Consider the following 56807-nt stretch of genomic DNA (forward strand, 5'->3'; position numbering starts at 1 on the left):
GATACGTGCTCGATGATCTTCGGAAGATGTCCCGTGAAGTTCGGGGTTGCCATGGGCCGGAGCCTGTGTACGATGTAATCATCGTATTCGATCTTTCCTCGGGGGAACCCATGGGGCTCGGGGATTAACTGGGAGCGGCGCAAGTTCCTCGGGTTGCCGCCCAAGGTGCTGGGGAACGTTCGAGATGTCCTCGAATGTTGTGCCGGATGGATAATTCGCAGTCGATCTGCCATAGCAAACAACCGACGTGGCCTGGGTGGACACGAGGTTGCTTCGCTAATGCGTGCGGATTTCTGGGATAGGGGGATCCTGTGGCGATGAAAGTGACGGCGGCGGACGGGGTGGCCGGGGAGAGTTCTTGGTCGCTCTGCTCCGGATGTCGCCGGGTGGTCTATCGCAAACGGCTGGAGCGAGAATCGCTGGTATGCCCCGAATGCGGTTTCCATCAGCGGCTCACCGCACTCGAACGTATCGGACAGCTGTTCGACGAAGGATCGGTCCGGATGCTGGGACAGCCGGTGCCCAGCGCCGACGTACTCGGATTCACCGACACGGTCCCCTACCCGGAACGCCTGGCCGCGGCCAAGGCCCGCACCGGGCTGGACGAGGCGGTCGTGGTGGCCGAGGCCGCCGTGAATGGCCGACCGCTGGTCGCCGCGGTGATGGATTTCCGTTTCCTTGGCGGAAGTCTGGGCGCCGGAGTCGGCACGCTGATCGTCGCCGCCGCGGAAACGGCGCTGCGGCGACGGATTCCCCTGCTGCTGGTGTGCGCCTCGGGAGGTGCCCGCATGCAGGAGGGCGCGCTGGCCCTGATGCAGATGGCGCGGACGAGCCAGGCGCTGGCCGAACTCGACGAGGCCGGGATCCTCACCCTGTCGGTGATCACCGATCCCACCTACGGGGGTGTCGCGGCCTCGTTCGCGTTGCTGGCGGACGTGGTGCTGGCGGAGCCGGGCGCCCGCCTCGGGTTCGCCGGCCGCCGCGTGATCGAGCAGACGATCCGCCAGCGGCTTCCCGACGGCTTCCAGACCGCGGAGTTCCTCGCCGAGCGCGGGCTGATCGACGGCGTCCGGTCACGGAACGCGCTGCGGGACAGCTTGACGCGGCTGCTGGCGGCCGCCGGGCCGGCCGCGGAGCCCGGACCCGGGACGGGCGGTGCCGTGGTCATCCGCGACCACACCGAATTGGCCGCCGGTGATCCGTGGGCGGCGGTGCGCTCCGCCCGTGATCTCGGCAGGCCGACCACTTTGGATCTGATCAGCCGGGTCTTCACCGATTTCGAGGAGCTGCGCGGGGACCGCCTCGGCGGGGACTGCGCCGCGGTGGTCGGCGGGCCCGCCCGGCTGGACGGCTTGCCGGTGATGGTCGTCGGCCAACAGAAGGGGCACACCGCGGCCGAGCTGGCCGCCCGCAACTACGGCATGCCCTCCCCGCAGGGGTATCGCAAGGCCGCGCGGCTGATGCGCCTGGCGGAGAAGCTCGGGCTCCCGGTGATCACCCTGGTGGACACTCCCGGCGCCTATCCCGGCGTGACCGCGGAGGAGGACGGCCAGGCTTTCGCCATCGCCGACAACCTGAGGTTGTTGTCCGGCCTCGCGGTCCCGGTGGTCACCGTGATCACCGGCGAGGGCGGTAGCGGCGGCGCTCTCGCACTGGCCGTCGCCGACGAGGTGCTGATGTTCTCCGGCGCGGTGTACTCGGTGATCACCCCGGAGGGCTGCGCGGCGATTCTCTGGAACGACCCGACGATGGCCTCGGCCGCGGCGAGGGCGCTGCGCGTGGACGCGCGGGAGCTGCTCCGGCTCGGAGTGGTCGACGGGGTGATCTTGGAGCCGGAAGGCGGCAATCAGGCCGATCCGGCGATGGCGGCGGAGGGGCTTCGTGGCGCGCTGGTCCCCGCGATCCGGCGGCTGGCCGGATTCGGTCCGGACGAGCTGGTGCGCGGACGTCGCGCCCGGTTCCGGGCCTTCGACGGTGCGGTGGGTACGGCGGTTACCGAGGAATGGAGCGCGGAGCGATGACACAGAGCTGGACCGAACATCTGGCGCGTGAGTTCGGCGGCCGCACGGGCAACGGCGCCGGTCTCGGAGCATTGGACGAGCGACGGGAGAGTCACGGCGAACTCCTGGAGCAGGTGCGGGAAACCGCGCTGCGGCTGGTGACCGCCACCCCGGTCCCACCGCGGTCACTGCGGCTGCGGGCCGGTGAGGTGTCGGTGGAGATGGACTGGCCGGACTCGTCCGCCCCGGTCCCGGCGACGGCCGTGGAGCCGCGGGCGGTGGCCGTCACGGAACCCGCCGGGGACACCGCGCTCGGTGAGGTGTGCTCGACCACCGTCGGCGTCTTCTACCACGCGCCCGAACCGGGTGCGCCGCCTTTCGTCGAGCCCGGAGATCGAATCGAGCCCGGACGGCAGATCGGGGTGATCGAGGTGATGAAGCTGATGGTCGCGGTGACGGCGGACGAGGCGGGGACGGCCGTCGAACTGCTCGCCGCGAACGGCGAATCGGTGGAATTCGGCCAGCCGCTGCTCTCCTTCCGTCGCGACTGATCGGGGGCGGCCGTGTTCAGCAAGGTCTTGATCGCCAACCGGGGTGAGATCGCCCTGCGTGTCGCGCGCACCTGCCGGGAGCTGGGCATCGGGGTGGTGGCCGTGTACTCCACGGCCGACCGGGACTCCGCGGTGGTCCGGTACGCCGACGAGTCCGTCCACATCGGACCAGAAGCGGCCAGGGACAGCTACCTCAGCATCCCCGCGCTCATCGAAGCGGCCCGGCGCACCGGCGCCACCGCGATTCACCCCGGTTACGGATTCCTCTCCGAAGACCCGGATTTCGCCGAGGTCTGCCGGGAGAACGGGATCGTCCACATCGGACCGCCGGCCGAGGTGATCGCCCGGCTGGGGGACAAACCGGCGGCCAGGACGCTCATGGCCGAGGTGGGCCTGCCCATGCTGCCGGGCAGCCTCGGCCCGCTTCCGACGGTGGCCGCCGCCCAGGAGACGGCCGACGAGATCGGCTATCCGGTGATCATCAAGGCCGCGGCGGGCGGCGGTGGCCGGGGGATGCGGATCGTGCACGAAGCGGACGAGTTCGCCGCGGCCTACCGCGAAACCGCCGCTGGTGCGCAGCTGCTCTTCGGCGATTCCCGGGTGTACGTGGAGCGGTACCTGCCGATCTCCCGTCACGTCGAGATCCAGGTACTCGCCGATCAGTACGGGGAGGTGATCGCGCTCGGCGAGCGCGACTGTTCGGTCCAGCGGCGGCATCAGAAACTGATCGAGGAGAGCCCTGCCCCCGGGCTGCCCGCCGAAGTGGTCGACCGCATGCAGCAGGTCGCCGTGGCCGGGGCCAAGGCCGCGGGGTACGTCGGCGCGGGCACCTTCGAATTCCTGCTCGCCCCCGACGGGGCCTTCTACTTCATGGAGGTGAACTGCCGGATCCAGGTGGAGCACCCGGTGACCGAGATGATGACCGGCGTCGACCTGGTCGCCGAGCAGATCAGGATCGCCGCCGGCGAGCCGCTCACCGTGCGCCCGCCGGCGACCCGGCCGCCGGGCGCGGCGATCGAATGCCGCATCAACGCCGAGGACGCCGACCGTGATTTCGTGCCGACACCGGGGGTGCTGACCGAGTTCGTGCCCGCCGGCGGGCCGTTCGTCCGGGTGGACACGCACGGGTTCCCCGGTTACCGGGTTCCGGCCGGGTACGACTCCCTGCTGGCCAAGCTGATCGTCTGGGCGCCCACACGGGCCGAGGCCGTGCGCCGGATGGACCGCGCGCTGGCCGAGTTCCGCGTCGAAGGGCCCGGGGTGCGCACCACCTCGGAATTCCTCCGCGACGTCCTGCGCGATCCCGAGTTCCGTTCGGGAACGCATTCGTCCGACATCGTCGGCCGTGTGCTGGAGAGCCGTAAGGAGGTGCTGGGGGTTTCCGCGGCCGCGGCTGAGCGCTGATCCCGGTTGCGGCCGGTTTCTCACCAACGGTTCGTCCGCGCGCGAAGCGCCGGACGGGCAGAATTCTTCGGGAGAGGGTGGAGAAAGTGTTCGGTGAATACCGAAGTACGAGAGGCACGGCGTCGCCCGTGCTCGACGACGACGGGCCGCCGGTGTTCCGGGTGCTCGGTTCGGTGGAGATCCTCGGCCAGGAACGGCCGTTCATCCCCAGGGCGCGCAAGGTGCACCAGCTGCTCGCGCTCTTCCTGTTGCGGGCAGGCCGGGTGGTGCACACCGACATGCTCATCAACGAGCTCTGGCCGGAGCGACTGCCCCGCAGCGCCAGGTCCACCGCGCAGACCTACGTGTATCAGCTGAGGCGGGCGCTGGAAACCAGTGGCCTGCCCGGCAGTGGTGACGAGCTCCTGGTCACCAAGGCGCCGGGCTACATCCTCCGGATTCCGGAGCAGCGGATCGACGTGTACCGCTTCCGGGCACTGGCCGCCAGGGGGCGGGCCGCGATGGACGACCGGCGCCACGAGGACGCCGCCCGGCTGTTCCGGGAGGCGCTGGACCTGTGGTCGGAGCAACCGGTCGCCGACGTCAACTGCGGGCCGCTGCTCACCGCGCACGTGCTGGATCTCAACGAGCAGCGCCGGAACGTCCGGCAGTTGCGCATCCAGGCCGAGATCGAGGCGGGCATGCACCACGAGGTGATCGGCGAACTCCGATCGCTGGCGGCCGACAATCCGCTCGACGAAGGACTGCACGGACAGCTGATGCGGGTGCTGGGCCGCAGCGGCCGCCGGGGTGACGCGCTGGACGCCTACCAGAACATCCGCTCGGCGCTGGTCGAGCAACTGGGGCTGGAACCCAACGCCGAACTGCGGCGGCTGCACCAGGAACTGCTGACCGCGGACTGAGTGGCCCGGTTTTCGGGCGGTAAGGGCCTTTCAGGGCGACCGATGTCCTGAAAGGCCCTTACAGTCCACCACGGACCGGTCGGGGGAAGCTGTACTCATACTGGACTTCCGGTGGAACGCCGAGGGCCAGACTGGACTTCGGGGACGGGCCTTTCCGTTCCGGACATCCAGTGTGGAGGAATCCAGTGAAGGGCATCATCCTCGCCGGCGGGAACGGAACCCGGCTGTACCCGGTCACGCTGACCACTTCCAAGCAGCTGCTGCCGGTTTACGACAAACCCATGATCTATTACCCGCTCTCGGTGCTGATGCTGGCCGGGATCCGCGAGGTGCTGATCATTTCGGCCCCGGCGGAGCTGGGGAACTTCGAGCGCCTGCTCGGCGACGGTGGCGATTTGGGGCTGCGGATCACCTATGCGGTGCAGGACGAACCGCGGGGATTGGCCGACGCGTTCCTGATCGGCGCGGACCACATCGGCGACGGCCCGGTGACGTTGATCCTGGGGGACAACATCTTTCACGGTCCGGGTTTCCCGGATCTGCTGCGGGACGCGGCGCAGGCGCTCGACGGCTGCGTCCTGTTCGGTTATCCGGTTCGGGATCCGGAACGCTACGGGGTCGGTGAGGTCGACGACCGGGGCCGCCTGGTCTCACTCGAGGAAAAACCGGAACGGCCGCGGTCGAACCGGGCGATCACCGGTCTCTACATGTACGACGGTGACGTCGTGGAAATCGCGCGCGGGCTGACTCCGTCCGCGCGTGGCGAGCTGGAGATCACCGATGTCAACATCGAATACCTGAACCGGGGAAAAGCGCGCCTGGTCGATCTCGGCCGGGGTTTCTCCTGGTTGGACACCGGGACGCACGAGTCGCTCACCTCGGCCAGTCTGTATGTCCAGACGCTGGAGGAGCGGCAAGGCGTCCGCATCGCGTGCATCGAGGAAATCGCTCTGCGTATGGGTTTCATCGACGCGGAGGCCTGTTACCGGCTGGGTGAACGGCTCTCGAAATCGCCTTACGGAAAGTACGTGATGGAAATCGCGGCGCCCGCCCCGTTGCTGCGCGCGGTGCGCTGAGACCGTTTCCGGTCGCACCAGGGAAATCCCATTCGCGTACCACCCGGCCGGGAAATGATGCAGCTACGACAACGGCTGAGTCTTATTCCGGAGGTGTGCCGAGTGTTCGATGACCTGGCTGATTTCCACACTTGGTTCGCCGAACGGCGGGCCGCCAATCACTACGAGGTGTCCGCCGTGCCGGTCGACCGGATAGAGGGCTGGCGGACCGAGCCGGAAACCGGCGATCTGGTGCACCACACCGGGAAGTTCTTCGCCGTCCGCGGCCTGGAGGTCGGCACCGACCACCGCGAGACGGCGGCCTGGACGCAGCCGATCATCCACCAGCCCGAGATCGGCATCCTCGGCATCGTGGTCAAGGTCGTGCGCGGTGAGGTCTGGTGCCTGCTGCAGGCCAAGATGGAACCGGGCAACATCAACCTGGTCCAGCTCTCCCCGACGGTACAGGCCACGCGGAGCAACTACACCCGCGTGCACCGGGGGAACGCGGTGCCGTACCTGGAGCATTTCGTCGCGCCACGGGAAGGCCGGGTGGCGCTCGACGTGCTGCAATCGGAACAGGGCTCGTGGTTCCTCAGCAAGCGCAATCGGAACATGATCGTGGAGGTGCCGGAGGATCCGGCTCCCCGCGAGGATTTTTGCTGGCTCTCCACGAGCCAGATCGCCGAACTGCTCCGAGTGCCCAACCTGGTCAACATGGACGCCCGCACCGTGCTTTCCGGGCTTCCGTTCTTCCACGCTCCGGAGCTGACCGAGGGACTGCCCGCCGAACAGGACGGCCGTCCGCTGCACACCACCGGGCAACTGCTGAGCTGGTTCACCGGATGCCGGGCCCGCTACCAGCTGAACCGCCGCTTCGTGCCGCTCGCGGGTTTGCCGGGCTGGCGTCGTATCGGCGGCGAGATCATCGACGAGGGCAAGCGGTTCTTCTCGGTGACGGGTGTCCGGGTCGAGGCGTCCAGCCGGGAAGTGGGGTCGTGGTCGCAGCCGATGCTGCGTCCGGTGGAACGCGGGGTCATCGGCTTCCTCGGCCGTCACATCGACGGAGTGTTCCACGTGCTGGTGCACGCCAGGACCGAGGCGGGCACGCAGGATGTCGTGGAGATGGCGCCCACGGTGACCTGCATCCCGGCCAGCTACGCCGGGCTGCCCGCCGCGCGCCGTCCGCGGTATCTGCGCGACCTGGAGGAGGCGGCGGCCCGCGGCGCGCTGGTGGACGTGGTGCATTCCGAGGAGGGCGGCCGGTTCTACCACGCGGAGAACCGCTACGTGGTCGCCGACGTCGGCCCGGATTTCGGCCTGGACGTGCCCGAGGACTACTGCTGGATGACCCCGCGTCAGCTGACCGGGTTCCTGCGGTACGGCAACCACGTCAACGTGGCGGCCCGGTGCCTGCTCAGCTGCTTCCCCAGTGCGCCCGCACTGGCCACCCGGTGAGGCGCCGGTGCCCAGCCTCGTTGGATCGCAGCTGGACCACGGACCGGCAGACTCGGTGGAGACGTTGCGGGGCAAGAAAAGCATGAATCCACAAGGGAATCCGGAGACGAGGGAGGGGTGGCGGTGTTGAGGTTTCCCGAGTCGAAACCCGAGCCGAAGATCGTCGTGCTGGGTTCCTCCGGGCTGATCGGTTCCGCCGTCACCGCGGCGCTCGCCCGCCGCCCGGTCCGGCTTCGCGCGGTGGCCCGCCGCCGGACGGCGATTCCCGCCGTCCGGGCAGGCGAGGTGGAGGTGCGCAGCGCGGACCTGACCGATCCGGAGCGGCTGCGTGAGGTCGTCGCCGACGCCGACGTGCTCTTCCACCTGGTCAAGGACAGCGCGGGCTGGCGAACCGCGGAGGAGGACCCCGGCTGCGAACGGGTGACCGTCGGCGTGCTCCGGAACCTGGTGGAGGTGCTGCGGTCGAGGCGATCGGCCGGGCCACCACCGCTGGTGCTCCACAGCGGCGCCGCCTCACAGGCCGGTGTGCTGGACGAACCGGCCGACGGTTCCCAGCCGGACCGCCCCGGCAGCGTCTACGACCGGCACAAGCTGGCGGCCGAACGACTGCTCATGGCGGCCACCGCCGAGGGGGTGCTGCGCGGGATCAGCCTTCGCCTGCCCACCGTCTACGGGCCGGATCCGGCACCGGACGTGCCCGACCTCGGGGTGATCAGCACGATGATCCGGCGTGCGCTGAACGGTGCCGAACTTCCGTTGTGGCACAGCGGGATCGTCCGTCGTGACCTGCTGCACGTCGCCGACGTGGCCGCCGCGTTCATGTCCGCGCTGGACCACGCCGACGCCTTGGTCGGAGGGCATTGGGTGATCGGCTCCGGCCAGGGGTGGGACCTCGCCGACGCGTTCGAACGCGTCGCCGCCACCGTGGCCGAGCACACCGGTTCGGACCCGGTCCCGGTGCGGCGGGTGCTTCCGCCCGCCCATACGCCGATCACCGACTTCGCCAGTCTCACGGTGGATCCCGCCGCGTTCCGGACGATCACGGGCTGGGAGCCGCGGCTGCCGTTCGCGGAGGGCCTGCGGCACACCGTCGCGGTGATGCACCGGCGCGCGGTCGCCGGCACGAAGAAGGTACCCGTCGCCGAAGGGAAACAGATGTACGGAACCGAAGCGTCCGAAATCTACGACGTCGTCTACACCTTACGGGGCAAGGACTACGCGGCCGAGAGCAAGCAGATCGCGGAACTGGTCCGTGCCCGCAACCCGAGGGCGTCCTCGCTGCTAGACGTGGCCTGCGGCACCGGCGGGCATCTGGTCTATTTCGACGAGCTGTTCGGCGAGGCCGAGGGCCTCGAGCTGTCCGGGGAAATGCTGGAGATCGGCAGGGAACGGCTCCCCGGAATCCCGATGCACCAAGGCGACATGCGGGAATTCGACCTCGGCCGCCGGTTCGACGTCGTGGTCTGCATGTTCGCTTCGATCAGCCATGTCGGCAGCGAAGAGGAGATGGCGCGGACGGTGCGCCGGTTCGCCGCACATCTCAATCCCGGTGGCGTGGTCGCCATCGATCCCTGGTGGTTCCCGGACAACTTCATCGACGGGTACGTCAGCTCGGACGTCCTGACCCCCGACGAGCGCACCATCGCGCGGATCTCCCACGCCTGGCGCGAAGGCGATCAGTCCAAAATGGACGTCCACTACGTGGTCGCCAGCGCCGAAGGAGGCGCCCGTCACTTTCAAGAGCGCTATCAGTACCAGCTGTTCAGCCGTGAGCAATACGAGAACGCCTTGCGCGCGGCCGGTTTCACCGTCGAGTACATCGAAGGGGTCCAGTACGGGCCCGGCCTGTTCGTCGGGGTTCTCCAAGGAGAGGGCGAATGACCATTCGGGTGTGGGACTACCTTGCCGAGTACCGGAACGAGCGCGCCGACATCTTGGACGCGGTGGAGACCGTCTTCGAATCGGGACAGCTGGTGCTGGGCCCGAGCGTACGCGGCTTCGAGGAGGAATTCGCCGCTTACCACGGGGTCGCGCACTGCGTCTCGGTGGACAACGGGACGAACGCGATCAAACTGGGTCTGCAGGCGCTCGGTGTGGGGCCCGGTGACGAAGTGATCACCGTGTCGAACACCGCCGCGCCCACGGTGGTGGCCATCGACGCGATCGGTGCGGTCCCGGTGTTCGTCGACATCCGGGAAGAAGACTTCCTGATGGACACCGGGCAGATCGAAGCGGCGATCACCGAACGCACGCGATGCCTGCTGCCGGTGCACCTCTACGGCCAGTGCGTGGACATGGCCGCGATCGGGCGGATCGCCGCGGAGTACGGCCTCAAGGTGCTGGAGGACTGCGCGCAGGCGCACGGCGCCACTCAGGGCGGCCGCCGGGCGGGAACTTTCGGCGACGCGGCGGCGTTCTCCTTCTACCCCACCAAGGTCCTCGGTGCCTACGGCGACGGCGGCGCGGTGATCACCGGTGACGCGACCGTCGAAGCGAACCTCCGCCGCGCGCGGTACTACGGCATGGAAAAGGTCTATTACGTCGTCGAGACGCCGGGCCACAACAGTCGTCTCGACGACGTGCAGGCGGAGATCCTGCGCCGCAAGCTGACCCGCCTCGACGACTACCTCAAGGGCCGCCGCGAAGTGGCGCGGCGCTACGCGGAGGGCCTCGGAGACACCGGAATCCTGTTGCCCACGACCAATCCGGGCAACGACCACGTGCACTACGTGTACGTGGTCCGGCATCCGCGCCGCGACGAGATCATCGAAGCGCTGCGTGCCTACGACATCCACCTGAACATCAGCTACCCGTGGCCGGTGCACACCATGCGCGGCTTCGCCAAGCTCGGCGTCGAACCCGGCAGTCTGCCGGTCACCGAACGGCTCGCCGGGGAGATCTTCTCGCTGCCGATGTACCCGGCACTGAGCGCGGAAAAGCAGGACGAGGTGATCCGGGCCGTCCGTGCGGTGCTGGCCCGGTTGTGAACGCGAAGACCGGAAGCACCGGCGAGCAGAAGGAGGTAGCGATGGATGCCGACGTGATCGTGGTCGGGGCGGGCCCGGCCGGTCTCATGCTCGCCGGGGAACTGCGGCTGGCGGGCGTGCCGGTGGTGCTGATCGAGCGGCTGGAGCGGCCCACCGGCGAATCGCGCGGACTGGGCTTCACCGCCCGGACGATGGAGATCCTCGACCAGCGTGGCCTGCTGGCGGAGTACGGGGAGATCGTCACGAGTCCTCACGGCCACTTCGGCGGCCTGCCGGTGGACTTCAGCGTGCTGGACGGGATCCACTTCAGCGCGAACGGGGTTTCCCAGGCCAAGACCGAGGAGATCCTCGCCAAGTGGGCGACGGGGCTCGGCGCCGACATCCGGCGTGGCTGGGAGTTGACCGGACTGTCCGACGACGGCACCGCCGTGACCGCCGAGGTCGACACACCCGACGGTCTCCGGCGGTTGCGGGCGCGGTATCTGATCGGCTGCGACGGCGGCCGGAGCACGGTCCGCAAGCTCGCCGGGTTCGAGTTCCCCGGCAGCGAACCGACCTTGGAGATGTTCCTCGCCGACGTCGCGGGTTGCGCGCTCAGGCCACGGCCGATCGGCGAGCGGGTGCCGGGCGGGATGGCGATGTCGGCGCCCATCGGCGGCGGGGTGGACCGGGTGATCGTCTGCGAGCGCGGCGACCCGCCGGTGGAGCGGGACGGGCCGCCGCCCTTCGGCGAGATCGCCGAGGCCTGGTCGCGGCTCACCGGCGAGGACATCGGCGGCGGCGATCCACTGTGGACCAGCTCGTTCACCGATTCGGCGCGGCAGGCGACCACCTACCGGCGTGGCCGGGTCCTGCTGGCGGGCGATGCGGCGCATATCCATCTGCCCGCCGGCGGGCAGGGGCTCAACGTCGGTCTCCAGGACGCGCTGAACCTCGGCTGGAAGCTCGGCGCGGTGGTGCGCGGACGGGCACCGGAGAGCTTGCTGGACACCTATCACGGCGAACGGCATCCGGTCGGCGAACGGCTGCTGATGAACACGCAGGCGCAGGGGCTGCTGTTCCTCAGCGGGAAAGAGGTCGAGCCGCTGCGCGAGGTGATGGGCGAGCTGATGGCCATCGACGAGGTGAACCGTCATCTCGTCGGCATGATCAGCGGGCTGGAGATCCGGTACGACCTGGGCCCGGGTGAGCATCCGCTGCTCGGCCGCCGCCTGCCGCCCCGCGAACTCGTGGTCGCGGACGAGAAGACCAGCACCACCGAGCTGCTGCGCGAGGGCCGCGGAATCCTGCTGGACGTCGGAGCGGGGGCCGGCGCGGGGGCTTGGGCGCAGGCGGGCCCGTGGGCGGACCGCGTCGACGTGGTGACCGCCTCACTGACGGAGGACGACACCGGAGACGTCCTGCGCCAGGCGGGCGCCGTGCTGGTGCGCCCGGACGGCTACGTCGGCTGGGTCGCGGCCGCTCCCGGTGAGTCCTTGACCACGGCACTCACCCGCTGGTTCGGCCCGGCGTGAGCGAAGGGCAATCCACAGGAGGGAATTCATGTTCAGCACGTTGATCGTGGCCAGGATGGCGTCCGGCTCCGGAGAGGCCGTCGCGGATCTGTTCGGCGAGTTCGACCGGACCGAGCTGCCAGGCCTGATGGGCACGCGGCGCAGACAGCTGTTCTCCTATGCCGGACTGTACTTCCACCTCCAGGACTTCGAGTCCGACGAGGGCGCCGAAACCATCGAGAAGGCGAAGGAACATCCGCTCTTCCGCGGGATCAGCGCGGATCTGCGACCCCATATCCAGGCGTACGACCCGGAGACCTGGCGCAGTCCCGCCGATGCCATGGCGACCCGCTTCTACCACTGGCAGGCCGGCTCGTGAGCGGGCATCGGGTGGCGATCACCGGGGTCGGCGTGCTGGCTCCGGGCGGGGTGGGCGCCAAGTCCTTCTGGAGCCTGCTCAGTGACGGCCGGACCGCCACCAGGGCGATCAGCTTCTTCGACGCCTCGGCCTACCGCTCGCGGATCGCCGCCGAGGTGGACTTCGATCCCGCCGAACACGGGCTGAGCAGTCAGGAGATCCGGCGGATGGACCGGGCCGCGCAGTTCGCCGTGGTCGCCGCGAGGGAGGCGCTGGCCGACAGCGGACTGGAGCCCGCCGAGCTCGACCCCACCCGGACCGGGGTGACCGTGGGCAGCGCGGTCGGCGCGACCATGGCGCTGGAGGCCGAATACCGCGTCGTCAGCGACGACGGGCGGCTGGACACCGTGGACCACCGGTACGCGGTGCCGCAGCTCTACGACCACCTGGTTCCGAGCTCCTTCGCCACCGAGGTGGCCTGGGCGGTGGGCGCGGAAGGACCGGCCGCGGTGATCTCGACCGGGTGCACGTCCGGGCTCGACGCAGTCGGGCATGCCTGCGAACTGATCCGCGAGGGCAGCGCGGAGGTGATGGTCGCCGGGGCGACCGACGCGCCGATCTCGCCGATCACCGTGGCCTGTTTCGACGCCATCAAGGCCACCTCGCCGCGCAACGACGACGCCGAACACGCGTCGCGGCCGTTCGATCGCACCCGCAACGGGTTCGTGCTCGGCGAAGGCAGCGCGGTGTTCGTGCTGGAGCGGCTGGACCACGCACGACGGCGCAATGCCCGCGTCTACGCCGAAATCGCCGGGTTCGCCTCGCGCAGCAACGCCTTCCACATGACCGGTCTGCGCCCTGACGGCAACGAGATGGCGGAGGCGATCCGGACCGCGCTGGACGAGGCGCGGCTCGATCCGGACCAGGTCGACTACGTCAACGCGCACGGCTCCGGCACCCAGCAGAACGACATCCACGAGACCGCGGCGGTCAAGCAGGTCCTCGGTGAGCACGCCTATCGCACGCCGATGAGTTCGATCAAATCGATGGTCGGGCATTCGCTCGGCGCGATCGGTTCGATCGAGATCGCGGCCTCGGTGCTGGCCATCGAGAACGGCGTGGTGCCGCCGACGGCGAATCTGACCGAACCGGATCCGCGCTGCGACCTCGACTACGTGCCACTGACCGCCCGCGAGTGGGCGACCGACGTCGTGCTCACCGTGGGCAGCGGGTTCGGTGGGTTCCAGAGCGCGATGGTGCTGGCCAAACCGGGGAGCGGGGCACGATGAGCACGAAGACCGCCGTCGCGGTGACCGGTATCGGCGTGACCGCGCCGAACGGCCTCGGCCTCGACGACTTCTGGGCGGCCACCCGCCGGGGCGAGGCGGGTATCGGGCCGATCACCAGGTTCGACGCCGCCTCCTATCCGGCCAAGCTGGCCGGCGAGGTACCCGGTTTCGACCCGGCCGAACATCTGCCGAACCGGCTGATGCCGCAGACCGATCACATGACCCGGCTCGCGCTCGTCGCCGCGGACTGGGCGGTCGAGGACGCCGGAGTACGACCGTCCGAATTGGACGCGTTCGACATGGGCGTGATCACTTCGGCCGCGGCGGGCGGCTTCGAGTTCGGTCAGCGTGAGCTGAAGAACCTGTGGGCCAAGGGGAACCAGTATGTCAGCGCGTACCAGTCCTTCGCCTGGTTCTACGCGGTGAACTCCGGGCAGATCTCCATCCGCCAGGGGATGAAGGGGCCCAGCGGTGTGCTGGTCTCCGATCACTGCGGCGGGCTCGACGCGCTGGCACAGGCGCGGCGGCAGATCCGCAAGGGCACGCGGCTGGTGCTCTCCGGCGGGGTGGACGGTGCGCTCTGCCCGTGGGGCTGGGTGGCCCAGCAGGCAGGTGGGCGGCTGAGTGCCGGCGACGACCCGGAAACGGCCTACCAGCCCTTCGGGGCCGGGGCCAAGGGGTACGTGCCGGGTGAGGGCGGGGCGATCCTGGTGCTGGAGGACCCGGAATCGGCCCGCGCCCGCGGTGCCCGGAGCTACGGCGAGATCTGCGGCTACGGCGCGACGCTGGACCCGAAGCCCGGCCGGGGCCGGGAGCCCGGCTTGGAACGGGCGATCAGGCTGGCGCTGGCCGACGCCGGGCTGACCCCGGACCGGATCGACGTGGTCTTCGCCGACGCGGCCGCGGATCCCGAACTGGACCGGGTGGAGGCCGAGGCCATCACCGCGGTGTTCGGCGCGGGCGGGGTCCCGGTGACCACGCCCAAGACGCTGACCGGACGGCTGACCGCGGGGGGCGGCGCGCTCGACGTGACCGCCGCGCTGCTGTCCATTCGCGACGGAGTGATCCCGCCGATGACCAAGGCGCGGCCACCGTCGCGCCACGAACTCGACCTGGTGACCGGCGAGCGGCGGGAGGCGGAGGTCCGCGCGGCGCTGGTGCTCGCACGCGGGCATGGCGGTTTCAACGCCGCGATGGTCGTGCGCGGTGAGGGATGACGGTTCTTCCGAGGAAGGGAAATGTTTTGTCCGCGACAGAATTGACCATCGACGACCTGCGACGGATCCTGCGCGACGCGGCGGGTGAAGACGAAAGTGTCGATCTCGACGGTGAAATCGCCGAAGTGCCCTTCGAGGAACTCGGTTACGAATCGCTGGCCCTGCTGGAAACCACCACGCGGATCGAGCGTGAGTTCGGTATCCGGCTCGACGACTCCACCGTCGCCGAGGCCAGGACGCCCGCCGCACTGCTGGCGCTGGTGAACGACCAGCTCGGCCGCGCCGCGGCCGTCTGACCGGACGAAAGGGAACACCATGACGGACGGGAAGCGCGTGGCCCTGATCACCGGCGGTTCCAGCGGCATCGGCCTGGCGGTCGGCGAACTGCTGGCCGCACAGGGGCACCGGGTCTTCCTCTGCGCGCGAGACGCGCAGAAGCTGAAGTCCGCGGTCGAACGACTGCGGGAGAGCGGCTACGACGCGGACGGGACCACTTGTGACGTCACCGATCTCGCGCAGATCGAGGCGCTCGTGAGGGCCGCCGTCGACCGCTACGGGCCGATCGACGTACTGGTGAACAACGCCGGGCGCAGCGGTGGCGGGGTGACCGCGGACCTGACCGACGAGCTCTGGGCCGACGTGATCAGCACCAACCTCACCAGCGTCTTCCAGGTGAGCAGGACGGTGCTCAACACGGGCGGCATGCGCCACCGCGACCGCGGACGGATCATCAACATCGCTTCCACCGCGGGGAAACAGGGAGTGGTGCTGGCCGCGCCGTACTCGGCCTCGAAGCACGGAGTCGTCGGGTTCACCAAATCACTGGGCAACGAATTGGCCGGCACCGGGATCACGGTGAACGCCGTCTGCCCCGGTTACGTGGAAACCCCGATGGCCCAACGGGTCCGGCAGGGTTACGCGGCCGCGTGGAACTCCACCGAGGACGACATCCTGCGGCGATTCCAAGCCAAGATCCCGCTCGGCCGCTACTCGACGCCGGAAGAGGTGGCCGGCCTGGTCGGCTACCTGGCGTCGGACACGGCCGCGTCGATCACCGCACAGGCCATCAACGTCTGCGGTGGGCTCGGCAACTTCTGAGCCGCCCGCCGAAAACGAGGAGACAGCATGACGAACCGGGAAGTGCGGCACGAGATCACCGTGGCCGCGGCGCCGGAGACGATCTATCGACTGCTCGCCGACGTGGAGCACTGGCCCACCCTGTTCCCGCCCACCGTGCACGTCGACGTGGTGGAGCGCGGTGGATCGAGCGAACGCATCCGGATCTGGGCCACCGCCAACGGTGAGCCCAAGAGCTGGACGTCCCGGCGCGAACTCGATCCGGCCGGGTGGCGGATCGACTTCCGGCAGGAGATCTCCTCGCCGCCGGTGGCGAGGATGGGCGGCGCGTGGCTGCTCGAACCCGCGGCGGACGGACAGACCATCGTGGGGCTGCTGCACGACTACCGCGCCGTGGACGACGACCCCGCGAAACTGCGCTGGATCGACGACGCGGTGGACCGTAACAGCCGGGCGGAACTGGCCGCGCTCAAACAGAACGCCGAGCTGATCGCCGGCGCCGACGAGCGGCTGTTTTCGTTCACCGACAGCGTGGACATCGAGGGCGACGCGAAGGACGTGTACGGGTTCCTCAACGACGCCGGGCGCTGGCCGGACCGGCTTCCGCACGTCGGCCGGGTGGTGCTCACCGAGGAGGTGCCCGGACTGCAGGTGCTGGAGATGGACACCCGCACCAAAGACGGATCCGTCCACACCACCCGCTCGGTCCGGGTGGGCTTCCCCGATCACACGCTGGTCTACAAGCAGACCACGTTGCCGCCGTTGATGAGTCTCCACACCGGACGCTGGACACTCGGCCCGTCGGCCACCGGCTGCACCGTGAGTTCCCAGCACACCGTCGTGATCAACACCGAGAACATCGCGTCGGTACTCGGCCCGCACGCGGGGACGGCCGAGGCGAAGGAATTCGTCCGCACGGCGTTGAGTGCCAACAGTCTCGCGACACTGGGCCATGCCAAGGACTACGCCGAGCGGTTGCGCGGCGACCGATGAGCGGAAAGCCGGGGAACGACGCGGACGTGCTCGTGGTCGGCGCCGGGCCGGTGGGCCTGTTGCTGGCAGGCGAGCTGCGGCTGGGTGGTGCCTCGGTGCTCGTGGTGGACCGGCTTCCCTCGCCCACCACCGAATCCCGTGCCTCCACGGTGCACGCCCGCACCATGGAACTGCTGGCATTGCGCGGGTTGTCCGGCCGGTTCGGCACCCCGGAAAACCTGCCGAAGGGGCATTTCGGCGGTCTGCCGCTGGATCTGGGGAGAGTGCGGAGCCGGTACCCCGGCCAGTGGAAGATCCCCCAGGCCGCGATCGAGCGGGTGCTCGCGGAATGGGCGACCGGAGCGGGCGCGCGATTGTGGCGCGGCCATGAGCTCACCGGTCTTCGTGACGACGGCGATCGGGTCGAAGCGCGGATCTCCGGGCCGGGCGGCCCGCTTCGCGTGCGCGCGAAGGCGCTGGTCGGCTGTGACGGTGAGAACGGCGTGGTGGGCTCGCTGGCCGGATTCGAGTTCACCGGCCCGGCCGCGGGACGCGAGATCTTCCGCGCGGACCTGACCGGGATCACCGTGCCGGATCGGCGATTCGAGCGGCACGAACGAGGGCTGGCGATCGCGTCCACCCGGGACGGGATCACCCGGGTGATGGTCCACGAGTACGGCCGGAAGCCCGGCGGCAGCGCCGATCCCGGGTTCCCGGCCGTGGCCGCCGCCTGGCGCAGGGTGACCGGGGAGGACATCGGGGGCGGCGAACCGTTGTGGGTCAACGCTTTCGGTGATGCGCGACGGCAAGCCACCCGCTACCGCCGGGGACGAGTGCTGCTCGCGGGTGACGCCGCGCACCAGCAGATGCCGGTGGGCGGCCAGGCGCTGAATCTCGGTCTGCAGGACGCGATGAACCTGGGCTGGAAGCTCGCGGCGTGGGTGCGGGGCCGGGCACCCGAGCGGGTGCTCGACACCTACGACCGGGAACGGCGGCCGGTCGGCGCGCGGACACTGGCCAATATCGGCGCACAGGCCATGTTGCTGCTCGGGGGGTCCGAAGTGGACCCACTGCGGGCGGTACTGGCCGAACTGCTGGAACTCCCGGGCACCGCCCCGCTGCTGGCCGGGGCGATCAGCGGGCTGGACGTCCGCTATCCCGTCGGTGACGGCGACCATCCGCTGCTCGGCCGCCCGGTGCCGGTCGTGGATGCCGAGCCGATCCGGTCCGGCCGCGCGGTGCTGCTGTCGGCTCCGGGTACCGCGCGGGCGGACGTCTTCCGTGCCACCGCCGCGTCGTGGGCGGATCGGGTCGCGACAGCCGAAGCGCGGGTCGACGGGGTCGACGAAGCCGTGCTGATCCGGCCCGACGGGCGAGTGATCTGGGCCGACGAGGGACCGGTCGAACTGGAGCAGGCCCTGTCCCACTGGTTCGGTCCGGCCGGAGCGAACCACACCGAGCGAAACCACCGAGGAGTGCGATGAAGATCCTGTTCATTCCCGCCGGAAGCCAGGCCACCATTTTCTCCTTCGTGCCGTTGGCCATGGCCGCGCGCAACGCGGGCCACGAGGTCTTCATGACCGCGACCGAGGACCTCGTCCCCGCCGTCGTGAGCGTCGGCCTGCCCGCATACCCGGTGAGTTCCTTGCCGTTCAACTACTTCATCGGCAAGGACCGGGCGGGGCAGCCCGTCGAGATCCCGCGTGAACCGGCCGCGCAGATGCGCGCGATCGGCGCCGGCTTCGCCAGGATGGGCGCGGTCACCCTGGACGCCCTGATCGAGCTGGCCCAGGACTGGCGCCCCGACCTGATCGTGGGCGGCCCGATCTCCTACGCCGCGCCCCTCCTCGCCGCCTACCTCGATGTGCCGTTCCTGGTGCAGGCCTACGACATCAACGACATGAACTCCGGCAGCGATCCCGGCGCGCTGGAAGAGCTCCAGCCCGAGCTGAACCGCCTGAAACTGGACAGGATTCCCGATCCGGTGGCCTTCCTGGACGTCTGCCCGCCGAGCCTGCGGCCCGAAGGTGCCACGCCGACCGAGCAGATGCGGTGGATTCCCGGCAACAAGCAACGCCGCCTGGAGCGCTGGATGTACACCCGTGGCGAGCGGCGCCGGGTCTGTGTGACGCTCGGGAACCGGGTCGGCCTGGCCCACGACATCGACTTCGTGCGCCGTCTCGCCGAAGACGTCTCCGCGCTCGACGTGGAGGTGGTGATCCCCGTCCCGGAGAGCAGCGAGGCGGAACTCCACGAGGCGCTCGGTGACGAGGTGCGGGTCGGCTGGATCCCGCTGGACGTGGTCGCGCCGACCTGTTCGCTGATCGTGCACCACGGCGGCGGGGTGACCGGCATGACCGCGATGAACGCAGGGGTGCCGCAGCTGATCCTGCCGGTGGTGGCCTACTCGACGTTGTCCGCGCGCCGGATCGCGGCCTTCGGCGCGGCCGACGTCCTCCTGCCGGGCGAGGCCACTCCGGAGAACATCGTCCGCTCCTCCCGGCAGCTGCTGTCCACACCGTCCTATTCGGACAGGTCGGCGCAGCTGTCCAAGGAGATCGCCGCCCTGCCGGGGCCCGCCGAACTGGTCGCGGTGCTCGAACGGGTGGCCGCGGGCACCTACCGCGCGCCCGCTTGAACCGACCCGAGATAGGAGTGCGCCGATGTACGGAACCGAAGCGGCGGAGGTCTACGACCTGCTGCACCGGGCCAGGGGCAAGAACTTCGAGGACGAGGCGGAGGCGGTGCTGGAACTGGCTCTCGGGCGGCGGCCTGCCGCGGATTCGCTGCTGGACGTCGCCTGCGGGACCGGCGCGCATCTCCGGGTCTTCGGCAAACGCTTCGACCAGGTCGCGGGTGTGGACCTGTCCGCGGCGATGCTGGAGCTCGCGGGCGCCCGGCTGCCGGAGGCGGAGCTGACCCAGGCGGATATGCGGGACTTCTCGCTCGGCAGGCGATTCGACGTGATCACCTGCCTCTTCTGCTCGATCGCTTATGTCCGCTCGACCGGGGAGCTGGAGCAGGCCCTGCGCGGTTTCGCGCGGCATCTCACCCCCGGCGGGGTGACGGTGGTCGAACCGTGGTGGTTCCCCGAGCGGTTCACGCCCGGCTATATCGCGGCCGACGTGGTACGGGAAGGCGGGCGCACCGTGAGCCGGGTGTCGCACGCCTCGCGTATCCCGGCCGGATCGCGGATGGAAGTCCACTACCTGGTGGCCGAAGAGGACTCGGGCGTGCGGCATTTCCGGGAAGAGCACCTCTACTCGCTGTTCTCCCGGCAGGAGTACGAAGCCGCCTTCGACCGCGCCGGGTTCGACGTGGAGTACGTGCCGGACGCGGGGCGCGGCCTGTTCACCGGTGTGCTGCGGGGCTGACCGGACGTGGATTCGTCTAGGGGGATGCGTTGACTGAAAAGGGAAATGTAGTCGTACTGGGTGGCACCGGCTTTGTCGGCGAACATGTCTGCGAGGCTTTCGCGCGGCAGGGTCACGAGGTGGTCGCCGTGGCGCGGTCGGCACCGGAGAGGGGCCGCTTCCTCTCGCTCGATCTGACCACCGTGTCCGCCGGAGAGCTCGCCACGAGGCTGAGCGAAACGGCACCGGCGATCGTGGTGAACGCCATCGGCAGTATCTGGGGCGGTTCCGCGGAGGACATGGTCGAACGCTGCCTGACCCCGACGCGGCGGCTGCTGGACGCACTGGCGCTGATGCCGGGCCTGCCACGGCTGGTACACCTCGGTTCGGTGCTCGAACACACCCCGGCCCGGCCTCCGGGAAGCACCGGGCCGGTACCCGCGCAGTACGCCTACGGGCGGGCGAAGGCGGAGGCCACGCGGCTGGTCCTCGAAGCCACCGCCGCCGGCGGGGTGGACGGCACGGTGCTGCGCGTCGCCAACGTCGCCGGGCCCGGTTCGCCGGAGGTCAGCCTGCTCGGCCGGGTGGCGAGGGAGCTGGCGGCGTCCGCCGCGGCGGATCGCGGCGCGGTGGTGAAATTGTCACTGCTCAAGGCCTATCGCGACTACGTCGACGTTCGGGACGTGGCGGAAGCCGTCGTGGCCACCGCCGCGGCGCCGGTGAGCGGGGAGGCCTTCGACATCGGCCGGGGGCACGCCGTGCCGGTGCGCCTGCTGGTGAACCTGCTCATCGAAGCCAGCGGGGTCCGCACCCGGCTGATCGAGCAAGCGGACCGTCCGGCCGCGCGTGCCTGGCACGACTGGATCGAGGTGGACACCGGCCCGGCGCAGCGCCGCCTCGGCTGGCGGCCCCGCCGGTCTCTGCGCGAATCGGTCGACGATTTCTGGGAGCACACCTCCGGTCGCCCACGAGCGGCCCTCGCCCCGGTCCACTGACCGGATTCCTCGCACACCAAGAGAAAGGCACGCTCATGCGGTTCCTCTACACCATGCTGCCCGGGATCTCCCATCTGTTCCCGCTCGTTCCGCTCGCCCAGGCGATGCAGGCCGAAGGACACGAGGTCCTGGTGGCCACCAACGGCCCGGCGGTCAAGGCCGCGATCAACGCGGGACTGCCCGCGTTCGAGGTCGCGCCGGGGCAGGACGTGGACGAGCCGGGTCTGCGGCTGGGTGAGAGGCTGGCCAAAGGCGGGCTGACCGACGAAGAGGCCTTCGCCGCGGTCGGGGCGACCTTCGCGGAAATGGGCGGGATCATGCTCGACGGCCTGGTCGACGCCGCGACCCGCTGGCGCGCCGACGCGGTGGTGTACATGCCGATCTGCTTCGCCGGTCTCGCCGCCGCCAGGCTCGCCGGGGCCAAGGCGGTGGTGCACGGGATCGGTCACCGCAACCCGCTGCTGTGGGCGTTGTCCGCGATGGACCCGGTGGCGCGGGCCCGCGGGGTGGACGACCTGCTCGACGGCGCCGACGTCGAGATCAACATCAGCCCGAGCTCGCTGGAGAAGTTCAATCCGGATCTGCCGGAGAAGCCGATCGCCACCGCCATGGTGGATCTGCGGCATGCCCCGTACAACGGTGGCGCCGAGTTGCCGCCGTGGGCACTGGGCGAACCCGACCGGCCGAGGGTGATCGCCACGCTGGGGTCGTCCGGGGTGACGGTCGGCGGCGGTGAACTGCTCACGGAGGTGGTGGCCGCCACCGCGGACATGGACGTGGAGCTGTTGCTGACGTCCGGAGGTGCCACGCTGACCGCGCTGGAGGCGCTGCCGGAGGCGAGCCGGGCGCACGTCCGGGTGGTCGAATGGCTTCCGCTGCGATCGATCCTGCCGAGTTGTTCGGCGATCGTGCACCACGCCGGGTCCGGGTCGATGTTCTCCGCCTACGCCGCGGGAGTGCCGCAGATCGGCATCCCGCACATCGGGAACGCCTCGGTCAACGCGGAGATCGCGGCGAAGCGCGGGGCGGGGCTGGTCGTTCCCCCGGCGGAGGCCACCGGCGAGGTGGTCCGCGAGGCGCTCGGCGAGATCTTGGGTGGGGCCTCGTACCGGATCGCCGCGCAGGAGGTCGCCACCGAGATGGCGGGGATGCCGCGCAGCTCCGAGGTCTCCGCGCGGCTGACCGAACTGCTGCGCTGATGGTCGCCGACGGCACGGCTTTCGTCTTCCCGGGACAAGGGGCGCAACGGGTCGGCATGGGAGCCGATCTGCTGCGCGCCGAACCGCGACTGGTCGGCGCGGTGTTCGAGGAGGCGGACGAGGTGCTCGGGCTGCCCCTGTCCCGATGGTGCCTGCGAGGGCCTGCCGAGAGGCTCGACGGAACGGCGGTCACCCAGCCCGCGGTCCTGGTGACCAGCGTCGCCGCGCTGACCGTGCTGCGGGCCCGAGGGGTCCGGCCGGATGTGGTGGCGGGGCACAGTTTCGGCGAGTACGCCGCCTTGGTCTCCGCGGGCGCGCTCGACTGGCGCGATGCGCTGCGCCTGGTCCGGCGGCGCGGCCTGCTGGTGGCCGAGGCGGGCCGTCGCGCGCCCGGCGCGATGCTGGCGGTGGTCGGACTGGATCTCGCCACGGTGGAGAAACTGTGCGCCGAAGTCACCGCGACCGTCGGGGAATCGGTGGAGGTGGCCAACGACAACGAACCGCGGCAGGTGGTGGTCGCGGGCAGGCTGTCCGCGATCGCCGCGATGGAGGAGGCCGCGAAGGCCGCCGGCGCGGGCCGGGTGCGGCGGCTGGGGGTTTCGGCCGCCGTGCACTGCGGCCTGATGGCCGACGCCGAACGCGCGTTCGCCGCGGCGGTGGACGCGACCCCGCCGGCCGCGCCCCGGCTTCCGGTGTTCTCCGGGGTGACGGCCGGCCTGGTCCGCACGGGTGAGGAGGCCGCCGCGGTGTTGCGGCGTCAGCTCACCAGCCGGGTCCGGTGGACCGAGACGGTCAGGGCCGTCGCCGCGGCCGGGGCGGTGCGGTTCGTCGAGGTGGGCAACGGACAGGTGGTCGGCAGGCTGTGCCGCCGGATCATCCCGTCCGCGGCCGTCTTCCACACCAGCACTTCCTGGCAGCTCGCCGACGCGCTGGCGGCCACCGGGGGAGCGGTGGGCTGACCCCGCTTCCCCGGCGGCCCCGCCCGGTCAGCGGAAGGCGTCCACGTGCTCGGCGGCCCACTGGGCGAAGGTCCTTGCCGGGCGGCCGGTGACCTGCTCCACCGTGGGCAGGACGGTGCGGGCCCGTTCCGGGGGATTGGTGCCCAACCGCACGAGGGCCTCGACCTCGTCTTCCGCGAGACCTGATTCGCGCAGCTCACGACGGGCTTCCTCGACTCCCACCTCGATCGTCTTCAAAGGGCGGCCGAGCGCTTCGGAGAGCAGGCGGGCGGTCTCGACCGGAGTGAGCGACTGCGGTCCGGTGATCGTGTAGGCACTGCCGTCGTGCCCGTCTTCGAGGAGCGCGGCCGCGGCCACCGCCGCGATATCGGCTTCGTGCACCATCGCGCTCGGGCAGTGGGCGAAGGGCAACGACACCGGCCGGTCCTCGCGGACCGAAGGCGCCCACTCCAGCATGTTGGACATGAACTCCACCGGCTGCAGATGGGTCCACTCCAGGCCACTGTTCTCGGCGGCGGCCTCGACGGGCCCCGGCTCGAATCCGGTCAGCACGGTCACCCGCCGCACACCCGCCTTCTTGATCAGGCCGAGGACCTGCTCGGCGTTCTCCAGCGGCGCGTAACCCTCCCCGCCGAACGTGATCAGGTGCATCGCCGTGACGCCGTCGAGAGCCGCGGGCAAGGTCTCCGGACGGGTGAGGTCACCCGCGACCACCTGCACGCCTTCCGGCAGCTTGGCGCGCAGCGGATCCCGGGTCATGGCCCGGACTTCGTGGCCACCGTGCACCAACTGGCCGACCAGGTGCCTGCCGACGGTTCCGGTCGCCCCGGTCACGAGAATGGTCATCGCTTCTCCTCCGAACGTAGTCGTGATCCGGCATCGAGCGGATGTTCACCGCTCGCGCCGGGCCTCGGCGGGAAGGCGCCAGAAGCCCGGCTTCACCGCCGCCAGACCGCGTCTGGCGACGTCTGGCGGGACGCGGCTCACAGCTTCCAGGCGATCTCCCTTCCCGGCCGGTAACCACAGTTCGCTCCCGTGTGGACGGACGCGCGGAGGAACTCCGCGGCGGCCGGATGCCGTTCTCCCAGCCGCCGCAGGGAGTCTCGGATCCGGCCGGTCACCGCCTTGCGGGCCCGTTCCGCCTCGTCGCCGAGACGGCGGGGCCTGCCGTGGAGACCGGTGGCCCGGCGAAGCTGGTCGAGCAGGGCCTCACGTTCACGGTCCAGCGCCGCCGCCAGGACGTCGTTCTCCAGCTCGGTCGCCCGTTCGAGTTCGTCGTCGAGCAGGCGCAAACGTTCGCGGAACCGGGTTTTCGACTGTTCGTCGAGGACGGGATCGCCGCCGAGCCCCCGGGCGGCGGTGACGAGTTCGCCGCCTGCCGGGTTGAGCAGCCGCACCGCGGGTACGTCGCTTCCCGGATGCCTGAGCAGGTAGTGCAGATCGCGCAATCCCTTGGCGTCCGGCAAGGTCACGGAGCGGCCGTCGAAGCCGACGGTCCACACGTCGCCGTCGAACCGGAACACGTTCGCGCCACCGGTGGGCGCCGGAGCCTTGATCCGTTCGGCGAAGCCCGTCAGGCCCAGCTCCGCCGCCTCGGCGGTGGCCGTCGCGACCAGCTCCGTCGCGGTGGCCTCGTCCCCTGGTCCGGCTCGGCCGCGCAGCGCGGCGGCGAGCGAGAGCCGGGCTTCCAGCGACCACGGCCGCGCGTGCAGCCGGTCGGCCGCCGCCCTGGCCTGGGTGAACCCGCGGACGGCGTCGTCCCATCGGTGCTCCGACGCGTCGAGTTTGGCCATCCACAAGGAAAAGGGGCCGTCGACCGTGGCTCCGGCGGTGACCGCCCATTGCCCGAGCAGCGGCCGGAGGGTGACGCGGGCGGCCGCGCACAGTCCGGCGTCCCCGGAGGCGGCGGCGGTCTGAGCCTGGAACCGGATCCAGAGCGGGGCGAACCAGCCATGGTGGTGATCCCGCGCCCCTTCGGCGGCGAATTCCTCGAGATACCGCAGGGCGTGGTCGAGCTCGCCCTTCTGGATCGCGGTGGTCGCCTTGATCAACCGCGGATACGGATGGGTGTCGTCGCCCATGTCGGCGAGCAGGCGTTCGGCCTCGTCGAAGCGGCCCTGTGCCAGTTCCAGCGCCCACCGGAGATGCCTGCTGACGCGGATGCTGTTGACGTAGGGCTGGTCACTGCTGGCCATCGCGGCGTCGATGGCGGCGCGGGCCTCGTCGAAGCGTCCGGCGAGCGTCGCGAAGGTGGTCCGGCTCCAGCCCGCTTCGAACCGGAACCAGGCCAGTCCGGAGCGCTCGGCCATGGCGACGAAGCCTTGGTGTTCTTCCCGGCAGCGGGGATCGCCTTGTTCGAGCAAGGCGCCCACCCGCAGCTGCGAGGCCTGGAGTTCGAGGGCGAGGTCACCGGTGCGCCGGGCGAGCACGGTGACCTCCTCGGTGATGGCCAGCCGCTCGGACGCGGTGCCGGGGCCCAGGATGGCGTCGTGCCTGGCGATCAGGCTCTTGGCCAGCGCCTGGTCGTCTTGTCCCGCCCTGGCCGCCGAGGTGGCGTGCGCGCTCAGTTCCCTGGCGGCGCGGTCGAGACCGCCGGGCCCGCCGGCGTCGCCGACGAGTTTGAGGTAGGCCATCGTGACCAGGTCGACCTCGATCTTGTCCTTTCTGGTCGGATGGCTCAGGCCGAGCAGCGTCAGCGCCGCGTCGGCCAGCAATTCGTGTTCGTCCAGCTCCCCGGCGCGGCGTATGACACTCTCGAAGGTGCGCCGTCCGCCCTCGAGTTCGGCGGAGAGGTATTGCGCGGTGCCGAGGTCGAGGGCGATCCGCATCCATTGTCTCGGGTGGCCTTCAGGGAGGGTGTCGAGCGCTCGTTGGTAGTGGCGCGCCGCCTCCTCCCAAGCCAATCTGCGTGACGCGTCTTCCGCGGCGTCGAGAAGGATGCCGACCACTTCGGCCGCGGTCAGCAAGGAGGCGGCCCGAGTGGCGTGCTTGGCCAGATCCGCCGGCATGACCTCTCTGGCCAGTGAAGGACGTTTGCGCAGCCCGCGAATCACCGCGGCATGCAGTTCCCGCCGCGACTTCTCGTCGAGGGAGTCGTAAAGCAGCTCTCGCACCAAATCGTGTGCGAACGCGTGACGGCCTTCGCCGGCGTGCACGATGAGCCGCGCGGAAACCGCCTGGTCCAGTAGAGCGTCCAGCCCCGGCTCCGCCTTCACCGCTTTGAGGAGCTTCCGGGAGAACTCGTGGCCGAGTACCGCGGCCCGGGTCAGCGTTCCGGCCACTTCGGGAGGAAGGGACGCCAGCCGCCGGTCCAGTGCCGCCCGGATTCCCGGCGTCACGCCGGTGAGAAAACCGTTGCTGTGCCAGAGATGCGCCACCTGCTCGATGAAGAAGGGGTTGCCGCCGGTGCGCAGGTGGATTTCCGAAACCGTGGCGGCGTCCGGGGCGCGGCCGGTCGTGCGGGCCACCAGTTCGCTCACCCCGCACTGGTCGAGACCGGCGAGCGGGATCACGGTCGCTCTGGCGACCAGTTCGGACAGCAGCGCGCCGAGCCGGTGTCCCGGCGGCTCGATCTCGGCGTCGCGATAGGTGCCGATCACCAGCACGCGGTAGAGGCCGATGTGCTGGGTGACGAACTGGAGCAGCTTGACCGAAGCACGGTCGGCCCAATGCAGATCCTCCATCACCACCACGACCGGCCGATGTCGTGAGGCCGCGGTCAGCAGAGTCGTGACCGCGTCGTGGAGCCGAAAACCCCGGTCGCCGGCACTCGGCGAGGGATTTTCGCCGAGAAGAGCCGAAAGCGGCTTGAGCACCGCCGCCTCGGTGTCGGCCCATTCCCGGGGGCAGGCACGCCGGTAGCGGCGGATCAGCTGGATCCACGGCCAGTAGTCCGGTGCCCCTTCCTCGCCCCAGCACGCGCTGTCGAGTACGAGCGTCTCAGGGACCGAGGTGCCCTGGACGGCGTGAGTGACCAGCGTCGACTTGCCGATTCCCGCCTCACCCGTGACCAGGACGAGGCCTCCATGGGATTCCCGTACGCGCCGGATCTCCGCGGCCAGCAGTGCGGCGGGGTGCTCGCGTGCGATCGGTTCCGATATCACCACGTTGCGTAGTTTACGTTGTCAACATAAACTTGTGCCCGGTGTCGCCCGAACAGCTCAGCCGACCAGCTGTCGGTCCTGTATCATACAGCTTATGACAGGTTCTCGGTCCGAGCGCCTGATCGGTGAACTGCGGGAACGGATCGCACTGGCCGATTACGGACCTTCCGGAAGTCTCGAGAGCGAAGCGGAATTGGGGCGCCGGTACCAAGTGAGCCGGGTGACGGTGAGGCGCGCTCTGGAGCAGCTTCGCGCGGAAGGGTTGCTGGTCTCCCGCAAGGGAGCGGGCTGGTACGTCGTTTCCGACGCCTCGTTCGGGCAATCGCTCGCGTTGGGCAGTTTCCAGCACGCCGGTTCGGCGGTCGCCGAGGCGGGAGTCCCGCTCGTGCGCACGGTCGCCGAATACGGCTACGCCCCCGCGCCCGGCGGCGTGACGCGGTCGCTGGAGCTGCCCGGCGGCGCGGAAGTGCTGCGTGTTCAGGCGTTGCGGCGGGCCGGGGCGACGCCGCTGGACGTGGTCACCGAATGGGTTCCGCTGGCGCAGGCGGCGCCGATCAGCCGGGCGGAAGCCGAAGATCCGGGTATCTGGGAGGTCCTCCGCCGCCACGGCCACCACATCGCCGTCGTCCGGCAGAGCATCGCCGCCGCGGCCGCCTCGCCGCGCGTCGCGGAACTGCTCGACGTTCCGCCCGCCACCCCCGTGCTGCTGGTCCGCCGGCTCGCGGTGGGGCCGGACGAACGGCCGATCGCCTTGTCCGAGCACCGTTACCTCGGGCACCGGTTCCGGCTGGAGGTCGAGTTCCGCGGCTGGCCCGCCACCGCCGTCGCCGAACCGCCCGGGGTGGCCCCGATCATCCCCACCGAACAGGAAGGCTGACATGCGTCTCCTCGTCACCGGAGCGGCCGGATTCATCGGTTCCCACTTCGTCCGCCACTGGGTACGCGAGCATCCGGACGACAACGTCGTCGCGCTGGACGCGCTGACCTACGCGGGCACCGAAACCAACCTGGCCGACGTGAGCGAACGGATCACCTTCGTGCACGCCGACATCGCCGACGCCGGACAGGTGCTGCGCGAGCACGACATCGAGGTGATCGTCAACTTCGCCGCCGAGTCCCACAACAGTCTCGCGATCCTCGATCCCGGCCGGTTCTTCCGCACCAATGTGCTGGGAACGCAGGCCCTCCTGGAGGCTGCTCGCCAGTCCGGTGTCGGACGCTTCCACCACATCTCCACCTGCGAGGTCTACGGGGATCTCGCGCTGGACGCCGAACAGGCCTTCACGGAGGAGTCGCCGTACCGGCCGCGTACGCCGTACAACGCCAGCAAGGCGGGTGCCGATCACGCCGTCCGCGCCTATCACGAGACCTTCGGGCTGCCGGTCACGATCACCAACTGCGCGAACAACTACGGCTCCCATCAGTTCCCGGAGAAGGTGCTGCCGCTGTTCACCACCCACGCGCTGGACCGCAGGCCGCTGCCCGTCTACGCCTCCAAGGACAACCGTCGCGAATGGATCCACGCCCTGGACCACGTCCGCGCGATCGAAGCGGTGCTCGACCGGGGCCGGATCGGCGAGACCTATCACGTGGGCACCGGAGACGAGGCCAGTGTCGGGCAGATCGCGAACCTGGTGCTGGAGGAACTCGGACTTCCCGCGTCGCTGCAACGGGAAGTGCCAGACCGGCCGGGCCACGACCGCCGCTACCTGCTGGACTCCACCAAGATCCGCCGCGAACTCGGCTGGAAACCCTTGGTGGGCTTCGAGACCGGAATGCGTGAGACCGTCCGCTGGTACGCGGACAATCGTGACTGGTGGGAGCCGCTGCGCGACCGTTCCCCGGTGACCGAGGGCGTTTGGACCGGCTAGGTCTGCTCCTCGCGAGACGTGACGGCCCCGCCGCCGGACGCCGGGTCAGGCGTTCCGGGCCGCCGCTTCCCGCGCCGGGCGGATCCGGCTCAGCTGCAGGAGGCTGAAGCCGAACAGCAGGACACCGAGCGGAACGTGAACCGCGGTGACGTGCGCCAGCCCGAGGAACACCTGTACCAGCGTGAGCCCCAGGAACACGGTCGACGGCAGGATCGGCTTGGGGGAGCCGCCGCCCGGGCGCCACACGAGGATCGCGGTGAGCACGTGCAGCGTCGCGACGATGAACAGCGTGTAGGACGTGGCGCTGTGCAGTGCCTGACCGCTCGGCACGGTCAGCAGGAGACCGGCGGAGATCGGGGTGAGGAAGACGGCCAGGGTCTGCACGGCGATCGCGACGCGCAACGGGGTCGGCATGGGAACTCCTTCGGGTGGAAGTATCACCACGTCGACGAGGGAGCCATCGGAATCGTGACGGCCATGCGCGCGAACGAGCCGACGGCTTGACATGCAGCCGAATGGCTGCCTAATCTGCAAAGGCAGCCGTGAGGCTGCATATCAGGGAGTGCGGCAATGGACGAGGTCTTCAAGGCCTTGGCGGACCCCAGTCGTCGCCGGTTGCTCGACGACCTGAACGCCCGCAACGGGCAGACCCTGCGCGAGCTGTGCGCCGGGCTGGACATGGCGAGGCAGTCGGTCAGCAAGCATCTGGACGTCCTGGAGGCGGCCAATCTGGTGACCACGGTGCGTCGTGGCCGCGAGAAGTTGCACTACGTGAACGCGGAGCCGATCAACGCGATCGCCGAGCGCTGGATCGACCGCTACCACCAGGGCCGTGTCGACGCGCTCGCCGACCTCAAGAAGGCATTGGAGCAGGAACCCATGAGCACCGACGAATTCGTGTACACCAGCTACATCAGGACGACGCCGGAGCGGCTTTGGCGGGCGCTCACCGATCCGGTCTTCACCAAGCGGTATTGGGGTTGTGAGTTCACTTCGGACTGGAAGCCCGGGTCGACGATGGCCTGGGAGCAGCTCGGCGTGAAGCTGGAGGACCCCGAACAGGTCATCCTCGAATCCGACCCGTACCGGCGGCTGTCCTACACGTGGCACACCTTCACGCCGGAGTTCGCGAAGTCGGTGGGTCTCGACGACGACGTGGCGGCGAAGCTCCAGGCCGAATCGCGGTCGAAGGTCACCTTCGATCTCGAGCCCGTCGGCGACACGGTGAAACTGACCGTGGTGCACGACGGTTTCGACCCGGGCAGCACCGCACTGGAGATGGTCAAGGGCGGCTGGCCGTCGATCCTGTCGAGCCTCAAGACGTTGCTGGAGACCGGTGAGCCGCTGCCCGATCCCGCGTAAACCGGGTCGACGTCGCCGGGGTGATCGGGCACGATGCGCAGCGTGCCCCTGGAGATCGCCTGCGACGAGTCCGGGTCCGAGGGCGAGAAACTGATCGGCGGGCAGACCGGCGTGTTCGCGCACGCGGGGGTCCGGCTGAGTCTCGACGAGGCCGCCGCCTGCCTGGTCGAACTGCGGCGAAGGATTCGTTCGCCGGCGGTCGAGTACAAGGCGAACCATCTTCTGCGGACGAAACACCGGCGGGTCCTCGAATGGTTCCTCGGGCCGCTCGGCCCGGTCCACGGGCGAGCCCACGTGTACCTCGTGGACAAGAAGCGGCTGCTGGCGAACGAACTGCGCACGCTCGCCGGTCCCGGCATCCGGCCGGACGACGATCTCCTGGCCGCGTTCAACGACGTGCTGCGGGCCAGGAATCGCCGGGATCCGGCGACGGGGTCGTTCTTCGCGATGGCCGGGGACACCGCGGAATTGAGGGCGAAGGTCGCCGAGGCGCGTGACGCAAAGGCCCTCGATCCGCTGGTGCCCGCGATCCTCCGCGCCGTCGAATACTGGAGCGCAGGCGGGGAGCAGGTGTTTCTCGTCCACGACGAACAACCGTCGCTCAAAGGGGACCGGCTCGCCCGGATCGAAGCGAGTCCTGGATTGGCCGGGGTGAGGTTCGTGGATTCACGGACCGATCCGCGGGTGCAGGCCGCCGATTTCCTGGTCGGTGTCGCCCGCCGGATCGCCGAGGACGAATTGAACGGGAACGGCGACCGGATCTTGACCGGATTGCTCGCGCCGTATGTCGATTCGGCGTCCCTCTGGTACTGATTCACTCCATGGCACACCGAATCGCTCGGGTGGACGGTTGCCCGGTGCGGTCGCGGGCTGGAAACGTCGGAACGGATCCGACACCGGCCCGGGAGGCACTCGCAGATGCAGGCTTTCACCTTGCCCGAGTTCTACGTGCCGCATCCGGCCAGGATGAATCCGCATCTCGAAGCGGCGCGGGCGCACAGTATGGCCTGGGCGCGGCGAATGGGGATGCTCGATTCACCGTCGCCGTCCGGCGATGTCGTCTGGACCGAGCAGGCACTGGCGAAAATGGACTACGCGCTGCTCTGCGCGCACACCCATCCGGACTGTGACGGGCCGTCCCTCGATCTGGTCACGGACTGGTACGTATGGGTGTTCTTCTTCGACGACGATTTCCTCGCGCAATTCAAGTACACCCGGGACACCGAGGGCGCGAAGACTTATCTGGACCGCCTGGAAATGTTCATGACCGGCCCAGGGGAAACGTCGCCGGAGCCGGGGAATCCCGCCGAAGCCGGGCTCGAGGATCTTTGGGCGCGCACCATTCCCTCGATGTCGGAGGCGTGGCGACGGCGTTTCGTCACCAGTACGCACAACCTGATGGTCGAATCGCTCTGGGAACTGGACAACATCGACCGCGGCCGGATCGCGAACCCCATCGAATACGTCCAGATGCGTCGCCGGGTCGGCGGTGCGCCGTGGTCGGCGAACCTCATCGAGTACGCCGTCGGCGCCGAGGTGCCGGACCGGATCGCGGCGACCAGGCCGATGGAGGTCCTGCGCGACACCTTCGCCGATGCCGTCCACCTTCGCAACGATCTCTTTTCCTACCAACGAGAAGTGCGCGAAGAGGGGGAGAACTCCAACGCGGTCCTCGTCTTCGAGAAATTCCTCGATTGCCCGACGCAGGAGGCCGCCGATCTCACCAACGCCCTGCTGACCTCCCGGCTGCAGCAGTTCGAGAACACCGCGCTCGTCGAGGTTCCCGCGCTGCTGGCCGAACGCGACGTCTCGCTGTCCGAGCAGATCGCGGTCGGCCTTTACGTCAAGGGTCTGCAGGATTGGCAGTCCGGCGGGCACGAATGGCACATCCGGTCGAGCCGGTACATGAACGAGGGCGCGGCCTCCGGTGGCCATGGGCTGGGCCTCGTCCAGCGGGTGCGGCAGCAGGCGCCCCCGCCGTTCGCGAAGGTCGGACACCTGCCCCTGCCGGACTTCCGCATGCCGTACCCAGTGCGCACCAGCCCCCACCTCGCCGCCGCCCGCGAGTACGCGCCGGGCTGGGCACGGGAGATGGGGATGTTCGAGGACGGCGGGATCTGGGACGAGCGCCGTATGCGCGGCATCGACCTGCCGCACTGCGCCGCGATGATCCACGCGGACTCGGATCTCGACCAGCTCAAGCTGTCGTCGGACTGGTTGACCTGGGGAACCTACGGCGACGACTACTTTCCGCTGGTCTTCGGGATGAGAAGGGACCCCATCGCCGCGAAACTGTGCAATGACCGCCTTTCCCTCTTCATGCCGCTCGACGGCGAGCCGGTGCCGAAGCCGTCGAACCCGGTCGAGCGCGGCCTCGAGGACCTGTGGAACCGCACCGCCGGGCCACTGGCCCCGCCCGCGCGGGCGGAGTTCCGGCAGGCGATCGAGAGGATGACCGCGAGCTGGGTCTGGGAGGTGGCGAACCAGGCGCAGAACCGGGTCCCCGACCCGGTCGACTACGTGGAGATGCGGCGGCGGACATTCGGTTCGGACCTGACGAAGAGCCTCGCCCGGCTCCGGCTCGGCGAGGTGGTACCGCCGGAGATCTACCAGAACCGGGTGCTGTTCGAACTCGACACCGCGGCCCAGGACTACGCGACTTTCGCCAACGATCTCTTCTCTTATCAGAAGGAGATCGAGTACGAGGGCGAGGTGCACAACCTCGTCTATGTCGTCGAACGTTTCCTGGATGTCGGCCGGATCGAGGCCCGTGACATCGCGGCCCGGCTGATGAACGCGCGGATGGACCAGTTCGAGCAGCTCGCCGACGAGGGGCTGCCGCGGATGTGCGACGACCTCGAACTCGACGACGACGTCCGCGCGGTGCTGACCCGATACGCGGACAACATGAAGGACTGGATGGCCGGAATCCTGGAATGGCACCGGAAATGCGTGCGGTACACGCCGGAGGAGCTGGAGCGCCTCAGCACTCCCGCGCCGCCGCCGTCGTTCTCGCTCGTGCCGAGCGGGATCGGCATGTCGGCCTGGCGGATCGGGAGCGGGGCGCGGTAAGCGCTCGCTGTGGCCTTGGCACGGGGTGTGTCGCGAAAGCCACTTTCGCGACGTGGGGTGTCTCGGAAGTGGCTCGCGGCGTCGGTGGTGGCCTGCTGGTGGTGGGTGGGTTGTGAAAGCCACTTTCGCAACGTTGGGCGTTGTGAAAGTGGCTTTCGCAACATGCGATCCCGGGGTGAGCTGTCCTGCCGCTGCCGGGGTGTGTCGCGAAAGCCACTTTCGCGACGTGGGGTGTCTCGGAAGTGGCTCGCGGCGTCGGTGGTGGCCTGCTGGTGGTGGGTGCGTTGTGAAAGCCACTTTCGCAACACGCGATCCCGGCGCCAGCTGCCCCGCCGCTGCCGAAGTGCGCCCCGAAAGTGGCTCGCGGCAGGAACGCCCAAGTGCACCAGGGGGTGAAGGGGCCTTTCCCGGCCATCCGATGCGGGAAAAGCCCCTCGCCCAGGTCTAGAACGCGGTGAGGACGATCCGCGCGGTCCGCGGGTCCCCGTCGTGCACCAGCGACTCGAAGTGCCCGACGTCGTCGAAGGCGAATCCGTACGCCTTTCCGTCGACCATCTGCTCGTGCACGATCCGCGAGTAGTGGTCGGTCACGGGCTGCTTGTAGAACTGGCTCGCGTCGTAGGTCGGCTGCGTGTGCAGGGTGCCGAGGGTCGAGCGGTGCAGCGCCGCGCACAGTGTCCGCGCGATCGGGCCGACGACCTGGTCGTTCGGCGCGTGCAGCCGTCCGTCGCAGTTGAAGACGTCGCGGGTGCTCGGCTTGGTGAACGACGCCACCGTGGCGCCCGAGGTGTCGGTGAAGCGCAGGACGTCGTCCCCGCCGGTCCGGCCGGTGAACTTCTTGCCGGGTTCGGCCTCGAACGGGACCACGGTCAGCGGTGTCGACTTGTAGGCGTTCCAAGCGCTCGTGACGTAGCCGTCGAGGTAGGTCCCGCTGAACTTGCCGGTGTCGAGGCCCTTGCCCGGCGCGAGGACCCGCAACCGGTCGCGCACCAGGTTCGAGAAACCGGACTGTCCTTGGACGGCGTTGAAGATGGCTTCGCGGCCACCCGCCTTGAGCCGTCCGGCCTCCTTGTTCGTCCCCGCCCCGTTGGTGAGCCCGACGGCGTGCGGCACGCTGAACATGTCGACCTGCGAGCTGTTGATGAACAGCCCGCCGTTGTCGTAGGTGAATTCGCTCCAGTCGAACAGGATGTCCCGGTTCGGGTCGCCGTCGGCCCACGGTGCCGGCTGCACCAGCCCGTCCGGGGTGAGGAAGAACTTGATCTTCTGCCCGAACGACAGGTAGACGCGGCCCGAGAGCATCCGCGGGATCCGCAGCGTGGTCGAGCCGCCGTTGCCGGGGCCCGCGATCGAGACGTCCGGCGCGGGGCTCGGCGGGTTCGCGCCCGGCGGCCACGGGGTGAAGACGCCGCCGGCGTCGACGTAGCCGAGTTTCCCGGTGTTGAGGTTCGTGCCGAGCACGTAGAGGTGGACCGCGTCGGAGCGGTTCGAATTGTTGGTGACGGTCAGCGGCAGCGGATCGGGACCGGCGGCGACCGCGGTGGGTGCCGATAGCGCCGATACTCCGGTGACCAAGGGGAGGGCGACCGCCAATGCGGTCAAGACGCGCCGGATCTTCTTGCGGATGCGCACAGTTCACTCCTCGGCGGAATCCCGCCGCGGAGCGTGGACGCGCCGCGGCGGTGCTTGCGGATGTCGGCCGGGGGCGCGTTCCCGGCCTGGGCGTGACCTTGGCGAGGGGTCTCAGCACGGGAAGTTACGTCGCCGGACGCGGAGATGTCCAGACCACTGGTGGGAATCTGTCCGGTTTTCCATCGGGCCGGACAATATGTCGCGGGCCGTTCGCCGATTGAGGTGGCCGGATTCGTCGACTACCGTGGGCCGGGTTCCGTCCTGGACCCCGGCGGCCGGATTTTCTCATCCGTGGGGAGCGGGACATGAGCGACGAGTTTGCGATGCGAAGAACCGGCGGCGGTGAGACGTGGGTTTCCCCCGCCTGCTGGGACGGCCTCGCCAAGGCCGCGGTGGACGGCGAGCCGAACGCCATGGACGACCTCATGGCCGCCCTCGTGCCGTGGGCGCGGCAGTACGCCGAAACCCGCCTCGGCGGCCATGAGCTGACCTATCTCGAACCGGCCGACGTGGCGCAGGAGATCTGTCTCGCGGTCTTCGTCGCGATCCCCGGATACGGCAGGCGCGGCGGCTCCTTCCTGTTCCTCCTGCGCGCCATCGCGGCGAACAAGGTCGCCGACGTCTTCCGGAAGGCCGCGCGGAGCAGGCAGGTGCTCACCGGCGAGCTCCCCGAACGTCCGGCGGGGGCCGCGGAGGAACCCGAGCAACGTGCCCTGCGGACCGACCTCGGCCGCCGGCTCGGCAGGCTGATGCGGACACTGCCGATCTCGCACCGGGAGGTGCTGGGAATGCGGGTGATCGGCGAGCTGACGTCGAACGAGACCGCGGCGGCGCTCGGGACGACGTCGTCCCGGGTGCGGGTGACCAAACACCGCGCGATCAGCAGGCTGCGCGCCTGCGCTCAGCGCCAGGACGCCTTGAGCTGAATACGGATCAACAGCCGGAAAAACGGATTCTCCCGTTTGGCACGGGTTTCGAGAATGCGAACGCACATGGCCCCTCCAGAGCTCGCCGACGAGTGCCGTTGCCGGGGGCCGGGGACAAGCGGTCTCGGATTCCACCCTAGGCGCGGACCGGTGAACCGGAACCGGCCGAACGGACCATTGAGAGCGAGCGATTCGTCACCGGAACAGGGAAGAATGGTCCCGCCATGGAGATTCGACGGCATGATCGCGCCGCTTCGGTCTGGGCGAAGATGTGTTTTCTCGCTTCGTCGACCGATTTACCGGTCTCGATCGAACACGCCTGCGTCATTTGCGGTGAGGTCCTCGACGCGGCGGGTGTCGGACTCGCGCTCATCGGCGGCGGAGGTCTCGCTGAGCCGGTCTTCGCCACCGATGAACGCAGTCGCGAATTGGAAGATCTGCAGTTCACCTTGGGCGAAGGTCCCGCGGTCGAGGTGGTGCGCGGCGGTATGCTCCTCGTGGTAACCGATATGACCAGTTCGGAGGCATCACTCCGATGGCCGATATTCACGCCGGAGGCGATTGACCGGAGCGTGAAATCGATCATCGCGGTGCCGATTCAGGCCGGTGCGATCAAGGTGGGCGTTGTCGACTGCTATCGCGAATTCGCCGGGGCCCCGTCAAGGGAGAGCCGGGCGCAAGCACTCGTCTGCGCCGAAGCGGTGATCGCCCTCGCCATCGCGGAGGTCGACGCCGGTGGGCCGGGGCTGGCCGGAATGATCGATCGCGCGTTCACCGGCAGGCGCGACCGGGTGCATCAGGCCGCGGGCATGGTGTCGGTCCAGCTCGGTATCGGGCTCGCGGACGCGCTCGCGCGTTTGCGTGCCCACGCCTACGCCAACGACCGGAAGCTCGACGAGGTGGCCATGGACGTGGTGCTTCGCCGGGTCACCCTCCGGCCCGGGCCCTGACGGACGTGAGCCAAGGAGACAGCAGAGACGATGACCGACCTGATGGCCGGCTTACCCGAGACCTTCGTCCAGTTGGCGGACACCCTCGTCGACGACTTCGACCTCGTCGAATTCCTCGATCTGTTCGCGTGCAGATGCGTCGAACTGCTCGGTGTCGGCACCGCCGGTCTGCTGCTCGCCGACGCGCGCGGCGCCCTCACCATGGTCGCCGCGTCCGATGAAAAGACCCGCCCGCTCGAATTGTTCCAGGTGCGGAACTCGGAGGGGCCGGGCCTGGATTGCTACCGGCGCGCCGAGCCGGTGGTCTGCCCGGATCTGGCGCGCGCGGGCGAAAGCTGGCCCAAGTTCTCCCGAGAGGCGGAAAACGCCGGATTCCGTTCCGTGTACGCCGTACCGATGCGGCTTCGTGAAGACGTGATCGGTGCGCTGAACCTTTTCGACTCCCGCCCCGCGTCGCTCGATGACGACGGATTGTCCTTGGCGCGGGCGCTCGCGGGCATCGCCACGATCGGCATCCTGCATCACCGGACGTGGCAGCGGCAGGAGATCGTCACCGGTCAGCTCCAGACGGCGTTGAACAGCAGGGTGCTCATCGAGCAGGCGAAAGGCGTTCTCGCCGAACGGCTCCGGGTTTCGGTGGACGACGCGTTCGGCGTATTGCGCGCCTACGCGCGGAGCAACAATCGCAAGATCCTTTCCGTGGCGGCCGGGATCGTCGACCGCACAGTGGACATCCCGCGCTGAACGATACCGATTCGGCGCTTGTCCGCCCTTCGGCGATACCTAGACTGGCTGGGTGTTTTCCTTGGAGCAGCTGGTGAGTTTCGTCGCGGTGGCCGAGGAACTTCACTACGGCCGGGCGGCGGAGCGGCTCTCGATGACCCAGCCGCCGTTGAGCAGGCGAATCCAGTTGCTGGAGCGCGAACTGGGGGTCGAGCTTTTCGACCGGACGCACCGCACGGTCCGGATGACCCCGGCCGGCCGGGTTTTCCTCGCCGAGGCGAGGAAGATCCTTCGTTCGGCGCACGAGGCGACGCTGTACGCCCGGCGGGCGAAGAAGGGCGAGGCCGGGGTCGTCACGCTCGGTTTCACCGCCACGGCGGCGTATTCCTCTCTCGAACGCGTCATCGCCGTCGCGAACGCCGAAGTGCCCGGTGTCGATCTGGTGCTCCGGGAGTTGGTGACGGCGGCGCAGGTGGAGGAGCTGCTGGCGGGTGGGATCGACCTCGGCATGATCCGGCCGCCGGTCACGGGAGCCGACGTGGTGACCCTGCCGCTGTGGCGGGAGCGGCTGCTGGCGGCGTTGCCGTCGGCGCATCCTTTGGCGCGGCGCAAGAAGAATCCCGATGTCCGCGACTTCGACGGCGAGCCGTTCATCATGTACTCGCCGTCGGAGGGCCGTTACTTCCACGACCTGGTCGTGGCGGTGTTCCGCTCCGCCCGGGTGCTGCCGGAGTACACGCAATACCCCTGTCAGGTGCATACGGTGCTCGCGCTGGTGAAGGCGGAACTCGGGGTCGCGCTGATCCCGGCCGCGGCCGCCGCGCTGCGCTTCGAGGGAGTGGTGCTCCGCCCGGTGGACGGGGTCGAGAACCGCCCGGTCGAACTCGAACTGATGTGGCGGCGGAGCAACGACAATCCGGCGCTCGGCGCATTGCTCGCCGCCGTCGGCAACCAGGTGCGACGGGCTCGTCAGTCTACTGTGGACTGAGTGGGCCAGGCGTCGCCCCATTCGGCGTCACGGGCCGCGCGGTAAGCCGTGCCGTGCCGTTTGGTGACGATCGTTTCGGTGAGCCCGGCTCCGGCGCAGAGGGAGAGGCCGACCATGCCCTTGCGTTTGACCGGATGCCGCAGGATACGGGCTTCGGCGCGTTCCGGCGCCGTGCGCGACGCGACGACGTAGGAGAATTTCTCGTCCTCGAAGCCGAGCGTCGCGGACTTGAGCTGGCGGTGCAGGCCGGTGCGCGGGAGACGCGCGGAGAAATGGCACCAGTCCTTGCCGCGCGGGATCGGGCACGTGCCCTCGTGCGGACAGGGCGCGACCAGGGAGAGGCCGAGTTCGACGAGCTGATCCCGCGCTTCGACGATCCGTTCGTAACCCGCGGGGGTGCCGGGCTCGATCAGGACGAGCATCCCGGCCTTCGCCGACAGCCAGCGGACGGCGTCGGACCGGCGGGCTTCGGGCAGTTCGCCGAGGACATAGGAGAGGGTCACCAGATCGGCCTCCGGCGCGGGCGCGGCCGGGTCGATCAGACCACGTCGCCAGGTCGACCCCCGGACGGCCTTGTCCCCGGCGTTCCCCGCGAGCCGCCGTCCCAGCGCGATCGCGCCCGGGACCTGTTCGACGACGGTGCTCTCCTCCAGCGACGGCCACACGTCGGCCGCCGCCCAGATCGCGGCACCGGTCCCGCCGCCGACGTCGATCTGGGTCCGCGGAGCGAACCCGGGAGCACGGAGGGCGGCTTCGGCGAGAACGGCGTGTACGGCCGCGTACGTGGCAGGCATCCGGTAGCCCGCGTACGCCGCGATGTCGACCTCGGAGGAGAGGATGGGCGCGCTCGCGGGGTTGTTCTCGCGGTAGCGCGTGCTGAGCCGCTCGACGGACTGCGTCAGCCTGTTCTGCGGGTATTTGCCCAGCTCTTCGTCGAGGGCGGAGCGGAGGGTTTCGGGGAGGGCGGCCACGGTCAAGATTAGATCGAGTCGCGCGGAGCGCGTCCTTCAAGGGTGGGTGGTGGGGATGAGGCGGCACTTTCATGGGCCCTTGACCTGCGGTTTTCCGGCTGCTCGAATGACCGCGGAAAAAAGTTCGGAGACCGTGTCGAAACCGGGGATGCCCGATCGACGCGTAGATGTGGCAGGGACGACCCCCGCCGGGAACGGAGACCTCAGATGCGGTTCATGGTGATTGTCAAGAGCGACGAGAAGACCGATGTGGCCGGTGCGCAGCCGAGCGCCGAGGACCTTCAGGAGATGGGGAAGTTCAACGAGGAGCTGGTGAAGGCCGGCGTCATGCTCGCGGGTGAGGGCCTGCTCCCCAGCTCCGAGGGTTTCCGCATCCAGTACTCCGGCACCACCGAGGCCAGGGTCGTCGACGGGCCGTTCGCCGAGAGCAAGGAGCTCATCGCGGGTTTCTGGATCCTGCAGGTCAAGGACAGGGCCGAGGTCGTCGAATGGATGAAGCGCGCGCCGTTCCGCGAGGGCGAGATCGAGATCCGCCGGATCGCGGAGATGGAGGACTTCGACAACGCGACCCCCGAGATCGTCGAGCGCGAGCAGCGGCTGCGGGAGCAGGCCGAGGCGAACTAGTGGTTGCGGTCGTCGCGCCGACGATGTTGATTGGTCGGCGTGACGGCAACAGCAGACCCCCGTTCGGCGATCGACGCGGTGTGGCGGATCGAATCGGCCCGCCTCATCGCCGGCCTCGCGCGGATGACGCGCGATGTCGGACTCGCGGAGGAACTGGCGCAGGACGCGCTGGTCGCCGCGCTCGAACAGTGGCCTGAGTCGGGCGTGCCGAGGAATCCGGGCGCCTGGCTCATGACCACGGCGAAACGCCGCGCCGTCGACACCTTCCGGCGCAACGAGCGGTACGAGAAGAAGCTCGGCGAGATCGGCCGCGAGCTGGAGTTCGAGGAGGATCCCGACTTCACCGCGGCTCTCGACGACCACATCGAGGACGATCTGCTGCGGCTGGTGTTCACCGCCTGTCACCCGGTGCTCTCCACCGAGGCCAGGGTGGCGCTGACGCTGAAGATGATCGGCGGGCTCCAGACGCACGAGATCGCGCGGGCGTTCCTCGCGAAGGAGACGGCCATCGCGCAGCGGATCGTCCGGGCGAAGAAGACGCTCGGCGACGCCAAGGTGCCGTTCGAGGTGCCCGAGGGGGAGGACAGGGTCGCGCGCCTGTCCTCGGTGCTCGAGGTCATCTACCTGATCTTCAACGAGGGCTATTCGGCGACGGCGGGCGAAGACTGGATGCGGCCGGCGCTGTGCGAAGAAGCGCTGCGGCTCGGCCGGATCCTGGCCGGGCTGATGCCGAAGGAACCCGAGGTGCACGGGCTCGTCGCGCTGATGGAGATCCAGGCGTCACGCTCCGCCGCGCGCGTCGGGCCGAACGGCGAACCCGTGCTGCTGATGGATCAGGACCGGACGAAATGGAACCGGCTCCTGATCGGCCGCGGTCTCGCCGCGCTGGAACTCGCCGAGTCGCTAGCGGACGGGGCTTTCGGCGTCTACGCGGCGCAGGCCGCCATCGCCGCTTGTCACGCGCGGGCGCGAACGGGCGACGAGACCGACTGGGCCCGCATCGCCGTCCTGTACGAAGGGCTCGGGAAGCTGAACCCGTCGCCGGTGATCGAACTGAACCGGGCCGTGGCGCTGTCGATGGCCGTCGGGCCGGAGGCGGGGCTCGAGGTCGTCGACAAGCTGGTGTCGGAGCCCGCGCTGAAGTCGTATCACCTGCTGCCGAGTGTGCGAGGCGACTTCCTCTCGAAGCTCGGCCGTCTCGACGAGGCCCGCGCCGAGTTCGAGCGCGCGGCGGAGATGACCGGGAACGACCGCGAGCGCACCCTGCTGCTGAACCGGGCCGCGGAGTGCACCCCCTGACCAGGGAACGCGTCAGGCGGGGGTTGGGCGCAGGGTGCTCAGCGCCCGGTGCTGCCCCAGCCGGACGGCCTGGACGGAGCAGCCGAGCGCCAGCGCGGTGTCGTCTGCGGAAAGCCCGACGAGCGACCGCAGCACCATGATCTCGCGCTGCTGGCCCGGCAGCCCCGAAAGCGGGTTCGGCAGCTCGGTGGTGGTCCGGTGGAAGTCGTCCACCAGGCCGTGTGTGACGTCGTAGGCGAACCTGAGGAGCGCGGGAGCGCCGGCCGCCCCGGCGAAGATCTCGCGGCAGCTGTCCTTCGCGATCGCGTCGGCGATGTCGTAGGTACCCGAGCGGCGGCCGATCCGCGCCCGGCAGTAGCGCACGACCAGGACGCGGATGGCGTCGACGAGTTTCGAAGCCGTCTCCATCCGCCCGTCGGCCTCCTCCGGCCGCCGTGAACCGTGTCCTCGCATCGGCTCCCTCTCCCACCTTTCAGATGAGCACGGCGGAGGGGGAGGGAGGTACGGTGTTTTTGCCGACACGGGGCACGGTTCAGGCCTCGATGAAGACGATCCGCTCGGGCTCGATCGTCAGGTTCACGGTCTGCCGCTTCACGCTCACCAAGGTCTCGAATTCCGTGGCGTGCCCGTCCGGGACGGTGAACAGGCGGTCGTTGCGGGAATCGAGGAAGTCGGAGAAGCCGCTCAGCGAGACCCCGCCGCTTTCGTCGAGCGCGAGGTAGTCGACGAGCCTGCGGAAGAGTTTCGGCAGGATCACCAGTTCGTCGGCCAGTTGCCGCCGCGACGAGAGCTTGAACCCGGAGTTCGTGACGTCGTGAGGCCACAGCCCGAGCCCGTTCCGACGCGCTTCGACCGCCGCTGCGGCCAAGGCGTCACGCAGATCCGGGTAAAGCAGTGAATAGAACGTCGGGTAGACGAGGCCGTCCGCGACCTGCCGATGGTTCGCGGAGTTCTTCAGGGTTTTGACGTCGAGATGGACCTTGGAAAGGTCCGCGGACCGTCCCGGCCGTTGCCCGGGAAAGGCGAAGGCCACCGCCCGTCCGTATTTGTCGGCGAATCGCGTCAGTATGTGACCCGGTACCTTGATCGGCGTCGACGAAGTGACCGTTCCCCGTTCATCGCGTTCGACCTTCTTGAAGCCGAGTGCCTTCAGCAGGTTCGCCGCGGCGGCGTCCGCGAATTCCGCGGGCTGATGCCACATCCCGCCGGTTCCCCTGGCCTGGTAATGCGTTTCGAGCGCGTCGATCGCGTCGAGCCGCAGCTGCATCCCGCCCCGCGAATTGAGCCGGACCTTCAAGCCCGCCTTCTTGGTCGCCTGTGGATCTTCGGGATAGAATCGGACCGAATCGCCGTCCGGTGAGGCTCCGACGAGCTGGAACGTACCTTTGATCAGCGTCATGGGCATGAGGACAACGGTAGTTCCCATTCCGGTGAACGAACCTGGTGTTCATCCATCCAGCCCAATGGCCGGTAAAGATAGGGTGACCATTGTGGACATTCTCGGCGATCATCAAACGGTTGGCGCGGAATGATCATTTCGTGGATGCTGGCGGGATGGCCGACTTCTCCTATCGCTGGCGTGACCCGGTCACCGACGACGAGATGTCCGATCTCGTCCGTTCACACGGCGGGGAGCCCGTACCCGGTTGGTGGAACGGCATCCGGCGGCACAGCCTCGGCTGGGTCACCGCCCGCGACGGCGCCGGAACACTGGTCGGTTTCGTGAACGTCGCCTGGGACGGCGGCGCGCACGCCTTCCTGCTCGACACGAAGACCCGCGGGACCCATCAGCACCGGGGCATCGGCACGGCCGTCGTCCGGCTGGCCGTGCTCCACGCGCGAGCGGCGGGCTGCGAATGGCTGCACGTCGACTTCGTGCCGGAACTGGGTCAGTTCTACTTCGGCGCCTGCGGTTTCCGGCCGACCGAAGCGGGCCTGATCCGGCTCAACGACCAGGGATCATGAAGTCCAGCACCGTCGCCTGCAGCAACGCGATGGCCCCGACCACGGCGGTCAGCACGACCGACCACAGGAAGGTCTGCCGCAGCAGCGCGCCCTCCTGCCCGGACCGCCCGATCGCGGTGGCGCCGATGGACAGGTTCTGCGGCGAGATCATCTTGCCCATCACACCGCCGGAGGTGTTGGTGGCACCGGCGAGGATCGGGTCGACGTGCAGCTGCTGAGCCGAAATCACCTGCATCGGCCCGAAGAGACTGTTCGTCGACGCGTCCGATCCGGTGAGGAAGACGCCCAGCCAGCCGATGTAGGCGGAGAACAACGGGAAGAGCACCCCGGTGGTCGCCAGCGCGAGACCGAGTGTCTGCGTCGCACCCGAGTAGTTCATGACGAACGCGATCGCGAGGATCATGAAGATCGTCGCCAGCGCCCAGCGCATCTGGTGCAGTGTCCGGCGATAGGTCGCCAGCAGCAGCCGCGGTTTCGCGCCCATCAGGAAACCCGCCGCGATCGCCGCGATCAGGGCCACCGTTCCCGGTGAATAAAGGAAATCGACGGTCAACGTCGCCGCGTACGGGGTGTCCTTCGGCGTGATCGGCGCGTGCTGGACGACCTCTTTGTGCAGCCCCGGCCACGCGAACACCCAGTCGGCCTTGTGCAGCAGCTTCGTCAGGTCCAGCCCTTCGGGCAGGTTCTTGAAGATCGTGCCGATCCGGGACAGGAAGATCGCCGCGATCAAGACGAGGTACGGCGCCCACGCGTACAGCGCGCCGCGTCCGGCTTTCGCCGCGCCGAGGCTCGCTCCGGCCCGCACCGGTTCTTCGCCGTCGAAACGCCACACCGCCGACGGCTGCCAGAACCGCGTCAGAATCCACAGCGACGCCATCGCGGCGAGCGCGGCGACGACGTCGACGAGGCTCGGGCTGATGAAGTTCGAGGTGACGAACTGCATGACCGCGAACGACAGCCCGGCCGTCAGCACGGCGGGCCAGACCTCGATCATCCGTTTCCAGCCGGCGAGGACGACGATCAGGAATCCGGGGACGATCAGCGCAAGAACCGGGAGCTGGCGGCCGACCATCGACGAGAACAGTTCCGTCGCCTGTTCCTGTTTCATGTCGAGGATCGGCGCGGTCAGCCTGCCCAGCACGATCAGCGGATTGCCGAGGCCGCCGAACGCGACCGGCGCGGTGTTCGCCAGCAGCGCGAGCACGACCGCCTTCACCGCCGGGAAACCGAGCGCGGCCATCATCGCCGCGGTGATCGCGATCGGTGAACCGCCGCCCGCGATCCCTTCCAGCAGCGCGCCGAAACCGAACGCGATCAGCAGCGCCTGGAGGCGGCGGTCCTCACTGAACCCGGCGAGAACCGCCTTGATGTCGTCGAAGCGTCCCGTCGCGACGGTGACATTGTGGAAGTACACGGCGTGGAACGCGATCCAGGCCACCGACCACACCCCGAACACCAGCCCCATGGCCGCGGAATCGAAGGCGAGCCCGGCGGGCATGCGGTACAGCAGTATCGCGACCAGCAGCGCGGTGATCAGCGCCAGCGCCGCCGAGAGATGCGCGGATCTGCGCAGGACTCCCAGCGTCACCAGCAGCACGACGATCGGCAGCGCCGCCAGCGCGGCGGACACCCACAGCCCGCCCGCCGGCTGGTAGTCCTGGATCCAGCCCACATCAGGCCCTTTGCGCGCGGACGTAACCCAGCCGGAGCGACAGCGCGGCCGCGGTGCCCGCCACCGTCGCGCCCAGTTCGTCGGTGCGGCGGAGCACCCGGCCGGCGGGGCCCGCGATGCTGATCGCCGCGATCGGCCGTCCGGTGTGGTCGCGGACGGCCGCGGCCACGCAGCCCACGTCCGGCTCGTTCTCGACGTCGTCCACGGCCCAGCCGCGACGGCTGGTCCTGGCCAGATCGTCGAGGAGCCGGGCCGGATCGTTGATCGTCTTCAGGGTGAGACTGTCGAGCTTCATCCGGCGGATGCGTTCGACGCGGTCCTGTTCGGGCAGTGCCGCCAGCCACGCCTTGCCCAGTGACGTCGCGTGCTGCGGACGGCGGGTGCCGAGACGGCAGGCCAGGGTGACGGCGTTGGCACTGCGTTCGGTGGCGACGTAGACCATCGTGTCGTTGTCGGGGACGGCGAGATACGTCGTCTCGCCGCTGCGTTCGGCGAGCGAGGCGAGATAGCGCGGCGCGCAGCGGTGGAGGTCGGTCGCCGCCATCGCGCGGGCGCCGAGTTCGACCAGCCGGGTGCCGAGCCGCACGCGGCCGGTGGCACGATCGGCTTCGAGATATTCGAGGTTCTTGAGGGTGCCGACGATGCGGTACGCGGCGCTCCGGGAGAGACCCAGTTGCCGGGCGATCGCGTTGGTGGAAATCTCCTGGTTCTGACCGACATGCTCGAGAACCGCGAGCCCGCGCTCGAGTGTGCCACTGGAATCCAGGCCGCGTGGTGTGCCCACTTCGCCCTCCGTTGGACCGGGGTACCGATGGCCGGCACCTGTTTCCGCTAAGCGGATTCGGACGTTAACAGCTCGCCCGACCCTTGGGAAGGTTTCTTAACAAACTGGCGACCGGACAAGTTTTCCCAGTTCGGAGGCTTCTGGTCAAGATCACCGGTTTGGACCAATCCGTTCGGCTGATCAAAATCGGTGTATGACTTCAAAGGTCATTCTTTTGTTCACGGATATGAACGAACCCTCGCCGGAAAATCGCGGCGAGGGTTCGATGCGAAGTGTGTTTCTAACGCACAGACAGATTCGCGACCGCTCGGACGACGGCGGTGCAGCGGTCTTCGACGTAGGCCAATCCGCCTTCTTCGGCGATCCGGCGGGACTCGGCGGAGACGATGCCCTGCTGCAGCCAGAGCGCCTTCGCGCCGATCGCGACGGCCTGTTCGGCGATCGGCGGAGTGTCCTCGGCCGGCCTGAAAACGTCGACCAGGTCGACGGGCTCCGGGATGTCGGTGAGCGAGCGATAGACCTTCTCGCCCAGCAGCTCGTGGGCCGACGGGTGGACGGGGATGATCCGGAACCCGTGTGCCTGCAGCACGGCGGCGACCCCGTGCGAAGCCTTGGCCGGATCACGGCTCAGCCCCACGACGGCGATCGTCTTCGATCCGGCGAGGATCTCGGTGGCGCGATCGGTCATACCGGGTTCAACGACGGCGGGTGGCCGCGCATTCCTGCTGAGGTACGGCGAACGTGACGGACCTCGTGAGTGGTAAGTGTCGTTCTAACGACACTTACCACTCACGAGGTCTGTCCCGCGTGGCAGCTCTAGAGCTTCCAGAGCCGCAGGCCCCGCACGCGGTACACCGGCCAGACGACGTGCCAGGCGCGGCGGCGCAGGAAGACCGCGGAGCAGGTGAGGACGCTGCGCGCGGACGTCGTCGCGACGTCGTGGCGATCCGGCCAGCTCGCGCCGTGCCGACCGGCCGCGATGCGGAAGACGTTGACCAGGCCGCGGCCCTGCAGATCGAATTTCGCCCCCGTGTCACCGGAATCCGGGGTCAGGGAGGCGATCTCCTGGCCGAACGCGGCCGCGGGCGCGGGCCCCGCGTCGGCGGGGAGGTCACCGACGGTCGCCGAGACCGCCTTGCCGTAGAGACGGCGGGTGTAGCGCTGGAGCAGCAGCCGCTCCCACAGCGGCAGGACACGGCGGTGCTTCAGCAGCGCCGAACACTCCGCGTGCCCGATGGCGAAGATGTCGGTCAGCTCGTCGTAGGCGTTGTGCGCGGTGGGCTCATTGAGGTGCACTCGTACCTCGTAGCGGATGCGCGCGGTGAGCTCGTCGAGCTCTTCGCGACGGTCGATCCTGGCCTTCGCCCGTGAGAGCGCCCAATCGGACATGGGAGCAGGCTAGGTGATGATCGGGGTCGTGCGAGACCCTTTCGGCCTAATCAGTACGGCGGCGGCCAGGACTCGGCCTGACCCCGTGCGTACCGGCCAGTGGAACGGGCGTCTTGTGCGGGCCCAGGCGACGGGGCAGAGTTCGGCTGTCGGAAGGAGCCCATGGACGCCAGCACGCTGCAGGAGGCCGCGGCCGCGCTGCTCAGCGCGTACGAGACCGGCAAGCCGATCGCGCCCCTCATCGAGACGTACCCCGCCGCGACCTTGGAGGACGCGTACCGCATCCAGCAGCGGCTCGTCCGCCACTGGGCCGAACGCGGCGACGAGGTGCGCGGGCACAAGGTCGGTCTCGCGTCCGCCGCCATGCAGCGGCAGATGGGCGTCGATCAGCCGGACTACGGCCATCTGACCGCCTCGATGTTCCACCTCGAACACCAGCCGATCCCGATCGGCGGCTTCCTCCAGCCGAGGATCGAGCCGGAGATCGCGTTCGTGCTCGGCTCGCGGCTGCGCGGTCCCGGCATCACGGTGGCGGACGCGCTGCGGGCGGTGGACTTCGTCGTCCCGGCGCTGGAGATCGTCGATTCCCGCATCCAGGACTGGAAGATCAGCATCGTCGACACGATCGCGGACAACGCGTCCTCGGGCGGGGTCGTCCTCGGCAGCAGGCCGACCGCGATCGGCGACATCGACCTGCGGCTGGTGGGTTGTGTCCTGCACCAGAACGGCGAGATCGCGGCGACCGGCGCGGGCGGCGCGGTACTCGGCTCGCCGGTGAACGCGCTGGTGTGGCTCGCGAACACGGTCGGGCCGCTCGGCGTCGCGCTCGAACCGGGGCACGTCGTGCTGCCGGGTTCGATGACGCGTGCGATCCCGGTGAGTCCGGGCGACACCGTCGTCGCGACGATGGCGGGGCTCGGCAGTGTCACCGCGAAGTTCTCCGGGGAGGAACGGCCGTGAGCCTTGGTGTGCGGGAGGCGGCGGAAGCGCTGCTGTCCGGGGAAGAACGCGAACCGCTGACCGACGCCTGGCCGGAACTGGACGTCGATACCGCCTATGCGATCCAGGACGAGGCGCTGCGGCTTCGGCGGGCACGCGGCGAGACGGTGATCGGCGTCAAGCTGGGCCTGACCTCGCGAGTGATGCAGCGGCGGATGGGGATCGCTTCGCCGTTGCTCGCGTGGCTGACCGACGCGATGGTGCTGCCCGCCGGTGTCCCGCTGCCGTCGCTGATCCACCCGCGGGCGGAACCCGAGCTGGTCTTCGTGCTGGGCGACCGGCTCGCGGGCCCCGGTGTCACCGCGGCGACCGCGATGGCGGCGGTGGACCGGGTCCACGGCGGCATCGAGATCGTCGACAGCCGCTACCGTGACTACCGGGGCAAGCTCCCGGACGCCGTGGCGGACAACGGTTTCTCGGCGTATTTCACGCTGGGACCGGTCGGCGTCGAACCATCCACAGTGGACCTTTCGCTGGAGGCGGCGCTTTTGGAGGTCGACGGTGCCATCGTCGACACCGCGACAGGTGCGGCCGTGCAGGGACATCCGGCGGAAGCCCTGGCGCTGGCGGCCAACACCCTCGGTGCCCGAGGGCTCGCGCTGGAGCCCGGCTGGATCGTGCTCACCGGCGGGATGACCGACGCGGTCGACGTGCGCCCGGGTTCACGGGTGGCGGCGCATTTCTCGCATCTGGGTTCGATCACGCTCGCCGGGTCTTGACGTCGGCGCGGTCGGCCGTCCGGACCAGACCACGTGCCAGCCGTGGCCAGATCGCGCGCGGGAGGTCGTGTCCCATCCCGGGGACGATGTCCACTTCGGACTCCCGCAGTGCGCGGGCCGTCGCCCGGCCGCCGGAAACGTGCACGAGCGGATCCTTCGAACCGTGCACGACCAGTGCGGGCACTTCGAGTTTCCGCAACGCGCGGAAGCGATCCCGGCTCGAAACGATCGCCGCCAGCTGCCGCGCGGTCCCGCCGGGATCGACGCCGCGGTCGAAGGACCGCTCCGCGCGTTCACGCATCCTGGTCTCGTCGAAGGGGTAGCCGGGCGAGCCGATGACGCGGAAGGTGCGCACCAGCGAATCGACGTACTCCTCGCGGCTGCGAGGAGGCGCCGAAAGCAGCATCGCCATCGCCTTGGCACTCGGCCGCCCGACGAACCGGTTGCCGGTGGTCGACATGATCGACGTCAGCGATCGCACCCGCGACGGATATTCGATGGCCAGCGTCTGCGCGACCATTCCGCCCATCGACGCGCCCACGACGTGCGCGCTCTCGACGCCGAGTGCGGTCAGCAGCCCGGCGGCGTCCCCCGCCATGTCCGCCAGGGAGTACGGCGCCGTGCGCAGGGCGTACGCGAGCGGCAGGTTCGCCCGGCCGGACATCCGGCTGGACCGGCCGGCGTCCCGGTTGTCGTAGCGGATGACGTAGAACCCCTCTGCCGCGAGGTTTTCGCAGAGTTCGTCGTCCCACCAGATCATCTGCGACGCCAAACCCATGATCATCAGCAACGGCCTGCCGTCCGGCCGACCGAACGTCTCGTGGCACAGCTGGATGCCGTTCACTTCGGCGATCTTCTCCGGCATCAGGACAGTGTGACCGTCCCAGGCGAAATCGGCTACGCCTCCTCGATGTGGACGGCTTGGCTTTCCGGCCCGGCCGTTCGCTGCGTGCCCTCGTCTTCGGCGATCTCTTCCGGCTCGGTGTCGCCCGGTTCGCCGCCATCTGGCCTGCTGAGCTGGACGGCTTCTTCCGAGGCGTCGGCCGGGCTCGGGCCGTCGGCTGCTTCGCGGTCTTCCTGGTCGGACATGGTTCCTCCGGTGGATCGGGTCCTTGCCGTCCACGGATACCCGCTCACTCGCCGCGATACGCACGGGCCTGGATTTCGTAAAGCTCGTGGTAGAGGCCTCCTGCCTCGATGAGTTCGGCGTGCGTGCCCTGCTCGATCAGCCGTCCTTTCTCCAGCACCAGGATCCGGTCCGCGGAGCGGATGTTGGCCAGCCGATGGGTCACCAGGATCGTCGTGCGCCTGCCCGCCGCGGAAACGCTCGCGTGCCTCAGGCCCGCGAAGACCCGTGCCTCGGCCTTCGCGTCGAGGGCGGCCGTCGGCTCGTCGGCGACCAGGACGGCGGCGTCGCGGTAGATCCCGCGAGCGATGCCCATCCGCTGCCACTGCCCGCCCGAAAGGTCCTGCCCGTCGTTGAACTTCTTGGACAGCACCGTTTTCTCCTTGGCGGGCAAGGAATCGATCACTTCGTCGGCGCCGGAAGAGGTGATCGCGTCATGCCATGCGGCGCGCTCCGGGTCTTCCCGGCCGAGCCTGCCGACGGTCACGTTGTGCTCCGCGGTCATCGGCCATTCGGCGGGATCCTGGGCGATGACCGCGATGTTGGCGTGCACCGACTCGTGATCGGCGCCGGCGAGATCGACGTCGTCCCAGAACACCTTTCCCTCCGAAGGCGGATAGAGCCCGGTGAGCAGCTTGCCCAGCGTGGTCTTGCCCGAACCGTTCTCCCCGACGAGGGCGATCACCTCGCCACGCCGGATGGTCAGCGAAACCTCGCGCAGCGCGGGATTTCGCTGACCGGGATAGGTGAAGCCGACGTTCTCCAGCCGGATCTCCGCCGGATCCGGTGGCGCGGCGACCCCACCCCGCACCGGACCGCGTTTCCCGGATTCCACGAGCAACCGCTGGAAGAAGGCGATGTAGAACGACTCCTCGTACATGGCGTTCACCGCGCGCATCGTGACGGACAGCGAGTTCGACGCCGTCCGCATGGCGAGCGCGGCCGTCCCGGCGAGGGCGAGTTCCATCTGCCCGCTGTAGAGCAGGAGACCGAGCACCAGATACGCGATCGCGGTGCCCACCCCGGCCGCCGCGCGCCCGGTCAGGCGGACCATGTTGCTGCGATGCGCGAGCCGGACCTCCTCGCGCATCAGGCTTTCGGTGATCCGGCGGTACTCATCGAGCAAGGGCTCCTGCAAGGTAAGGGCGTGCCGTTCGAGGGCGAATTGGCGCCAGGTGGCCACCTCTTCGACGATCCTCTTCCGGATGTTCCGGCCGACGGTGTCGAGATAGTGCCGGTAGTTCAGCCGCGCGACCTTGGCCGCCGCCCAGCCGTCGGCCGCCGCCGCGAGCAGTAGCACCGGCGCGAGCCAAGGATTCAGCAGACCCGCCGCTACCAGCGCGGCGACCAGCGAGATCAGCGCCGACGTCAGATCCGCGATCCAGCGCAGGCTCATCTCGATCGACCGGACCCCGTCCCGCGCGCCCTGCCTGGCCAGTTCCCGGAAATCGGCGTCCTCGAAGGCCAGCAACCGGACCCTGACCATGGCGGCGGTGACCTCGTCGCCCGCCGAGGTCACGACCCGCGGCCGGAGCGTGCCCTCGACCGCGGCCACCGCCGTGTCCAGCAGCGCGCGCAAGGCGTACGAGCCGACGACGATCATCAGCGCGGGCAGCGATTCCAGCACCCTGTCCGGTGTCGGCCCGTTCTCCAGCAGTGCGGTGAACACGTTCGCCGTCGCCAGCAGGCCGAACGCCGTGACACAACCGGAAAGAACGTGGACGACGCCGGCGAGCAGGGTCAGCCGCGCCGACGTCCGCCAGGCCAGCCGCAGCACGATCGCCACGGCGGACGGGAGCGCGCGGATGGCCTTGATCATCCCCGCGTCGGCCACCGTCTCGTCGGGCGTGGCCCAGTCGGGCATCTTCAGGTTCTCGACCCCGATCAGGGGCACGGTCGCTTCGGGCACTCCTCCTTCTCTACGCGCACCCACCGACATTTTCAGAGCGGTGTGCTTCCTGATGCGTCATCGCGCCTCGGTCGCGGAGTGCGTTGCGAAAGCCACTTTCGCAACCTTCAGCGTTGCGAAAGTGGCTTTCGCAACCTGTGCTTAGGGCGACGCCAGGAGCGGGTGGTAGCGAAGGTCCCTTGCTCCCGCGGGTGACTGTGTGGGTTTCGGGACGTCTGACGTCCCGAAACCCACACGGTCGGTGAGGGTTGCTACGCGGGGTGAGGGGTGTGTGGAAATAGGGACGCTCAATGTCTCTGTTTCCTCACACCCTCCTGTCTCCCACTCCGCAGTAGCGAAGGTCCCTTGGTCCCTCAGGTGACTGTGTGGGTTCCGGGACATCCAACGCACAGGACGAAAGCCCCCTTCACCTCCCTCGAACCGTGCGTTACGCTCTCGCTAGAGCGATCTATCAAGTCGCATAGGGGGCGAACATGGAAACTCTTCAAGGCCGAGGGCTCACCGCGTTACGGCTGATCCTCGCCTTCACGCTGCTGTCCACCACGCTGCACTACGCGCACAACGTGCTCAGGGCGGCGGACTATCCGCAGGTCGAGGGCATCTCGGTGGACATGGCCGCCACCCTGGTCGTCGTCGCGTACGTCCTGCTCACCGTCTTCGGCGTGCTCGGCTACCGTGACTACCTGCGCGGACGCTATTGGCGGGCGCTCGCCTTCCTGATGGTCTACTCGCTGTCCGGTCTCGCGAGCCTCGGCCACTTCCTGGTCGCCGTGCCGCAGATCCCGGCCTTCTGGTTCGCCACGATCTACACCGACACGGCCTCCGCGCTGGTGCTGTGGGCGTTCGTGACCTGGGCGGCGACGAAACTCAACCGGGAGCCCGCGCTCCGTGACCAACTTTCTACATAACATTGACGCTGATCAGTGCAATGTAGACAATCGGTAGGGTGACGCGGACCACATCGGTGACGTTCGAACGTCATCCCAGCGGCTACCGGCATTGGAAGCTGTCCACCGACGGCGACGTCGCATGGCTCGAACTCGATGTCGACCCGGACGGCGGTCTCGTGCCGGGATACGAGCTCAAACTCAACTCGTACGACCTCGGCGTCGACATCGAGTTGTACGACGCGACGCAGCGGCTGCGGTTCGAACATCCCAAGGTCCGCGTGGTCATCGTGACCAGCGCGAAGGACAACGTCTTCTGCGCCGGCGCGAACATCCGCATGCTGGCTTCGTCGTCGCACGAGTGGAAGGTGAACTTCTGCAAATTCACCAATGAGACCCGCAACGCCATGGAGGACGCCGCCGCGCACTCCGGGCAGATCTACGTCGCGGCGGTCAACGGCACCTGCGCCGGCGGCGGCTACGAGATCGCGCTCGCCTGCGAAAAGATCCTGCTGGTCGCCGACAACTCCTCGACCGTCGCGCTGCCGGAGGTGCCGCTCCTCGGCGTCCTGCCCGGCACCGGCGGGCTCACCAGGGTGGTCGACAAACGCGGCGTGCGGCGGGACCTCGCCGACGTCTTCGCCACCCGCCCCGATGGGGTGAAGGGGCGGACCGCCGTCGACTGGCGGCTCGTTGACGAACTCGTGCCGCGGCAGGGTTTCCGCGAAGCCGTGCTGGCCAGGGCGAAGGAGTTCGCGCGGACGAGCGAGCGGCTCGACGGCGAAGGCGTCGAGCTGAAGCCGCTCGAGCATCGTTATGTCGACATCGCCCGCGGCAAGACCGAAGCGACGATCACCGTCAAGGGCCCGGACGGCGACGACGGCTGGCTCCTGGACGTCACCCGCGAGCTCGACGACGCGATCCTGCGCCTGCGCACCAATGAACCCGAACTCGGCACCTGGGTGCTCCGCACCGAAGGCGATCCGGCGAAGGTCCTCGAACACGAACGCGCTGTGTTCGACGCGAAAAACTGTCTGAGCAACGAAATCGTCCACTACTTCAAGCGAACGCTGAAGAGGTTGGACGTCACCAGCCGAAGCCTGATCGCCCTCGTCGAGCCCGGTAGCTGTTACGCCGGGCTCCTGCTGGAGCTCGCGCTCGCCGCGGACCGGCAGTACATCTTGGACGGTCCGCCGATCGACGACGAAGACAGTGAAGAACGTGCGTCGATCACGTTGTCCGAAGCCAATTTCGGCCGCTTCCCGATGGGCAATGGCCTGACCCGCCTCGAATCCCGGTTCTTCGGGGACCGGGACCACGTCACGAGGCTCGCGGAGGTGCGAGGCAAGCCGCTGAGCCCGACGGAGGCGAACGAACTCGGCCTGGTCACCGACGCCCCGGACGACCTCGACTGGGAGGACGAGATCCGGATCGCGCTGGAAGGACGGGCTTCGCTCAGCCCGGACGCCTTGACCGGAATGGAGGCGAACCACCGGTTCGTCGGCCCCGAGACGCTGGAAAGCAAGATCTTCGGCCGCCTGGCCGCTTGGCAGAACTGGATCTTCACTCGTCCGAACGCATCCGGCCCCGAGGGCGCGCTGCGTCGCTACGGTACCGGTCAGAAGGCCGTCTTCGACAGGAAGCGGGTTTGAACAGCCCATGCCGACCAAGATCGATTACGACGCCAAGATCCCCAACAACGTCGACCTCTCCGGTGATCGGCGCCTCCAACGGGCTTTGGAGGGCTGGCAGCCGAAGTTCCTTGACTGGTGGGGCGAAATGGGCCCGGCGCTGCGGACGCAAGGGGTCTATCTGCGCACCGCGGTCAGCGTCGGCCGGGACGGCTGGGCGCATTTCGACCACGTCGACGTGCCCGACTACCGGTGGGGGATCTTCCTCGCGGAGCCGGATCCGGACCGGGTCATCGGCTTCGGCGAGCACAAGGGCGAGCCCGCCTGGCAGCAGGTTCCCGGCGAATACCGCGCCGACCTGCAGCGGCTCATCGTGATCCAGGGCGACACCGAACCCGCGTCGGTCGAGCAGCAGAAACTGCTCGGCCTCACCGCGCCGAGCCTCTACGACCTGCGGAACCTGTTCCAGGTCAACGTCGAAGAAGGCCGCCATCTGTGGGCGATGGTGTATCTGCTGCACGCCTACTTCGGCCGCGAAGGCCGGGACGAAGCGGAAGGATTGCTGCTCCGGAATTCCGGAAGTCCGGACGCGCCCCGGATCCTCGGCGCCTTCAACGAGGAGACCGCGGATTGGCTTGCGTTCTACATGTTCACCTATTTCACCGATCGTGATGGCAAATATCAGCTCGGCACCCTCAAGGAAAGCGGCTTCGACCCGCTTTCCCGCACTTGTGAATTCATGCTCAAGGAAGAGGCGCACCACATGTTCGTCGGCACCACCGGGGTCGACCGGGTGGTCACCCGCAGTGCCGAGTTGATCCGCGAGCACGACACCTTCGACATCGCCGGGCACGGCGGGATCCCGCTGGACGTCATCCAGCGTTACCTCAACTTCCACTACACCGTGTCGCTCGACCTGTTCGGCGGCGAGACGTCGACCAACGCGGCGAACTACTACACCGCCGGGCTGAAAGGCCGCTGGCAGGAGGCTCGCCGCAAGGACGACCACAAGCTCACCGACGCCGCCGGCTCGCTGTCCCGGCCGCGGGCCGACGGCACCTGGGAGACCGAGGAACTCGCGGCCATCCTGCTGCTGAACCTCGACCTGCGGGAGGAGTACCGCGCCGACTGCCAGACCGGCGTCAACCGCTGGAACAGGATCCTGGACGAGGCGGGCGTCGACTTCCGATTCGTCCTCCCGCACCCTGGATTCAATCGCGAAGTCGGCATAAACTCCGGCCACCATGTGACGCCCGACGGCACCGTTGTCGACGAGCGGACCTGGCTGGCCGGCAAACGCAAGTGGCTGCCCACTCCCGAAGACCTGACCTTCGTCCGATCGCTGATGCACCCGGTGTACGAGCGAGGAAAGATCGCGAGCTGGGTGGCACCGCCACGTCAGGGCATCAATGGGAAACCGTTCGACTACGAATACGTTTACCTGAGCTGAGCCGATAGAAGGTGTGCCTGTGTCCGCTGCTGCCACCGGTTTCAACGCGGCGAGCTACCTGCTCGACCGGCATCTGGCGGAAGGACGCGGGGCGAAGGACGCGGTCGTTTCCCCGAGGCGGAGCCTCACGTACGCCGGGCTGGCGGCCGAAAGCCGCAGGGTCGCGGCGGGGCTGAAGGCGATCGGCGTCCGCCCGGAGGAGCGAGTTCTGTTCTGCATGGTCGACGACGTCGAACTGCTCACCGGGATCCTCGGCGCGATGCTGGCCGGAGCGGTCGCGGTGCCGGTGTCCACCATGGTCACCGGGCTGGACCTCGGCAAGCTGCTCGCCGATTCGCGGGCCAGGGTCCTGTGTGTTTCGGGCGAGTTCGCCGCGCAGGCGACGGTCGCGCTGGGGCTGGCGCCGGAGGTCACCGACGTCGTGCTGGATCGCGCCAAGGTGGCCGAACTGCCGTCCGGGGTCCGCGCGCACGAATGGGACGATCT

The 56807-nt window shown here is 68.9% G+C and carries 53 protein-coding genes (1 of these 53 running past the window's edge); 39 read left to right on the top strand and 14 right to left on the bottom strand.

Features of this window, described 5'->3' with window-relative positions:
- Positions 1-317 precede the first annotated feature (317 nt).
- From accD to fabD, 21 genes are all read left to right on the top strand, one after another.
- Positions 318-2021, top strand: a complete 1704-nt coding sequence (gene accD / locus BLW75_RS28010; RefSeq protein ID WP_091599973.1) for an acetyl-CoA carboxylase, carboxyltransferase subunit beta — start codon at positions 318-320, stop codon at positions 2019-2021.
- Positions 2018-2551: an acetyl-CoA carboxylase biotin carboxyl carrier protein gene (locus BLW75_RS28015; RefSeq protein ID WP_103746169.1), complete on the top strand. Its 534-nt coding sequence runs from the start codon at positions 2018-2020 to the stop codon at positions 2549-2551. Before accD ends, BLW75_RS28015 begins: the two co-directional genes overlap by 4 nt.
- A 12-nt stretch (positions 2552-2563) precedes the next feature.
- Positions 2564-3955 (top strand): acetyl-CoA carboxylase biotin carboxylase subunit, encoded by a 1392-nt coding sequence (locus BLW75_RS28020; protein WP_091598470.1) that lies wholly within the window; start codon positions 2564-2566, stop codon positions 3953-3955.
- A gap of 128 nt (positions 3956-4083) precedes the next feature.
- Positions 4084-4857, top strand: coding sequence for an AfsR/SARP family transcriptional regulator (locus BLW75_RS28025; RefSeq protein ID WP_034310239.1), 774 nt, complete (start codon positions 4084-4086; stop codon positions 4855-4857).
- Between the two features lie 185 nt (positions 4858-5042).
- Positions 5043-5933 carry a glucose-1-phosphate thymidylyltransferase RfbA gene (gene rfbA, locus BLW75_RS28030; protein ID WP_034310242.1) on the top strand — a complete coding sequence of 297 codons (891 nt, stop codon included), beginning with the start codon at positions 5043-5045 and terminating at the stop codon, positions 5931-5933.
- 102 nt (positions 5934-6035) lie between these two features.
- The gene (locus BLW75_RS28035; RefSeq protein ID WP_034310245.1) at positions 6036-7370 is read left to right on the top strand and encodes an NDP-hexose 2,3-dehydratase family protein; all 1335 of its coding nucleotides are present in this window, start codon (positions 6036-6038) and stop codon (positions 7368-7370) included.
- A gap of 123 nt (positions 7371-7493) precedes the next feature.
- Complete coding sequence (locus tag BLW75_RS43625; protein WP_241783512.1) at positions 7494-9251, top strand: NAD-dependent epimerase/dehydratase family protein; 1758 nt, start codon at positions 7494-7496, stop codon at positions 9249-9251.
- Positions 9248-10357 carry a DegT/DnrJ/EryC1/StrS family aminotransferase gene (locus BLW75_RS28050; RefSeq protein WP_034310247.1) on the top strand — a complete coding sequence of 370 codons (1110 nt, stop codon included), beginning with the start codon at positions 9248-9250 and terminating at the stop codon, positions 10355-10357. The genes BLW75_RS43625 and BLW75_RS28050 overlap by 4 nt, the downstream gene beginning before the upstream one ends.
- A gap of 41 nt (positions 10358-10398) precedes the next feature.
- Entirely contained in the window at positions 10399-11871 is a 1473-nt protein-coding gene (locus BLW75_RS28055; RefSeq protein WP_034310364.1) for an FAD-dependent monooxygenase, read from the top strand.
- Positions 11872-11899: 28 nt separating this feature from the next.
- Positions 11900-12229 (top strand): TcmI family type II polyketide cyclase, encoded by a 330-nt coding sequence (locus tag BLW75_RS28060; RefSeq protein ID WP_034310249.1) that lies wholly within the window; start codon positions 11900-11902, stop codon positions 12227-12229.
- Positions 12226-13497 (top strand): beta-ketoacyl-[acyl-carrier-protein] synthase family protein, encoded by a 1272-nt coding sequence (locus BLW75_RS28065; RefSeq protein ID WP_034310251.1) that lies wholly within the window; start codon positions 12226-12228, stop codon positions 13495-13497. Before BLW75_RS28060 ends, BLW75_RS28065 begins: the two co-directional genes overlap by 4 nt.
- Positions 13494-14714, top strand: coding sequence for a ketosynthase chain-length factor (locus tag BLW75_RS28070; RefSeq protein WP_034310253.1), 1221 nt, complete (start codon positions 13494-13496; stop codon positions 14712-14714). Before BLW75_RS28065 ends, BLW75_RS28070 begins: the two co-directional genes overlap by 4 nt.
- Positions 14715-14740: 26 nt before the next feature.
- A complete protein-coding gene (locus tag BLW75_RS28075) occupies positions 14741-15010 on the top strand; it encodes an acyl carrier protein (RefSeq protein WP_034310255.1) in 270 nt (89 codons plus the stop codon).
- Positions 15011-15029: 19 nt separating this feature from the next.
- The gene (gene fabG, locus BLW75_RS28080; RefSeq protein ID WP_034310257.1) at positions 15030-15812 is read left to right on the top strand and encodes a 3-oxoacyl-ACP reductase FabG; all 783 of its coding nucleotides are present in this window, start codon (positions 15030-15032) and stop codon (positions 15810-15812) included.
- Between the two features lie 27 nt (positions 15813-15839).
- A complete protein-coding gene (locus BLW75_RS28085) occupies positions 15840-16784 on the top strand; it encodes an aromatase/cyclase (protein WP_034310260.1) in 945 nt (314 codons plus the stop codon).
- Positions 16781-18247, top strand: coding sequence for an FAD-dependent monooxygenase (locus BLW75_RS28090; RefSeq protein ID WP_091598476.1), 1467 nt, complete (start codon positions 16781-16783; stop codon positions 18245-18247). The genes BLW75_RS28085 and BLW75_RS28090 overlap by 4 nt, the downstream gene beginning before the upstream one ends.
- A complete protein-coding gene (locus BLW75_RS28095; RefSeq protein ID WP_034310261.1) occupies positions 18244-19401 on the top strand; it encodes a nucleotide disphospho-sugar-binding domain-containing protein in 1158 nt (385 codons plus the stop codon). The genes BLW75_RS28090 and BLW75_RS28095 overlap by 4 nt, the downstream gene beginning before the upstream one ends.
- Before the next feature lie 25 nt (positions 19402-19426).
- The gene (locus BLW75_RS28100) at positions 19427-20137 is read left to right on the top strand and encodes a class I SAM-dependent DNA methyltransferase (protein ID WP_034310263.1); all 711 of its coding nucleotides are present in this window, start codon (positions 19427-19429) and stop codon (positions 20135-20137) included.
- Between the two features lie 29 nt (positions 20138-20166).
- Positions 20167-21111, top strand: a complete 945-nt coding sequence (locus BLW75_RS28105; protein WP_034310265.1) for an NAD-dependent epimerase/dehydratase family protein — start codon at positions 20167-20169, stop codon at positions 21109-21111.
- A 35-nt stretch (positions 21112-21146) separates the two neighbouring features.
- On the top strand, positions 21147-22310 hold the full coding sequence (locus tag BLW75_RS28110; protein WP_091598479.1) for a nucleotide disphospho-sugar-binding domain-containing protein: 1164 nt from the start codon (positions 21147-21149) through the stop codon (positions 22308-22310).
- The gene (gene fabD, locus BLW75_RS28115; RefSeq protein ID WP_034310267.1) at positions 22310-23269 is read left to right on the top strand and encodes an ACP S-malonyltransferase; all 960 of its coding nucleotides are present in this window, start codon (positions 22310-22312) and stop codon (positions 23267-23269) included. The genes BLW75_RS28110 and fabD overlap by 1 nt, the downstream gene beginning before the upstream one ends.
- Positions 23270-23296: 27 nt before the next feature.
- Here fabD and BLW75_RS28120 read toward each other — a convergent pair whose 3' ends face one another.
- Positions 23297-24115 (bottom strand): NAD(P)H-binding protein, encoded by an 819-nt coding sequence (locus tag BLW75_RS28120; RefSeq protein ID WP_034310269.1) that lies wholly within the window; start codon positions 24113-24115, stop codon positions 23297-23299.
- Positions 24116-24252: 137 nt separating this feature from the next.
- Positions 24253-27375, bottom strand: coding sequence for an ATP-binding protein (locus BLW75_RS28125; RefSeq protein WP_241783514.1), 3123 nt, complete (start codon positions 27373-27375; stop codon positions 24253-24255).
- A gap of 91 nt (positions 27376-27466) precedes the next feature.
- On the opposite strand from BLW75_RS28125, the gene BLW75_RS28130 reads away from it, so the two are divergent.
- Entirely contained in the window at positions 27467-28249 is a 783-nt protein-coding gene (locus tag BLW75_RS28130) for a GntR family transcriptional regulator (protein ID WP_034310271.1), read from the top strand.
- Position 28250: 1 nt separating this feature from the next.
- Entirely contained in the window at positions 28251-29243 is a 993-nt protein-coding gene (gene rfbB / locus BLW75_RS28135) for a dTDP-glucose 4,6-dehydratase (RefSeq protein ID WP_034310274.1), read from the top strand.
- Positions 29244-29288: 45 nt separating this feature from the next.
- Here the strand turns inward: rfbB and BLW75_RS28140 are convergent, their stop codons facing one another.
- Entirely contained in the window at positions 29289-29657 is a 369-nt protein-coding gene (locus tag BLW75_RS28140) for a hypothetical protein (protein ID WP_034310277.1), read from the bottom strand.
- Between the two features lie 156 nt (positions 29658-29813).
- Here BLW75_RS28140 and BLW75_RS28145 point away from each other — a divergent pair, with 156 nt between their 5' ends.
- The 3 genes from BLW75_RS28145 to BLW75_RS28155 all read left to right on the top strand — a co-directional run bounded on the left by BLW75_RS28145 (position 29814) and on the right by BLW75_RS28155 (position 33677).
- Positions 29814-30605 carry an ArsR/SmtB family transcription factor gene (locus BLW75_RS28145; RefSeq protein ID WP_034310279.1) on the top strand — a complete coding sequence of 264 codons (792 nt, stop codon included), beginning with the start codon at positions 29814-29816 and terminating at the stop codon, positions 30603-30605.
- Positions 30606-30638: 33 nt separating this feature from the next.
- The gene (locus tag BLW75_RS28150) at positions 30639-31418 is read left to right on the top strand and encodes a DUF3800 domain-containing protein (protein WP_034310281.1); all 780 of its coding nucleotides are present in this window, start codon (positions 30639-30641) and stop codon (positions 31416-31418) included.
- A 105-nt stretch (positions 31419-31523) separates the two neighbouring features.
- Positions 31524-33677 (top strand): terpene synthase family protein, encoded by a 2154-nt coding sequence (locus tag BLW75_RS28155; protein ID WP_034310283.1) that lies wholly within the window; start codon positions 31524-31526, stop codon positions 33675-33677.
- Positions 33678-34121: 444 nt separating this feature from the next.
- Here the strand turns inward: BLW75_RS28155 and BLW75_RS28160 are convergent, their stop codons facing one another.
- The gene (locus BLW75_RS28160; protein ID WP_034308129.1) at positions 34122-35309 is read right to left on the bottom strand and encodes a glycoside hydrolase family 64 protein; all 1188 of its coding nucleotides are present in this window, start codon (positions 35307-35309) and stop codon (positions 34122-34124) included.
- A gap of 305 nt (positions 35310-35614) precedes the next feature.
- Between BLW75_RS28160 and BLW75_RS28165 the strand changes: the two genes are divergently transcribed.
- From BLW75_RS28165 to BLW75_RS28180, 4 genes are all read left to right on the top strand, one after another.
- On the top strand, positions 35615-36235 hold the full coding sequence (locus BLW75_RS28165; RefSeq protein WP_034308132.1) for a sigma-70 family RNA polymerase sigma factor: 621 nt from the start codon (positions 35615-35617) through the stop codon (positions 36233-36235).
- Between the two features lie 224 nt (positions 36236-36459).
- The gene (locus BLW75_RS28170) at positions 36460-37185 is read left to right on the top strand and encodes an ANTAR domain-containing protein (protein WP_034308134.1); all 726 of its coding nucleotides are present in this window, start codon (positions 36460-36462) and stop codon (positions 37183-37185) included.
- Between the two features lie 30 nt (positions 37186-37215).
- Positions 37216-37929, top strand: coding sequence for a GAF and ANTAR domain-containing protein (locus BLW75_RS28175; RefSeq protein ID WP_034308136.1), 714 nt, complete (start codon positions 37216-37218; stop codon positions 37927-37929).
- 52 nt (positions 37930-37981) lie between these two features.
- Positions 37982-38896 (top strand): LysR family transcriptional regulator, encoded by a 915-nt coding sequence (locus BLW75_RS28180; protein WP_034308138.1) that lies wholly within the window; start codon positions 37982-37984, stop codon positions 38894-38896.
- Here BLW75_RS28180 and BLW75_RS28185 read toward each other — a convergent pair.
- Positions 38878-39867: a small ribosomal subunit Rsm22 family protein gene (locus BLW75_RS28185; RefSeq protein WP_034308140.1), complete on the bottom strand. Its 990-nt coding sequence runs from the start codon at positions 39865-39867 to the stop codon at positions 38878-38880. The two genes, BLW75_RS28180 and BLW75_RS28185, sit on opposite strands and share 19 nt — an antisense overlap.
- 207 nt (positions 39868-40074) lie before the next feature.
- On the opposite strand from BLW75_RS28185, the gene BLW75_RS28190 reads away from it, so the two are divergent.
- A complete protein-coding gene (locus tag BLW75_RS28190; RefSeq protein WP_034308143.1) occupies positions 40075-40491 on the top strand; it encodes a YciI family protein in 417 nt (138 codons plus the stop codon).
- A 30-nt stretch (positions 40492-40521) separates the two neighbouring features.
- Positions 40522-41790 carry an RNA polymerase sigma factor gene (locus BLW75_RS28195; protein WP_034308146.1) on the top strand — a complete coding sequence of 423 codons (1269 nt, stop codon included), beginning with the start codon at positions 40522-40524 and terminating at the stop codon, positions 41788-41790.
- A 12-nt stretch (positions 41791-41802) separates the two neighbouring features.
- On the opposite strand, the gene BLW75_RS28200 is transcribed toward BLW75_RS28195, so the two are convergent.
- Positions 41803-42243 carry a sigma factor-like helix-turn-helix DNA-binding protein gene (locus BLW75_RS28200; protein WP_241783421.1) on the bottom strand — a complete coding sequence of 147 codons (441 nt, stop codon included), beginning with the start codon at positions 42241-42243 and terminating at the stop codon, positions 41803-41805.
- 79 nt (positions 42244-42322) lie between these two features.
- Positions 42323-43195, bottom strand: a complete 873-nt coding sequence (locus tag BLW75_RS28205; RefSeq protein ID WP_034308152.1) for a hypothetical protein — start codon at positions 43193-43195, stop codon at positions 42323-42325.
- Positions 43196-43344: 149 nt separating this feature from the next.
- On the opposite strand from BLW75_RS28205, the gene BLW75_RS28210 reads away from it, so the two are divergent.
- Positions 43345-43755: a GNAT family N-acetyltransferase gene (locus tag BLW75_RS28210; RefSeq protein WP_034308154.1), complete on the top strand. Its 411-nt coding sequence runs from the start codon at positions 43345-43347 to the stop codon at positions 43753-43755.
- On the opposite strand, the gene BLW75_RS28215 is transcribed toward BLW75_RS28210, so the two are convergent.
- The 4 genes from BLW75_RS28215 to BLW75_RS28230 all read right to left on the bottom strand — a co-directional run bounded on the left by BLW75_RS28215 (position 43736) and on the right by BLW75_RS28230 (position 47600).
- Positions 43736-45427: an L-lactate permease gene (locus tag BLW75_RS28215; protein WP_034308155.1), complete on the bottom strand. Its 1692-nt coding sequence runs from the start codon at positions 45425-45427 to the stop codon at positions 43736-43738. The two genes, BLW75_RS28210 and BLW75_RS28215, sit on opposite strands and share 20 nt — an antisense overlap.
- Before the next feature lies 1 nt (position 45428).
- Complete coding sequence (locus tag BLW75_RS28220) at positions 45429-46211, bottom strand: IclR family transcriptional regulator (protein ID WP_034308159.1); 783 nt, start codon at positions 46209-46211, stop codon at positions 45429-45431.
- 280 nt (positions 46212-46491) lie between these two features.
- The gene (locus BLW75_RS28225; protein WP_034308161.1) at positions 46492-46899 is read right to left on the bottom strand and encodes a CoA-binding protein; all 408 of its coding nucleotides are present in this window, start codon (positions 46897-46899) and stop codon (positions 46492-46494) included.
- Positions 46900-47027: 128 nt separating this feature from the next.
- Positions 47028-47600: a hypothetical protein gene (locus BLW75_RS28230; protein ID WP_034308164.1), complete on the bottom strand. Its 573-nt coding sequence runs from the start codon at positions 47598-47600 to the stop codon at positions 47028-47030.
- A gap of 162 nt (positions 47601-47762) precedes the next feature.
- Between BLW75_RS28230 and BLW75_RS28235 the strand changes: the two genes are divergently transcribed.
- Complete coding sequence (locus BLW75_RS28235; protein ID WP_034308167.1) at positions 47763-48560, top strand: 2-keto-4-pentenoate hydratase; 798 nt, start codon at positions 47763-47765, stop codon at positions 48558-48560.
- Positions 48557-49318: a 2-keto-4-pentenoate hydratase gene (locus tag BLW75_RS28240; protein WP_034308169.1), complete on the top strand. Its 762-nt coding sequence runs from the start codon at positions 48557-48559 to the stop codon at positions 49316-49318. The genes BLW75_RS28235 and BLW75_RS28240 overlap by 4 nt, the downstream gene beginning before the upstream one ends.
- Here the strand turns inward: BLW75_RS28240 and BLW75_RS28245 are convergent.
- Genes BLW75_RS28245 through BLW75_RS28255 form a run of 3 tightly spaced genes read right to left on the bottom strand, consistent with a single transcriptional unit; the run spans position 49299 to position 52353 of the window.
- Positions 49299-50183 carry an alpha/beta fold hydrolase gene (locus BLW75_RS28245; RefSeq protein ID WP_034308172.1) on the bottom strand — a complete coding sequence of 295 codons (885 nt, stop codon included), beginning with the start codon at positions 50181-50183 and terminating at the stop codon, positions 49299-49301. The genes BLW75_RS28240 and BLW75_RS28245 overlap by 20 nt on opposite strands.
- Positions 50184-50215: 32 nt before the next feature.
- Entirely contained in the window at positions 50216-50407 is a 192-nt protein-coding gene (locus BLW75_RS28250; protein WP_034308174.1) for a hypothetical protein, read from the bottom strand.
- A gap of 44 nt (positions 50408-50451) precedes the next feature.
- Complete coding sequence (locus BLW75_RS28255; RefSeq protein WP_034308176.1) at positions 50452-52353, bottom strand: ABC transporter ATP-binding protein; 1902 nt, start codon at positions 52351-52353, stop codon at positions 50452-50454.
- Positions 52354-52826: 473 nt separating this feature from the next.
- Here BLW75_RS28255 and BLW75_RS28260 point away from each other — a divergent pair, with 473 nt between their 5' ends.
- The 4 genes in view from BLW75_RS28260 to BLW75_RS28275 are tightly spaced (at most 38 nt apart) and all read left to right on the top strand, a layout consistent with a single transcriptional unit that may run on beyond the window.
- A complete protein-coding gene (locus tag BLW75_RS28260) occupies positions 52827-53261 on the top strand; it encodes a hypothetical protein (protein ID WP_091598485.1) in 435 nt (144 codons plus the stop codon).
- Positions 53262-53299: 38 nt separating this feature from the next.
- Positions 53300-54892 (top strand): 2,3-epoxybenzoyl-CoA dihydrolase, encoded by a 1593-nt coding sequence (boxC, locus tag BLW75_RS28265; RefSeq protein WP_034308179.1) that lies wholly within the window; start codon positions 53300-53302, stop codon positions 54890-54892.
- A 7-nt stretch (positions 54893-54899) separates the two neighbouring features.
- A complete protein-coding gene (boxB, locus tag BLW75_RS28270; RefSeq protein WP_034308181.1) occupies positions 54900-56321 on the top strand; it encodes a benzoyl-CoA 2,3-epoxidase subunit BoxB in 1422 nt (473 codons plus the stop codon).
- Between the two features lie 19 nt (positions 56322-56340).
- A protein-coding gene (locus tag BLW75_RS28275; RefSeq protein WP_034308184.1) for a benzoate-CoA ligase family protein crosses the window boundary here: on the top strand, positions 56341-56807 show its 5' end (the start). Its footprint extends 1141 nt past the window's final position; the window shows 467 of its 1608 coding nt (coding positions 1-467); it begins with the start codon at positions 56341-56343; its stop codon lies off the right edge, out of view.

The organism is Amycolatopsis lurida (assembly GCF_900105055.1).
GTDB classification, from domain to species: domain Bacteria; phylum Actinomycetota; class Actinomycetes; order Mycobacteriales; family Pseudonocardiaceae; genus Amycolatopsis; species Amycolatopsis lurida.

What these genes read in the sequence shown, in the direction of transcription:
- accD (WP_091599973.1), top strand. Translation starts at nt 318, where the DNA reads ATGAAAGTGACGGCGGCGGACGGGGTGGCCGGGGAGAGTTCTTGGTCG.
- BLW75_RS28015 (WP_103746169.1), top strand. Translation starts at nt 2,018, where the DNA reads ATGACACAGAGCTGGACCGAACATCTGGCGCGTGAGTTCGGCGGCCGC.
- BLW75_RS28050 (WP_034310247.1), top strand. Translation starts at nt 9,248, where the DNA reads ATGACCATTCGGGTGTGGGACTACCTTGCCGAGTACCGGAACGAGCGC.
- BLW75_RS28055 (WP_034310364.1), top strand. Translation starts at nt 10,399, where the DNA reads ATGGATGCCGACGTGATCGTGGTCGGGGCGGGCCCGGCCGGTCTCATG.
- BLW75_RS28060 (WP_034310249.1), top strand. Translation starts at nt 11,900, where the DNA reads ATGTTCAGCACGTTGATCGTGGCCAGGATGGCGTCCGGCTCCGGAGAG.
- BLW75_RS28070 (WP_034310253.1), top strand. Translation starts at nt 13,494, where the DNA reads ATGAGCACGAAGACCGCCGTCGCGGTGACCGGTATCGGCGTGACCGCG.
- fabG (WP_034310257.1), top strand. Translation starts at nt 15,030, where the DNA reads ATGACGGACGGGAAGCGCGTGGCCCTGATCACCGGCGGTTCCAGCGGC.
- BLW75_RS28085 (WP_034310260.1), top strand. Translation starts at nt 15,840, where the DNA reads ATGACGAACCGGGAAGTGCGGCACGAGATCACCGTGGCCGCGGCGCCG.
- BLW75_RS28090 (WP_091598476.1), top strand. Translation starts at nt 16,781, where the DNA reads ATGAGCGGAAAGCCGGGGAACGACGCGGACGTGCTCGTGGTCGGCGCC.
- BLW75_RS28095 (WP_034310261.1), top strand. Translation starts at nt 18,244, where the DNA reads ATGAAGATCCTGTTCATTCCCGCCGGAAGCCAGGCCACCATTTTCTCC.
- BLW75_RS28100 (WP_034310263.1), top strand. Translation starts at nt 19,427, where the DNA reads ATGTACGGAACCGAAGCGGCGGAGGTCTACGACCTGCTGCACCGGGCC.
- BLW75_RS28110 (WP_091598479.1), top strand. Translation starts at nt 21,147, where the DNA reads ATGCGGTTCCTCTACACCATGCTGCCCGGGATCTCCCATCTGTTCCCG.
- fabD (WP_034310267.1), top strand. Translation starts at nt 22,310, where the DNA reads ATGGTCGCCGACGGCACGGCTTTCGTCTTCCCGGGACAAGGGGCGCAA.
- BLW75_RS28120 (WP_034310269.1), bottom strand. Translation starts at nt 24,115, where the DNA reads ATGACCATTCTCGTGACCGGGGCGACCGGAACCGTCGGCAGGCACCTG.
- BLW75_RS28130 (WP_034310271.1), top strand. Translation starts at nt 27,467, where the DNA reads ATGACAGGTTCTCGGTCCGAGCGCCTGATCGGTGAACTGCGGGAACGG.
- rfbB (WP_034310274.1), top strand. Translation starts at nt 28,251, where the DNA reads ATGCGTCTCCTCGTCACCGGAGCGGCCGGATTCATCGGTTCCCACTTC.
- BLW75_RS28140 (WP_034310277.1), bottom strand. Translation starts at nt 29,657, where the DNA reads ATGCCGACCCCGTTGCGCGTCGCGATCGCCGTGCAGACCCTGGCCGTC.
- BLW75_RS28145 (WP_034310279.1), top strand. Translation starts at nt 29,814, where the DNA reads ATGGACGAGGTCTTCAAGGCCTTGGCGGACCCCAGTCGTCGCCGGTTG.
- BLW75_RS28150 (WP_034310281.1), top strand. Translation starts at nt 30,639, where the DNA reads ATGCGCAGCGTGCCCCTGGAGATCGCCTGCGACGAGTCCGGGTCCGAG.
- BLW75_RS28155 (WP_034310283.1), top strand. Translation starts at nt 31,524, where the DNA reads ATGCAGGCTTTCACCTTGCCCGAGTTCTACGTGCCGCATCCGGCCAGG.
- BLW75_RS28165 (WP_034308132.1), top strand. Translation starts at nt 35,615, where the DNA reads ATGAGCGACGAGTTTGCGATGCGAAGAACCGGCGGCGGTGAGACGTGG.
- BLW75_RS28170 (WP_034308134.1), top strand. Translation starts at nt 36,460, where the DNA reads ATGGAGATTCGACGGCATGATCGCGCCGCTTCGGTCTGGGCGAAGATG.
- BLW75_RS28175 (WP_034308136.1), top strand. Translation starts at nt 37,216, where the DNA reads ATGACCGACCTGATGGCCGGCTTACCCGAGACCTTCGTCCAGTTGGCG.
- BLW75_RS28190 (WP_034308143.1), top strand. Translation starts at nt 40,075, where the DNA reads ATGCGGTTCATGGTGATTGTCAAGAGCGACGAGAAGACCGATGTGGCC.
- BLW75_RS28200 (WP_241783421.1), bottom strand. Translation starts at nt 42,243, where the DNA reads ATGCGAGGACACGGTTCACGGCGGCCGGAGGAGGCCGACGGGCGGATG.
- BLW75_RS28205 (WP_034308152.1), bottom strand. Translation starts at nt 43,195, where the DNA reads ATGCCCATGACGCTGATCAAAGGTACGTTCCAGCTCGTCGGAGCCTCA.
- BLW75_RS28210 (WP_034308154.1), top strand. Translation starts at nt 43,345, where the DNA reads ATGGCCGACTTCTCCTATCGCTGGCGTGACCCGGTCACCGACGACGAG.
- BLW75_RS28225 (WP_034308161.1), bottom strand. Translation starts at nt 46,899, where the DNA reads ATGACCGATCGCGCCACCGAGATCCTCGCCGGATCGAAGACGATCGCC.
- BLW75_RS28230 (WP_034308164.1), bottom strand. Translation starts at nt 47,600, where the DNA reads ATGTCCGATTGGGCGCTCTCACGGGCGAAGGCCAGGATCGACCGTCGC.
- BLW75_RS28235 (WP_034308167.1), top strand. Translation starts at nt 47,763, where the DNA reads ATGGACGCCAGCACGCTGCAGGAGGCCGCGGCCGCGCTGCTCAGCGCG.
- BLW75_RS28245 (WP_034308172.1), bottom strand. Translation starts at nt 50,183, where the DNA reads ATGCCGGAGAAGATCGCCGAAGTGAACGGCATCCAGCTGTGCCACGAG.
- BLW75_RS28250 (WP_034308174.1), bottom strand. Translation starts at nt 50,407, where the DNA reads ATGTCCGACCAGGAAGACCGCGAAGCAGCCGACGGCCCGAGCCCGGCC.
- BLW75_RS28260 (WP_091598485.1), top strand. Translation starts at nt 52,827, where the DNA reads ATGGAAACTCTTCAAGGCCGAGGGCTCACCGCGTTACGGCTGATCCTC.
- boxB (WP_034308181.1), top strand. Translation starts at nt 54,900, where the DNA reads ATGCCGACCAAGATCGATTACGACGCCAAGATCCCCAACAACGTCGAC.